Origin of the sequence: Affinundibacterium baiyunense, from assembly GCF_018139645.1 — a bacterium.
Classification (GTDB): domain Bacteria; phylum Pseudomonadota; class Gammaproteobacteria; order Burkholderiales; family Burkholderiaceae_D; genus Undibacterium; species Undibacterium baiyunense.
On the sequence record NZ_JAGSPM010000005.1, the window covers coordinates 165,327 to 222,997 of the forward strand.

The following is a 57,671-nucleotide window of genomic DNA, read 5'->3' on the forward strand; positions in this document are numbered from 1 at the left end:
TTTTATCCTTGGTTTATTCCTGTTTTCTTTCATTGCTTGGTTGAGTATTTTTGTCTTGAAGCGTTTGCGCACGAGCTTTAATTTTGCCGCTTGGCGTTTTGCGATCACAGCTTTGCAACGTCGACCTGGGGCGACTGTAGTGCAAGTGGTTTCTTTGTCTTTAGGGTTGATGGCTCTGTTGTTGTTGACTGTGGTACGTGGTGATTTAATCTCTGCGTGGAAGCAATCAACTCCAGCAGATGCGCCGAATCATTTTGTGATTAATATTCAACCCGATCAAAAACAAGAAATCGCTCAGCGTGTCGAGAAGTTTGCAAAGCCCATGATTTATCCGATGATACGTGGGCGTTTGATTCAAATTAATGATCAAGTATTAAAACCGAATTCTTATCAAGATGAACGCGCTAACTCCTTGGTGGAGAGGGAATTTAATCTCTCGACCATGAGCGAATTACCAGCTTTAAATAAAGTGGTAGCAGGAGAATGGTATAAAGATGTTAGTGCGACAGAGCCAGAAGCTTCGGTTGAAGAGGGTTTGGCGAAGACTTTGAAGTTGAAGTTAGGCGATCAAATGGTGTTTGATATTGCTGGTCAAAAAGTATCTGCCAAGGTCACCAGTTTGCGTAAATTGGATTGGGGATCGATGCGCGTGAATTTCTTTGTGGTGATTAATCCCAAAGCAATGCAAGACATGCCGCAAACATTTATCACTGCATTTCGCGTACCTGATGAGCAAAAGCAATTCACCAATCAATTGACATTAGATTTCCCGAATTTAACTGTGATGGATGTGGGCGCGATTTTGAAGCAATTACAAGACATCTTGGATCAAGTCATTACCGCCGTTGAGTTTTTGTTCTTATTCACGTTAGTGTCAGGCATTTTGGTTTTATACGCGGCGTTGGCTGGCTCGCAGGATATTCGTATGCGGGAAGCGGCGTTGCTACGTGCTTTGGGTGCAACGCGTAAGCAATTATCACAAGCGCAGTGGGTAGAGTTTTTATTGGTCGGCAGTTTGGCTGGGGCGCTTGCAGCATGTGGTGCTTTAGCGATCGGTTGGGTACTCGCCACCTTCGCATTTAAGTTTGCGTGGACTTTCTCGCCTGTAGTGATCGGCGCTGGTGTTGTTGTCGGTGCAGTTTGTGCATTGCTTGGCGGCTGGTTAGGCTTGCGTAATGTGTTGAGTCAACCGCCTCTGCTTTCTTTGAGAAATAGCTAGCTTGTCGCAAAGTGGGAAATGCGCAAATAGACAATAAAAAGACAGTAAAAAGACAGTCAAAAATATTTAAAGAAGTTGAAAAATAATGCAAGAACAAGAAGAGAAATCGAATCTATACGAATTGATAGGTGGTGCTGAAAAACTGCGCGAGATGGTCGATCGTTTCTATGATTTGATGCAACTAGAGGCGGAGTTTGCTGGTATCAATCAAATGCATCCGCAGCCAAATGATAGTTCGCGCGATAAGTTGTTTTGGTTCTTATCAGGCTGGATGGGTGGACCGAATTTGTATATCGAACAGTTTGGTCATCCACGTTTGCGCGCACGGCATTTGCCCTACGCAATTGGTGTTGCTGAGCGCGATCAATGGCTGCGTTGTATGGCATGGGCGATGCAAGATGTAGGAATTGAGCAGGCCTTGCAGGAGCATTTAATGAATTCGTTTTATCAGACCGCTGATTGGATGCGCAACACTCCAGGATAATGTCTTGAGCTATGGTTTGATTTTTCTTTACTCGACCGCCATACGAGCTCTCGACCTTTTCATTGACACATAAGACAAAACTACATGAACACCATCGAAATCATCTTGAGCCTTGCAATCACCGTAGTCGTCGTTTTGCAGCTACTCATTTTAATGCGCAAGCAGGGTAACAATCAGGATGCCCAAATGTTAGCTTTGCAAACGCAATTGCAACAAACGCAGAATCAACAGCAGCAGGCGCAAGAACGTAGCGAACGGAGTTTGCGTGAACAAGTGCAATCGACAGCGCAAGCAACGCGACAAGAGTTAGGTGCAAATTTCACACAATTTCAGCAGACCGTCAGCGCGCAATTAACCAGTGTCGCCACGCTGCAAAATAATCAGATAGATGCGTTTTCTCAGCAGTTAGTCAAACTCAATGAAAGCAACGCACAACAGTTAGAACAGATGCGTCAAGCACTCACCTTACAAGGCCAAAGCGCCCGCGAGGAATTGGGTTTGAGCTTGAAACACTTTGCCGATACGCTCAATCAAAGCTTAAGCAGCATGACTGAATCGAATGCGCAACGAATGCTTGAGATTCGCGCGACCTTAGAACAAAAAATTCAGCAACTGCAAGCCGATAACGCCAGCAAGTTAGAAGAAATGCGCAAGACCGTTGATGAAAAATTGCATGCAACTTTAGAGCAGCGTTTAGGCGAATCATTTAAGCAAGTGTCGGAACGCCTTGAGAAGGTGCATCAAGGTTTGGGTGAGATGCAACAACTGGCGATCGGTGTCGGCGACTTAAAACGTGTCCTCACCAATGTAAAAACGCGCGGCACTTGGGGCGAAGTTCAGTTAGAGATGGTGTTAGAGCAAATGCTGACACCCGATCAATACGCAAAGAATGTTGAGACGATCCCGAATAGCGGTGAACGAGTTGAATTTGCAATTAAGTTGCCGGGTAAAGACGATGATCGCGCACCAGTTTGGATGCCAATCGATGCGAAATTTCCGAAAGAACAGTATGAGCGCCTATTGGATGCCGCGGAACGTGCAGATGCCGACGGTGTCGCGCAGGCAGGAAAAGAGTTGGAGCGTGTGATTCGCAATGAAGCAAAAACTATCGCAGAAAAATATTTGTCGCCGCCTTTAACGACCGATTTCGCTTTGCTGTTTTTGCCGACCGAAGGTTTGTATGCAGAAGTGATGCGTCGTCCTGGTTTAGCTGATGAATTGCAGCGAACTTATCGCGTATCGATTTCTGGCCCATCAACTTTGTCGGCTTTGTTAAATAGCTTGCAAATGGGCTTTAGAACCTTGGTGTTGGAAAAACGTTCATCGGAAGTCTGGCAAGTGTTGGGTGCTGTTAAAACTGAGTTCGGTAAGTTTGGCGATGTTTTAGCTGCGACAAAAAATGCCTTGGTTAAAGCTGCCGACAATATTGATAAAGCAGAAGTACGCACGCGCCAAATGACACGTAAATTGAAGTTGGTTGAGGCACTGCCTACCGATACCGCACAGAGTTTGTTAGGAATCGAAGACAGTGGCGAGGATGGTGAAGCCTAACACTGGCATAGATCAAGCCCACAATTGAGGCTTATTCACCATTAAATAAAATACGATGACCATTGCGATAAAGGCGGGATACCCTAAGTATTCCCAGTAACGTGCGTATTGCCAATAACGCGCAGATAAGCTTGCTCCTTGTTGATAAGCAGCTTCAGCCATGCCCTTCATTTGAATTTGCAACCAGACCACTGGCAGCCAACACGCTCCAGCTAATAGATACAGAGTGATACTCAGCATAATCCATGGCGTATCTAATTGCCATCCAGCCAAGTACATCATCGCGATACCGCTCAGCGGTTGAATGATGACGGCTGGTGTGGTGAAACACCAGTCTGCGATGACCACCAAGCGCGTTACTGTCGCAATTGCAGCGAGGTTGTTACTGCGATGTGTGAAGTATAGGTAAAAGGCAGAACCAAACCCTGTGCCCACCAAGAGAACCGATGAAATGATATGCAGTGTTTTTAGTAGTAGATAGGTGTTCATTTTCTTTCTCCTGCAAGCAGCACGAATAGGATGGCAAGTATGGGAAGGTTTTTTAAAATTGGTCCAAATGGGTGAACCAAAAACTCAGGCAATGCAAGGCTGATGATCAGGGAGTACAGCAAGATCACGAGAATTTGGATTTGCCACAAACGTCGACTAGGATGAGTCAGTGTGATGATGCCGATGGCAAAATCTAGTCCACTCGCTGCGTACAAAATCGGTATGGTGTAGGCGTCGCTAATCCCCACTTGGGAAAGCAAAAGTGCGCTTTCTTGATGTGGGTAAATCCACAATGAAATGATGCCGGTTGCGATCCACAACAAGGCGAGCACGAAGCGAAATAAGATGCTAGACCAAGTGGCGATTGCGGCTGCCGCCAAATGACTAGCTTCACTTTGGCGAAACCACGCGTTTGCTGCTTTCGGTGCATGCCCTAAATAGTCACTGAACTGTGCACAATCTGCCGTATTACCTTGTTCTAGCATGCGCAAGGTTTCGGGAGCGAATACTTTTTGTGGCAGGTATTGCGCAAGCACGGCGCCGATACGCATGATCGGCATAGGAATGGGCAAGAAGCAGCTTGATCCCAATCCCATCGATTGCCGATAATGCGCCAGCATCTGGCGATAAGACATAGCCGTTGGGCCGACCGCATGCATAATTTGGTGCGGTTTTGCTGAGTTGTTTTCTATTTGTGTTACCCATTTGCCTATGCAATGGCAAAGGTCATCGATATGTACGGGTTGTAGAGTTTGCTCACCTTTACCTGGCAAGCCAATCAAAGGCATGCTAGCGAGACTACGAAATAGTTGACTACTGGCGCCATCGACTCCAACGATGAGAGAAGGACGCAAGATTAAATGCGGACAGGCGAGCTGGCTTAGAAATTGATCTGCATCGCGTTTCGTTTGCAAGTAAGGGCTAAGTGCTTCCGCGTTTGAACTTGCATAATGTTGCTCGTGATCGTCTGGACCCAAGGCAGAAATTTGCACGATACCTTTGACCACTGCATCATTGGCGGCTTGAAATAGCGCGATTGGTGTATCGCGGTGGATCGCCTCAAAAGAGGCACTTTTATTGGAATTAAGAATGCCTACCGCATTGATTACGATATCGATGTGGCCTGAGTTAGCATGGTGATCAATCGGTGTAGAAGGTGCTGCACTAGCCAAGGCCGCAAAGCGTTTTTCCCAGATACTGCCTGACGTGTCCTTACTATAGTCAATCAATAGTTGATTATTTTGGCTACTAGCGACATCACTAAATTGATGTACGCCATCAATGATTTCATGTCCTGCTTCTAGTAGATATTGGCGTATATGCCGACCGACAAAGCCATGGGCGCCGCAGATGAGGATCTTCATACGAATTTTCTTTCAATCTGGATTCAATCGTCAATAAATTCAGGTGTCACTTTTTTCTGTGCGGTTTTTTAGCTCACATCGACCATCTTTGCATGTTTGGCTGTTTCTCAATGCTCGCTTGGCAGCACGATCGGCAGCAATTTTGAATAACACGCCAGAAAAGCGGTTTGATAAACGATAACGATTGCGAGCAACGCGAATATAAGCCCAATCAAATAAAGGTTTGAGTAATGGAAAATTGGTCGGCGCCGTAATCCATCCCAAGCCAACTGCACCATAGGCTAAACGAAATACTTCAACTCCTTTCAATATGCTGCCATCGGCGCGCACTGCGTGAATGATTTCCATCATTTCTTTCTTGTTGGCTTGATAGCTTGAATCATCAAAATCGTCTGCGGAAACGTCGATGAAGCGCAGTAGATCTTGCGTATCGCGGGCACGTAGATTGTCGATTTCTAACTTACACAGTGGGCATGATTCATCGTAGAGCAAGGTGAGTGGGTAGGTATTTGCTTGCATGATTTTTCCTTTGTTTGTGATGCTTGTTTAAGTTTGAGTTGAAATTAGGCTAGAGGCTTTGATGTCCACAAATTAACTAAGCTTTTCATTCGAGCATTCCTTTACTTCAGTTATTTCTGTCTAAACAGAAATTTATTTTCAAAAAAATGCGCATCAATGTGTTTTGACGCGCGTTTGTTTATGAATGCATTTACTCTGTTATTTTTCTTCACCACGTACAAATTGTTGTACTTTTGCGCCCATTTTTAATAGCTTCATCAGGGTGCTGGGTTCCAGCCGCAACATTTCATCAGTCCAACTTGTTAGCGTCTTCATTAAGGCTAGCGTCTCAGCAATACGTGCTTTGCTGGCGCGGTCTTCTTGATCGATCTCTGGGCTGTCTAAACATGCTTGTAGTGTTGTGATGGTCGGGCTTAATTCGCGCTCTTTGCGCTCGCGTACTACGGTACGAAACAGTTCCCAGACATCGAGTGATGTTTCAAAATGCGCACGGCGGTCTCCCATTACATGGGCTACTTTGACCAATTTCCAATTCTGTAATTCTTTAAGTGAATTCGACACATTCGAACGTGCGACACCTAGCGTATCGGCGATGTCTTCTGCAGTCAGTGGCGTACCAACAATATATAAAAGGGCGTGAATTTGGCTGACGGTGCGATTAACACCCCACATGGTGCCCATTTCGCCCCAGTGCAGAATAAATTTTTGTTTGACAGGTGTAAGTTCCATGTAGGTAGTGTAGGCATTTCCTTAATTTCTGTCAAGACAGAAATTAAGGAAATATTCAATTGCATATAATTATTTTTCGATGGGGCTGCAAATCTACACTTCTATAGAGCAGTATTCGATCGTACAAACGAACTTCACTTGCAATTATTTGCAATGATCTGTGGCGGCCTGATACGCGACGACGAACAAGGATAAGATGCTTCCACCTTGGCGTAAGCAGTCTGGCTTTGCTGCGCGATTTGCCGCTTGTTGGAATTGATCGTGTTTAGATGGCTTTGAATTTTCTAGAGTCGTACCGTTTTTTTCAGCCATCTTCTGAATATCTGATTTACTTGCTTCATAAGCACCTCTTACCCCAGCGCTGTCGAAACCGTATTTGGCGATGCCACTTTTATTGACTTGATTAGTTGGACTCGTGATCTCGGAGCTATTACTGTTCTGTTCTGGGAAAGCGGTGATCAATTCACGTTCAGTTTTTTGTTCTTGCTTGATTTGAGGAGCGCCGACCACTACTTGGGTTTGTGTACTTTGTGGTGCAGTTTGTTCGCTTTGCTTACTTTGTTTGGTGATGGATCGAGTGGATGGGTGCTGATTTAGTGCTGTAGCATTTGTTGAAATTAGAGGTTTTTTCTCAAGCGTTGCAGTAACTGGCCGAATCAAGGTAAACATCATCGTAGTTGGCGTTGATGTATTGGTGTGGGTGATTTTTCGCAAGAAATCTTGATTTAGCTGACTAATGAAAAGTGTACAGACCATCAAGGCGACACTCGCAGAGAAAATTCGTTGCTTCAACGAGTGCTGAAAGCAATTAACATCCGACTGATGGCGCTGCAATGACAACATGAGGATGATCCATAGGCAAGCTGAAAGTCGCTAGAATAATGCGCTTGACATGATTTAGGCAATTAAATTGACAAACCAGCGGATAGGATCGTTGAGCAATACCTTGGGTATTAATAAGCGACGCTAGAGAATAGTTGCTTGTGTTTTTTATCGAAGGAAATTGCGTTAGTAGCAAATACAGCCTAGAGAAATACGATATCGATTAAGAAAAAACATGATATCGATTTTTGCCGGATTTCTTCGCGTAATACATTGCCTCGTCGGCTCGCTGTAAAACTTTCGCCATATCAAAGTTGCCCTGGTCGACCAAATTAATACCAATACTTGCGCCAATTTGAATCTGGATCGATTCGCCAAATTCAATCGCTTGCGAAGCTTCGTGAATAATCTTAGTTGCGATGTGCTGAACTTTATCAATCGCATCAACTTCCTTCAAGATGACGACAAACTCGTCGCCACCGGTGCGCGCGATAAAGTCGGATTTGCGAATAATCTTGCTCAGTAGCTGCGTGAAGTGTAGTAATACCTTGTCACCTATCTCGTGACCGTATCGATCATTGACCGCCTTAAAGCCATCTAGATCAATCATCAGCACATAAAAGCTGCTGATTAAACCAGCATGCATTTCAAACTGAATCTTAGCGATATTTTTTTCTAAGCCTAAACGATTAGCGACGTTGGTAAGGTGATCCGTCATCGCCAGTTGATTTGCCGATTCTTCTAGCATCTTGCGCTCGGTAATGTCATTGACCAAGCCTTGTAAGACTTTGTTTTCAACTGAGCTTAGCACTAAATTGATCCATTTTTTTTGCGGAGGGTTTCCTACTTCGAGTAAAAAATCTTCTGACGAAACTTGCTCATCATGTGTCGCATTTTCTAGCATGCCTTGTAATCGTAGTGCATAGTCATTTAGGTTTTGAATTAAGCTAAATTTAATAGACTCAGCGGATGCGTCGTTACTCATCGAAAATAAACGTCGATAGGCGGGATTCGAAGAGAGTACCTCGCCACTCGGGTTCAATAAAAAAATTCCGGTTTCCGAGTTTTCGAAAATAGCACGAAATTTTTTCTCGCCAATTTGATGTTGTACCCGCAAATCACGTTCATCTTCCAAAAGATGGGATAGTTTAGAAAACAAAGTGTTGACATCGCGTACCAATTGTCCGATTTCATCAGCTTCATTGCCGGGTGGAAGCGGTAGCGTGGTCTTCGCATCGGCCGATAAATGATGTAGACGATCAGAGATGGTTTTGATTGGGCGTGTGATTAAATACATGACGATGATAACGACTGCGCCAGCCATGATGAGGGTCTGTAGGATCAGTAAAAGCGCAATGAAGCGCGCCTTGGTGTTGATTTGTTCACGAATGAAACTGATGTTGGGTTTGATTTCTATTTGGCACACCGCCTCAGCAGGATTAAATGGCGAATAAACTTCTCTTTGTATGATCAAGTTTTCTTTTAGCTTATTGAGTAAGCGATTGCTTGATTGTGGCGATGCATTTTTGAATAAATCTACCAAGGTTTGTTTGTTCGAATAAATCTTTACGCTGGCGACATCTTCATTATTTAACAAGCCTTGTGCGACTTCTTTTGCGAGATTGGTATCCGATAAATAGCAGGCGATACTCACGGTGTTTTCGACGGTGCTTAATAAGGTGCCCATACGATTTTTGGTGAGTTCTTGTTCAGTATTTGATTCCCATAAATAAGTAAAAGCAGCAAACATGCCTCCAACGCACAATGCAATAGACAGTACTAGGGCGCTGCTACGATAAACGATGCTAGTACGTAGCAACTGTAGTAACTGGAGTAGTTTATGCATGAGTGACGATGCTTGTTTAGAAAATCATTAGTTACGGCTAGGGTCAAATACCACACGTACACGCTTATCAATTTTCTTTCTATCGACGTAGGCAATTGCGCCTTTGAGTCTACCAACCAATTCAACGGCTTGCTCTGCTGAGGCAACCTGGCGTGGTGGCGAACCTTGCCCTGAGAACATCAATCTTGCCCAGTAAGAGCTAATTTCAGATAACTCTTTATTTACCATGACGTTATAGAAATTGGCTTTTTCCGTCAGTGGGTTTTCTAAGTCTAGTGGTTGCGCTGTGACTCCGGATGATAATTTTCGATTTCTACCCATGTACACATTAATCACTTCATCTTTGCTCATTTTTTCAATGCCAGAATGTGGATTGGCGATCACGACGAAATCATTGCTTGCATGGTTTGCACTAGCTCCAGTACTAGTCCCGATACTAGCCGTAGCAAGTACCAGCAAGATGATGCATAGAGATCGTTGTACTAACATAGTAGGACTATCGCTCTGCTAAAAAATGAAATTGTAACTAACGCCGATGATCGTTGCTTTGCCATTCCAATCGGCACTAGTATTTCTGACGATGAATGGACTACGATTATGAATTTTATCTATTTGTAGCCTGACATCGCTTTGTTGACTGACACTATATTTCCATCCTAACGAAATGGACTGCTGTTCATTGCGTGTTGATCTTAGATAGTTCTGTACGCGTGTTTCTAATTGCCCGATTAAAGGATTTGTGCCCACCGCTAGACCTGTGACTGGTGGCTCTGAATGCAAGGGGCGCACTTTGGCAATACTGAAATAAGGTGTCCAAGATTGGATGCGATATGCAATCGTTGCAAATGCTGCTACATTGGAATTGAAGCCTAATGTTTGCGATTTTAATCGTCCCAACATGAATTGAGCTTGCATCGGTCCTTCGTCATAAACGATACCCGCAGATAGATACTGGATTTTCTTATCTTTAAACGATAGATGGTTTGCCAAAGCGTTTGCGGCAGGACCAAATTGCGCCAATGCAGGCGACTGCAATGTGCTTAGTAAGCCCTGTAAGCTAGGAAACTCGCTATTAAACTTGAGTTCAGAATAACCTATGCGCGCTAACCAAGATGGAGATTGGTATTCGACGTGCGTTCCCCAAATATGTGAGCCATCGATAGAGAAAAATATATCTGGCGCGGCAGCCAGCATGCGTTCACGTGCATTGCCTGCATAGACTTTGAACTTAACTTGATTATTCTCATGTGCATACTGAAACACGGCATCCGCACCATCTATATAGCTGACGATAAGTTCCCCAAAATATTCGACTGGTGGCCTAATCCAGATGTATGAATAAGCGACATTTCTTGAATCTGCTAGCGGGTAAACGTCAAATCCTAAACGACCGAATCGCAAGTCAATATCGTCTTGCGGACGATATTTGATGAATCCCCAGGTGAGATCTGTTTGTAAATCTTTTTCCCCGCGATGTAGAACTGCTTGCACCGTAGTCTCTAGTTGATCGCTCCAACGCCCTGTTACCTGCAATCCCGCCAGCGAATCTAGACCAAAATCGATTTGCTTGCGTTTACCCACACCATTTGATTGGAGTAGATCACGTACATAATCAAATTGGCGACTACTGTTATAACTTACAGCGATCGTCCCAAAACCACTGAATTTGATTGAAGGATAGGCTTGCTCATTTGCCTCATCCTCTACAAGTTTCTCAGCATTTACTTCTTTCTTGTCTTCTTGAACGCTGGGAGCAGTATTTGGTGGAAGGTTTTCTGAAATCACTTGCGCTGACACGGTGGCGCTTAGCAATAGCGCGGATGCGCTGGTGATCGCCATCAATGCGAATAGGCTTGCGCGCGCAAAGTGGTTGGGGCGACGAATGAGGAATTGGCCAGAATGCGCTTTCATAGTACCCCGTGAAGAGTGAAATTGCTTCTTGATGCAAATACGCAATTTCATCTTACACAGTCACAAATCTGCTTGCAACGTCTTATTTTATGGGGTGTATGAAAACGACAGTCTGCCAATATATGAACGAGGAATCGGACAAAAATACACTTCTTTTTAGTGTGAAGTAAAGGCACTTTTACCGTCATCGCTAAATGGTAACGAGCTTGATGGCGCTAGCATGTCCAGATTGAATATGCTAGCCCAATTGGAGATTTAATCTACCGTAGCAACTTGAAGGATGAGCTTGCCAAAATTTCTACCATCAAACAGCATCTGTAAGGCATTAGGAAACTCATCTAAACCTTGTACGATATCTTCGCGCGTATGAAATTGGCCTTGTGCCATCCATTGACTCATTTCTTTGATCGCTTCTGGATAGCGCTTGACGTAATCAAATACGACGATACCTTCCATTTTTGCGCGGTTCACGAGTAACGCGAGATAATTGGACGGTCCTTTTATCGCTGTCGTGTTGTTGTACTGCGATATCGCGCCGCAAATAATAATGCGCGCCTTCATGTTGATGCGCGTAAGTACGGTATCGAGAATCTCGCCACCGACATTATCAAAATAGATGTCAACTCCATTGGGGCAATGTTCTTTCAAACCATCTTTAACTGAACCATTTTTGTAATCAATACAGGCATCAAATCCGAGTTCATTTATAACAAAATCGCACTTTTCTTTGCCACCCGCGATGCCGACTACGCGGCAGCCTTTGTGTTTGGCAACTTGACCCACGGTTTGACCTACCGCGCCAGCGGCACCTGATACCACCACAGTCTCTCCAGCCTTCGGTTGGCCAACATCCATGAGACCAAAATAAGCGGTCATGCCAGGCATGCCAAGCGCATTTAAATAAGCGGGTAGGGGAGCATGTTGCGGATCGATTTTGTAGAACGCGCCATACTTGTCATCGGCTTTGCCTGTCCAGTACTCTTGAACACCAATACTGCCAGAAACATAGTCGCCAACTTGAAAACGATCTGATTTAGATGCGATCACGATTCCAATCCCACCAGCGCGCATCACTTCGTTGATTTCGACCGGGCGAATATACGACTTGCCACCATTCATCCAACCACGCATGGCGGGGTCAATCGATAGGTATAAAGTTTTGATTTGGATTTCACCATCGTTCAGTGGTGGCAAAGCTTCTGAGGTGTGTAGCCAATTGTCTGGCGTTGGAAAACCAAGCGGGCGAGCAGCGAGTCGAATTTGGTGATTCATGATAGTCATATTGCGATCTCCGAATGAAGTGATGGCGCGTGTAGTGAATTGATCTCGCACGCAGATTTTAAATGTCAAAAAATCAGAAGCGGATACAGAATATACCTTAAATAGAACGACTGTGCTTTTATTTTGCAAGGCAATAAAAAGAAGCTGAACATGCGACAATGTGGGCTGTTTTTTCTTTTCACTTTTTGCTTGCTAGGTTTTGCTGTTTCTATCTCAAGAAATTAATTATTTATGCGCCCAGAATATATCCTGACTTTATCTTGTCCCGATCAACGCGGTATCGTTCATAGTGTCTCTGGTTTTCTTACCAGTCACGGTTGCAATATTATTGATTCAGCGCAGTTCGGCGATGCACACTCGCAGTTGTTTTTCATGCGGGTTCATTTTTCGGTTGATGAATTGGCGATTAGCGAGCAATTCTTACGTCAAGAATTTAAAGAAGTTGCGCAAGCGTTGCAAATGGAATGGCAGTTACACGATGCGCATCACAAGCCGCGCCTGGTGTTGATGGTGTCGAAAATTGGTCATTGCTTGAATGATCTTTTGTTTCGCTACAAGAGCGGCTTACTACCAGTAGAAATCAAGGCGATCATTTCAAATCACACCGATTTTTATCAGTTGGCTGCAAGTTACAATATTCCTTTTCATCATTTGCCATTAGCAGCTGGTGCAAGTGCGGAAGAAAAACAGACGCAGGAACAAAGAGTCTTAGAAGTCATCAACGCAAATCAAGCCGAGTTGGTAGTGTTGGCACGTTATATGCAAATACTTTCGAACTCCATGTGCCAGGCTTTAAACGGTCGTGCGATCAATATCCATCACTCATTTTTACCTAGCTTTAAAGGCGCTAAGCCGTACTATCAAGCGCATGATCGCGGTGTGAAATTGATTGGCGCGACCGCGCATTTTGTCACCGGTGATTTGGATGAGGGACCGATTATTGAACAAGACGTCGCGCGCGTCGATCATGCGATGGACCCAGAAAAATTAACGGCAATTGGCCGTGATGTGGAATGTGTGGTGTTGGCGCGTGCAGTGAATTATTTTGTCGAGCATCGTATCTTATTGAATGGCCATAAGACGGTCGTGTTTAACTAAGCACGATTTTTTAAGGCTTGATTGGAGCCTATGCACTTCATTCACATTCAAATTAGAAACTGGATTGAAGTCAAATAGCAAGCGCTAGTGATAGTGGAATTAATGAGTAAGCTTAATGAATACGCTTAATGAGAAAAATTAAACAGCAGGATTAAGAATGGCATTGAAATCAACAATTTATAAAGCAGAACTGAATATTTCCGACATGGATCGTGGTTATTACGCTGACCATAGTTTAACCATCGCCCGTCATCCATCGGAAACGGATGAACGCATGATGGTACGCGTCGTCGCCTTCGCGCTGCATGCTTCTGAGCGCTTGAGTTTTGGTAAAGGTATTTCGGATACAGAAGAACCTGATTTTTGGGAAAAAGATTACACCGATGCGATCTTGTTGTGGGGGGAAGTTGGACAACCCGATGACAGACGCTTGTTGAAAGCCTGTGGTCGTGCCGAAAAAGTGGTGGTCTATAGTTTTTCACATGCCAGCAATATCTGGTGGAAACAAATGAATAGCCGCCTCGATCGGGCAAAGAATTTATGCGTCAAAAATATGGCATCAGAAACGAGTCAAGAACTCGCAAAAATGGCTGCCCGCACAATGCAATTGCAGTGCACGATACAAGATGGTCAGATTTGGATGTCTGCGGGAGATCAATCGGTACAAATCGATCTGGAGACTTTTAAGGATTTTGAATAAGTAGTCGGATTGATTCTGTTGCCAACAATGAAGTAGCAAGCTAAGACGGCGCTCTCGTCTTAGCTTGCAAGTAAAATGATTTATTTTGCCGATAAAGCGACGCCATTGGCATCGAAGTAACCATCAAATAATATCGAACTTAAATAACGCTCTCCAGAATCAGGCAATACCACAACAATCGTTTTACCTGCATTCTCTGGTAATTTGGCGAGGCGAACTGCTACTGCGGTGGCAGCGCCGCAAGAAATGCCAGCGAGTATGCCTTCTTCTTTTGCCAGTCTTTGTGCGTATTCAACCGCTTCTTCGTTGCTGACTTGTTCAATCAGATCCACTAAGGACAAATCTAAAACGTCCGGCACAAATCCAGCGCCAATACCTTGAATCTTGTGTGGCGCTGGTTTGATTTCTTGACCTGCGCGTTTTTGCGTTAATACTGGACTTGCAGTCGGCTCTACTGCCACCGTCTGAATTGCTTTCCCCTGTGTTTGTTTGATGTAGCGAGATACACCGGTAATGGTGCCGCCGGTGCCAACGCCAGAGACTAAGATGTCGACTTGACCTTCTGTATCGTTCCAGATTTCTGGGCCAGTGGTTTTTTCGTGAATCGCTGGATTGGCAGGATTTTTGAATTGCTGGAGTAAGACGTAACGGTCTGGATCGCTGGCACGAATTTCCTCTGCTTTGGCAATCGCGCCATTCATGCCTTTTGCGCCTTCAGTCAAAATCAAATTCGCACCGAATGCCACCAATAATTTGCGACGTTCTATGCTCATCGTTTCTGGCATAGTCAATGTTAAGGGGATGCCTTTTGCAGCGGCAACAAAAGCGAGTGCGATACCCGTATTGCCACTGGTTGGTTCGATTAATTCTTTTCCTGGACCTAGCAAACCACGTGCTTCGGCATCTGCCACCATTGCCGCACCAATTCGGCATTTAACAGAATACGCAGGATTACGTCCTTCGATCTTTGCCAAAATTGTCGCACCTGCACCATCGCTGATGCGTTGCAACTTGACTAGTGGGGTGCGGCCAATAGAGTCCGCATTATTTTGATAGATAGGCATAATTTCCTCGTCGCTAAGTTTGTCCAAGTGAGACACTGGCACTGAACGCCAGTCACGTTGCAAGCAATTTGTGATTGCTGCGTAAGTGTCTCAAAGATAGACGATGAGGATAAGTCAGCTTAGATAAAACTCAAAAGAATATAAGGTCATATTCTTATATCGAATTGATGGCACAGCCTTTTGCAAGGCTTGCCATCTTGAAAGTCAACGCATTTGTCGAGCTCAATCGCTGAACTAGATTGACTAAGTTCGGTTGACCCGGTTATTTGATTGGTTGCAAAACAAAGCGTTGGCGGGTGTACGCTTCTACTGCTTGTCGTGAATACAATAAAGGAAAGTATTCACCTTTCGCCCATTTGTCTGCCAAATCACGATAATGTGGACTGCTTGGGTCGCCAGATTGTCCTGGCGCATTGATCGCGCGCGAGTTATCCCATTGCCCAACATCGACCACGACTCGAAATGAAGGACCATTGAGTTGTGTGAAATCACTCAATCGATACGATGATTGATTGACGGTATTGGCACTACCACCACGAGGAAGTGGGCCGATATCAAATTGCGTTTTTGATGCGCTATCTAATATTTTAGAAAATGGATGGGCAAATACTGTTTTCTGTAGTTGTCCCCACTGCCAAGCGTGTTGATCTTTTCCTAGTGTTTGTTCAAGTGTTTTGTAAGCTAGCGTGAGACTATTGAGTAAGAGCTGATCACGGATTTTGTTTGCTTGTTCATCTTGATTTGTGCGTTCGAGATAGTTCAACATACCTGACATATCAGGCATGCTGGGTACCAAGCTCGCTTGTGCGCCTAGCATTAATTCTTTATACGCTGGTGCCAAAGTTTGACTTAGCCAGAACTGAAATAGAGCTGCTGCTGCCGAATCTGCGGTTTCTTGATGATCCCATTGGAGTAACAGTTTCAGTGCTTTTTCGGTTGCTTTTGTATTGTCATCATCGGTTTGATGGCGAGCTTGATTGTTGATCTGATCTTTGATCTGATTATTGATTTGGATACGCTTCAAAATCTCTGTGATGCGTTTAGCAGGTAGCGACATCACATCATTTTGTAGACGCATGGAATCCTCGATAGAGAATTTTTTTGCTTGCGACAATACGGTAGCGATACGTTGGTAGCGTGCTGGGTGCGGCCATTCGAAGCCTAATTTGTGTTGTTGGTAGGGATAGCCCTTAGGTAAATTCATTTCATTTGCTGAAGCAAACCACCCTGATTTTGGCTGATAGCTAAATGGCAGCTTGTCGCCAGATAAAAAGCCCGCCCACTCATAACGTCCATCTCCAGGAACAGGTAATAAACCATCCCAATTTTTGCGTATTGGCGTCATGCCGCCAGGAACCCAACCTACATTTCCTTTTACATCCGCATAGACTTGATTCTCAGTTGGTGCGCCCCAATGCAACATGGCTTTCTTAAACTGGGCAAAATTCGTGGCACGCATGTAATCAATACTGCCAAAATAAGGCGCCATTCCCGCCTGTAGCCAAGCTGTTCTCACTGCGTATGCACGGTTTTTTTGATGGTCTTGAAAAATGATAGGGCCGTGACGTGTGAAGAGCAATTCTGCGGTTTGATCGGGGCGGTCTTTGACTTTAAAATTTTCCGAAAGTGGTTTCATGTTTTCCCACTTGCCACGGTAGCGGTATTGCATGGGATTAGCTGGGTTTAATTCATAGACGTACAAGTCTTCTTGATCAATCCCCATAATCGTCAAACCGAATGCGATGCTGCCATTATGTCCGATGGAAATTCCGGGTAATGCTGGTTCGCCCGCGCCAATCACATCTAAACCAGGTGCACTTAAATGCGTGATATAGCGTAAAGACGGCGCTGAGTAAGCGCGATGCGGGTCATTTGCCATGATCGCGCGACCAGTGCTGGTTTTGGACGGTGCGAGTACCCAGTTGTTACTGCCTTCCATTTGATCAGGATTTGTTTCGTATAGCTTAGCGATGTTTGTATTAGGGGCTTCATTTGTTGCGGTTGTAGGCGTTTCAATTTGTGAGATACGCATATTCTGCTTATCAAAAACGACGTTCTGTGTCGCTAAACTGAATTGACGCAAGATGCCTTCGGGTAAACATGGGTCGAGGCCTGCGGGGAGTGTGGTTTTCCATTTGGGCGATAAATTTTGCCGTATTTCGTCTAATGCTAATTGACCGTTGCAAGCAAATTTTGCGCGATTCACTTCGGCGTTGAGGTTGCGAGTTAAGCCATGACTGCGGATGCGCACCACGTCTTCAGCTTGCCATTTCGCTGGTAGATATTTCAGGATTTTAAATTCGGCGGGTAAGGCATGATTGTTCTTACTGACATAATCTATATAGGCATTGATCCCAGCGACAAATTGTTTGGTGATGCGTTCGGCTTGTGTTCCGTAGGCATTCCATTCTTGTTTCATATCACCGCGGTAGAGGAATAAACGCGCGGCACGATCTTGTTCAAAGAAGCTGTTGCCAAATACCTCGGACAGTTGACCGAGACCACGTCTGCGCCATAGGTCGAGCTGAAAAAGGCGATCACGTGCAGCATTAAAGCCTTGTGCAAAAAAAAGATCATCTTCATTCTTGGCATAAATATGCGGTACGCCCCATTGGTCTAGCAAAATTTCTGCGCTTTGACTGATGCCATAAACTTGCCATTCTTGCGTGGTTTTAATCGGTGTTACTTTTTTCTGGTGCGTATTTTGGGTGCTTGGTTTATTGGCATTGCTCGCATTTGCGCTCACTTGCGCATTGACTTGTGGCGAGCAGATGATGCCTAACAAGCCTAGCAACATTAGCGTGTTGGTGAGTTTGAATTGATGTGGGGTGCGTAGGCTAAAATCTTCCACTAGGTTAATTTTGTTATTGATGATGGGTTTGTTGCCCTTGGGTAAGGCTAGCTTAAAGAGTCTAGACATATTTTTTCTGAAATGAGAATTTGAGTGCAATGTGAATTTGTATGGCTTGAGTATACGACCAATTAAAGTAATTTCATTCCCTTGATTTCGCATTTCATCGCAATGCTATCGATTCTTATTGGCGATCTAACTAGTATGTCGATGTCAAAATGCGATCATGTGTCTTCACTTGCATGTTCATATCTCGCCCAGATTGGGAAGTCTGGGTTTAACCTAACCTGAAAACAATAAACCATGATGGAATCATCTACCGATACAGGAAGCGCGGGCAGTGCGGGCGGTGCCAGCAATGTCAATAGCACTTTCCCTAATCCTTCTGCTGTTCTAAAACCTATTCTGAAGCCAATCTCGGTGAGTGAGCGTATTCAAGCTTTAGACGTGATACGTGGATTTGCCTTAATTGGTATTTTCTTCATGAACATTGAATGGTTTAACCGCTCATTTTTGACCATGGGGACGGGAATCCCGAGTAATGTACACGGCATAGACTGGTTAGCCAGTTATTTTGTGAACTTCTTTGTGGCTGGTAAGTTCTGGACTATTTTTTCTTTGCTGTTTGGAATGGGTTTCGCGGTGATGCTGACGCGCTCAGAAGAAACAGGGCGAGCATTTATCAAGCCCTATATTCGCCGTATCATTGCATTAGCAATCTTTGGTATTTTGCATAATGTCTTATTGTGGCCTGGCGATATTTTGTATAGCTATGCGTTCACTGCGGCTGGCTTGTTGATTATTTTATTTGGTCAGTGGAAATGGATAGTAGCGAGTATCGTCGGCCTGATTGGCTTCTGTTTTATCCCCGGCATGGGATCTTTTTCTGCGGTGGTTGGTGGTATCGCTTTTATGGGATTCATCGCGATTTTTATTCGTAATGAACGAATTGTTTCCTTTCTTGGTATGAAGATGCCATTGTTTTCTGCGATTTGCTTGTTCATCACGATACTTGTGAGTTTGGCTGCGTTAGTAAGTTGGTTTGTGCCTGCAATGCGCGAAGGTCGAAATGGTTTGACTGGAGTGTCAGCTGCGTTCTTGATCATCACATTTTTATCAGCAAAATATCATCAGCCAGCGGAAGCGCGATTTTGGCGTGCTGGTGTATTGATTTATAGCTTGCCTTTTGTGATTGGAATGGTGTTTGGAGTGATCGCCTATCAACAACCTTTAACTAGCGTTTTTAATTCAGCAGAAGCAGTCAAATTAGCTGCAGAAAAGCAGGCGAAAAAAGAAGCCAATGAAGCTGAAGAAAAATTGGCAAAGCTTAATCCTGCAAGCGGCACAAAAAAGGATGACAGCAAAGAGGATAAAAAGCTTCCAAAATCTGAAGCGCAAAAAAAATTGGAGCGCGATGCAGATACGATTAATCGTATCAATGAAAATCGTAAAGAGATCGAAAAAGACTTGAAGGCAATGACGCAGGCCAACTATCCTGATTTTGTGAAGCATCGCTTTGCAGATTTTATGGATGCTCCATTTGGCAGCGCGGGACAAGCGTTTGCAGCGATTGCTTTATTTTTGATTGGTGTCTGGTTTGTTCGTGCCAAAGTGATTACTAAGGCTGCGGAAAATTTATCGCTATTCCGTCACATCGCTTTATTAGGTTTGCCTGTGGGGTGGGGATTGAGTTTACTGGCAAGTAGTATCGCAGTGAGTCATGCGCCAGGTGTATCAGGCGATGGTTGGCAATTAACGCAAATGATTTTGAATTTAGCGAATCTGCCGACTTGTCTTGCCTATGTCAGTATCATTGTGTTGATGTTATATAGCGGTTCCGCATTGGCTAAGATTCAGGTGTTGGCGCCATTTGGTCGTATGGCATTGACGAACTATTTGATGCAATCGGTGATTCAAGCAAGCTTCTTTTACGGTTGGGGATTGGGGCAATTCGGTCTTGGTCGTGCGCAACAATTAGGCTTTGCGATTGCGGTAATTTGCTTGCAGGTTTTGTTTAGCCATTGGTGGTTAGGTCGTTTCCGTTATGGTCCTTTGGAATGGGTATGGCGCGCAGTTACCTATTGGGAGTTGCCCGCAATGAAAGTCGAACATAAGGAGTTGAATCCACATTTGGGCTAGCCAATATCAATGCGAGCGAGGATTGTTTAGTCATGATTAGATGATTAAAAATGCCAATATGGTTTGCAATTAAGGCATAATTAATCTAAGGCTAGTCAAATAGGCGCGGGTTAAAAAGCGTCACGATACAGGTCGTGGCGCTTTTTGATTTATGCGACTTGTGTCTGATCTAATAAGTTCATTTATATCGAGGAAGATATGCAGAGAGATGTAGAAAATGAATCCAGCGTAATGCTGAATTCGATGGTTGAACCAATAGTTGCCCCAGCAGTCGCACCAGTTGCGGCGCCGGTTCAGGTGCAAGACAGAATTGCGATTCTCGATGTGATTCGAGGATTTGCTTTGATTGGTATTTTCCTCATGAATATCGAGTTTTTTAACCGCTCTGTCGGTGAGCTCAGTGACGGTATGCCAGTTGGATTAAGTGGAGCCAACTGGTTGGCTTCTTACTTTGTCGCCTATTTTGTTGCGGGCAAATTTTGGACGATTTTCTCCTTATTGTTTGGCATGGGATTCGCGCTGATGTTGATGCGCGCAGAAGAAAAGGGACAAGATTTCTTTAAGCCGTATTTTCGTCGTTTGCTTGCCCTAGCGATTTTTGGCTTATTGCATTACATCTTCATTTGGCCTGGTGACATTTTGTTTAGCTATGCGATAGCCGCATGCGGCCTATTAGTTGTCTTGTTCGGCAAAGCGCGTTGGATTGTTTTGAGTGTGGTCGCTTTGGGTTTAGTCGCGGTGATTCCTGCGTTAAATAAAGTTGGTGCAATTGCGACCGCACTGGCATTGTTTGGCGTGATGGCATTCTTGCTTAGAAATGAGAAAACCTTCATGCTGTTTGCAAAGCCACGTCCGATTATCGCAGTCATACTTTATGTGGTGGGCGCGCTGTTGTTTTTAATTGGTGTTACGAGTCTTGTAGTGACTACTATGAGTTCCGCTCGTCCTAGTTTGGTGTTTGGATTGTTCGTGTTATTGATTGCCTTTGTACTTGATCGTGCGCATCAGCCCAAACAAGCACGCAGTTGGAAAATTGGTAGCTTGTTGTATACCTCTTTATTTTTATCGATGGCGATAGGTGGTGCCGCGCAATATTTGGGCGCTGGAAAAACTCAAGTGCAAGCAGCTAATGAAGCGCAGCAAGCTAGCTCAACAGTAGTTAGCGCATCGGCACAAGCAAAAGTGGAGGTAAAAGCGGAAGCTGAAAATGCAGCATCAGATCATGCTTCAGTCGCTGCGAATGATTCAGAAAAGAACAAAGCGAGTGAGAAAGCAGAAAATAAAAAGAAAGAAGCTGAGCGCCTTCAAAAACAGTTAGAAGATAACCGTCGAGAAGTGGCGATTTTATCTAAAGGAACTTATGCCGAAGCTTTAGCGTTTCGTGTTAGAGAGTTTTCTGAAAACTGGACTAATGTTGCGATTTTTAGTGTGTTGATTAACTGTATGTTCTTGATTGGATATTGGTTTGTGCAATCAGGCATCATGCGTAATACGCAAGCACATTTACCTAAATTTAAGAAAATGGCTTTACTCGGTTTACCTTGCGGGATAGGTTTGGGAATTGCTGGGAGTTTTATTAGCACTTCGGCGGTACCAGGTTTAGAAAATGATCCGTATATGTTCGCAATGGCCTTGATCTATCTTGGTAACTTGCCCGCATGTTTGGGCTATGTCGGTTTGCTTGTGTTGATGTTTCACAGCACTGGTGTGTTTTCGAAAGTGAAATTGCTTGCACCTTATGGACGTATGGCCTTGACCAATTACTTGTCGCAGTCTGTGATTTGTTCGGTAATTTTTTACAGCTACGGTTTAGGCTATTATGGAATGCAGCGCGCGCATCAAGTTGCTGTGGTGGCGATCGTCGTGGTGCTACAAATATTATTTAGCCACTGGTGGTTAAGTAAATTCCGTTATGGACCAATGGAGTGGTTGTGGCGTGCGATTACCTATTGGAAACTTCCTGCACTCAAGAATTAATTCGTTGACTAAATACTGATTAGCTTTTCGCAAAAATAAAAAACGGGCAAACTAAAGTGGCCCGTTTTTTATTTCGCTTGTTATACCGTTTATTTCTTCAAGACTTTGTGTAGCCAAAATCCGATATCCATAATTTCTTGTGGCGATACGGAATGCTGCATCCAATAATCATGCCACTCAACTGGATAGCCTAAGCTTACCAGCAGATCGCGAGATTGCTGTGCACGTTGGATAGGAATCACGGGATCAACCGTGCCGTGTACCAAAAAAATTGAGGTGTTTTGGTTGGCAGGGTGGCGTTCCTTTGCAATTTTGTCTGCTAACGGAACATAGCCAGATAAGCCCATAATACCCGCCAATTTTTGAGGATGACGTAAGCCTGTTTGCAGACTCATTGCACAACCTTGTGAGAATCCTGCCAAGATGATGTTTTCTGTGGCAATACCACGCGCATTTTCTCGTGCGATCAGTGCTTCGATTTGTTGTTGCGATTGGCGCAGCCCCGATTCGTCTTCGCGTTTATTGATGTCGGTACCAGCCGCTGCGATGTCATACCAAGCTCGCATGATATAACCACCGTTTAAGGTAACTGGAATCTGCGGTGCGTTGGGGAATATAAAGCGAATGGCTGGGCAATCACGCAAATCTAATTCTTTGACGATAGGCACAAAATCGTTTGCATCAGCACCTAAGCCGTGCATCCAAATAATCGCGGCACTGGGATTCGCACCGCTTTCAATTTCGACGGTTTCTAACAGAGTATTGGTCATGATGTGAGTGAAAATGTTTAGACGTCAGACTTCTTTACACGTATTGCAGATTTAGGGCGGAATGCTTTACAAACCGCTTCGTTGGTCTCGATATAAGGACCACCGATGAGATCGATGCAATAAGGAATTGCGGCAAAAATACCTGCGACAAGTTGCTTACCATCTGCGTCTTTTAAGCCTTCTAAGGTTTCCTTAATCGACTTTGGCTGGCCTGGTAAGTTTAAGATTAAAGCTGCATGATCGGCGGTTTCGCGAATCACCGCAACTTGACGCGATAAAATTGCAGTCGGCACAAAATGCAGACTGATCTGGCGCATCTGTTCACCAAAACCTGGCATCTCTTTGGTCGCTACAGCCAAGCTAGCTTCTGGGGTGACATCGCGGCGTGCCGGTCCAGTACCACCAGTAGTAATAACCAGATGGCATCGGGCTTGATCAACTAAATCAATTAGGGCTTGCTCGATTGCAGGACGTTCATCTGGAATCAAACGCGTTTCCATCACCCAAGGCGTGCTAAGTGCGCTACTAAACCACGACTCTAACGCTGGCAAACCTTGATCTTGATAAACGCCACTAGAAGCGCGATCAGATACCGAAACGAGTCCAATACGCAGCGGGCGATCTAAATCAGTTGTCGTCATCTTCAGAGTCTTCGTCGTTTTCTGCTTCTGCGTCAGATGCATGCGCGGCTTTATTCTTGTTTTGAATTTCTTTCAGAATCTGAAAGATTTCACGATAGGCTTTGGGCGGTTTGTTTTCCGCTTGTTCCTTACGTGCATTGCGAATCAAGGTACGCAAATGTTGCACGTCGAGTTCTGGATTTTCCGCCATTAACTCTGTCAAGGCTTCGTCTTTAGCGAGTAACTTTTCACGTTTGCGTTCCAAAGAATGCATGGCGGCGGTTTCGGATTTGGACGCACCTTTCCAGCTATCGATGGTTTTTTGAATCAGCGCAACTTCTTCTTCATCCAATGTACGCATTTTTTTGCCGACGAATTGCATTTGACGGCGACGACCTTCGTGGTTGGTAATCGTTTGACATTCGAGAATGGCGTCACGCACATCTTCAGGCATAGGAACACGTTTAACGCGATCACGTGGAGCATCAACCAATTCTTGTCCGAGTTTCTGCAGCGCCGTCATTTGGCGTTTGAGCTCGGATTTGGATGGACGGTCGTATTCTGGTTCAAACTCGTTGGACTGATAGCCGCAAGAGCCTCGATTCGGATTTGGCATTGGTAAATCTTCTATAAACTTATTGAAACGACTGCTATGATACTCTCTTTATCCTTTCAGCTAAAGAAACAGAAGCTATGTCTAAACCAGTTTTTACCCATACTCAGGATCAATTTAAGCAAATTACCCAAGATATGTTACGCATCGCACGTAACAAAGGTGCAACAGATGCGGCGGTAGAAGTGAGTGAAGGTGGTGGATTGTCGATTAGTGTGCGCAAAGGCAAGGTCGAAACGATAGAGCAAAATCGCGACAAAGGCATAGGAATCACGGTTTATGTAGGTAAGAAGCGTGGAAATGCTAGCACTTCTGATTTTTCTGCTAAGTCTTTAGAAGATACGGTTGAGGCAGCTTATAACATCGCGCGTTTCACCGCAGAAGATGATTGTGCAGGTTTGCCGGACGCAGAGATGCTAGAAATGCAGCCACGAGATTTGAAATTGTTTCATCCTTGGCTGATCACGGCAGAAGAAGCCATTGAGCTTGCTCGTCGTACGGAGGCAGCTGCTTATGCGGTCGATAAACGTATCAGCAATTGCGAAGGCGCTAGCGTACATGCGCAGCAATCGCATTTTGTTGCTGCGAATTCGCGTGGTTTCGTCGGTGGTTATCCTTTTTCACGCCACACGATTTCGGTTGCGCCGATTGCCGGTAAGGGATCGAAGATGCAACGTGATGATTGGTATAGCTCGCACCGTAATCCAAATAAAATCGCAAGCCCAGAGGCCATTGGACGCTACGCTGCAGAACGTGCGCTTGCCCGTTTGAACGCACGCACGATTGATACCCGTAAGTGCCCGGTATTGTTTGAAGCACCTTTGGCAGCCGGACTATTGGGCGCATTTGTACAGGCGGTCTCTGGCGGTGCTTTGTATCGTAAATCAACTTTCTTACTCGATACGCTGGGCAAGCAAGTTTTCCCGAATCACATTCAAATAGTTGAAGACCCGCATGTTCCGGGCGCAGTAGGTTCGTCTCCCTTCGATGACGAAGGGGTGAAAACCGTAAAACGCGAGGTTGTGACAAATGGGGTGTTGAATGGCTATTTCCTTTCAACTTATTCAGCACGCAAACTGGGCATGCAAACTACGGGCAATGCTGGTGGTTCGCACAACTTAAGTTTGACTTCGGATCTGACAAAACGTACTGATCATTTTGCGCAAATGCTGAAAAAAATGGGCACAGGTTTGTTAGTGACCGAGTTGATGGGGCAGGGCGTAAATTATGTCACTGGAGATTATTCACGTGGTGCATCGGGTTTTTGGGTAGAGAATGGCGTGATTCAATACCCAGTGGAAGAAATCACGATTGCTGGCAATATGCGCGATATGTTTCAAAATATCATCGCGATTGGTAACGATACTCTGACTCGCGGCACCAAAACGACGGGTTCGATTTTGATCGAAGGCATGACTATCGCTGGAAATTAAACAAGTCACAATCAATCAAAAGCGAGTTGAAAATCGCAATGCACAAATTAGAATGATTGCTTGTGTAATCAATAATTCATAAAATGCACTGGAAATGTAAGTCTGTGGCGACAGATCATGTTCTCGCAGACTTAGTTTGATTCACTCTTTACACCAATAAAAATGGAGATCGCATGGAACGTCGTTCGTTTTTGAAAAAAGCAGCTGTAGGCGCAACTGCTGCTAGCGTGGCAGCACCAAGTTTGGCTGCGGATGCATTGCCGACCTTGACTTGGCGTTTGGCTTCAAGTTTTCCGAAGAACTTAGACACGATCTATGGAGCTGCAGAAACATTTTGTAATCGTGTAAAGGAATTAACGGACGGTAAATTTACCATTCGTCCATATGCCGCGCCCGAATTGGTGCCTTTTAATGCTGTATTGGATGCTGTCAAAGATGGAACCGTAGAAATGGGGCATACAGCGTCTTACTACTACTACGGCAAAGATGCGACATTTGCTTTCGACTGCGCAGTTCCATTTGGCCTCAATTCACGTCAACAGACAGCATGGATGTTGCAGGGAAATGGCATGAAGTTAATGCGTGAGTTTTTTGCCGAACATAACGTAGTCAATTTTTTGGGTGGAAATACTGGTACTCAAATGGGCGGCTGGTTCCGTAAAGAAGTGAAAAGCGTTGAAGATTTGAAGGGCTTAAAATTTCGCGTAGGTGGTTTCGCAGGCAAAGTACTAGCGAAGTTGGGCGTGGTGCCAGTGCAGGTGGCTGGCGGTGAGATTTACACTTCGCTAGAAAAAGGCACAATCGATGCCGCTGAGTGGGTTGGTCCCTATGATGATGAAAAACTCGGCTTTAACAAGGTCGCCAAGGTTTATCACTATCCAGGTTGGTGGGAAGGCGGTGCGCAGTTGTCATTCTATGTTGGTAAAAAAGAATGGGATAAATTACCAAAGCTGTATCAGGCAGCAATTGAAACCGCCAGCTTAGAAGCCCATGTTCAAATGCAGGCGAAGTATGATGCGCGCAACCCGTCTGCGTTGGCGCGTCTGATGCAAAATAAAACGATCTTAAAACCTTTTCCGCAGTCAGTGATGGAAGCCTGTTTTAATGCTGCGCAAGAGACTTTCACCGAAGAGGCGGCTAAAAATCCGAAGTTTAATAAAGTGTATGTGGATTGGATGGCTTTCCGTCACAATCAAAGTCAATGGTTTAATGTAGCGGAACAAACTTTTGCACGATTTAATATGATGCGCAAGTTGAAATAAAATAGTTTTTCAAAGAGAAACGCTCGCTAAATTTTCTGTTTAGCGAGCGTTTTTTATTGCAAAATTGGGTCAAACTTGGCGATTGTGCCAATCAATAATGCTGTGTAAGCGGTTTGCGATAGCGCGTCCTACCGTATCTGGATGTAATGAGTTTCGTATGTCTAACATCGCTTGCTGACCTAGTTGCTCACGTAATTCAGGCGTATCCAATAGTCGTTGAATACAACTAGCAGCGTGCTCTATGTCCGCCTCTGCCCATAAGGGGCCTGCGGGATAGGCGCCAATAGTCTTCTCCAATGGTTTAAGTTGGAATTTGACTGGCATAGAATTTTTCTCTGTCATGAAGTCCATATTGGCAGACCATCCCGTGGCAACCACTGCTTTTCCTAGGTACATCATCTCCGCTGGTGCCAAGCCGAAGCCTTCTGCGCGATGTAAAGAAATTAGGATATCGCAGCATGATTGCAGATCCCAAGTTTGTTGACGCGTCAAAAAGTCGTCGATCATGACGGTGTTGGGTAAATCGCTCAAATAATCGCTGAGCTCTTGCGATGCTTCAGGATGTTTATCGCGATTGATCGTTTTAACAACCAAAACCGCATCGTCACGGCCTTGGGTAGCAAGACGGAAGGCTGCAATGGCTGCTTTCGGGTTTTTGCGGTGTTGATAAGAATGAAAATCATACATTACTAAAGCGAGTACTTTGTTCTCAGGCAGACCAAAAGTGCTGCGCTTTACATCTGGTGTTGCTTCAAATTGTAGAGCATGTGGAAACACCATGACCGGTACTGGAGATACCGCAGCCACAGCGTCACGTACAAATTGGGATGGTACCCAGACTTCATTCAGTCCGGCAAATGCGGCAATATGAGAGGCTGGGATTTGTGGTTGTTCCCAGTGCCAGAAAGCAATTTTGTAGCTGCTTTTATGATTTAAACTTTGTAAGTGCTTGAACGTATTCTCAGTTTGATCTGCATTTACGTAGAGCAGGTCGATTTCAAAATGCTCTTTAGATGCATTTTTCAAAGCCTGTGTGTCGCGCTGTAAATTAGAAGATTGAAAACCAACATCAACCACCGAGTAGGGGACATTAACCGCTGAGCATGCACGAGCCAGAGAACGAGCGGCTTCACCCACACCTAATTCAGCCGCAATATAGCCAATCAAATTAATCCCGCAAATGGTAATCGGTTTGCGCTGGATTTCGGCTATTTGTTTTGTTACCGTGTTGAGATTGCTGCTCGCAGTTGCCGTCGGTTTTATTGCCATCGCTAGGGAATCTGTTCTCCCTAAGATATTTTGTAACAGACGCCAAAGTGGCCAGAATAAGACGCGACGTATCCAACGTGGTTGCTTTCTACTTTCAGGTGAAAGCGCAACACCCAGCAATAAACGATAGTAGCCGCGTGTGGTACCGACGATTTGGCGATAGCGTTTTAGTGCATCGGCCTCTGGTTTTCGCCATAAAAAATAATCGTAAATTTTTTCTATACGAGCATTTGTTTCAGGGTTTTCGGCATCCGTGGTATCTATTGTTTGTGCAAAGGGACTTTGTTTTAAAGCGTTTCTGAAAGCTTCATTTTCGCGAAAGTAAGAACGTGTCTTTTCTGGAATAGGTCGTCCATCTTGAAAGAAGCCAAAGCCGTAAGGTAGGTTGCGATATTTTTCTATGCCATTATTACGTACAGTTTCACTATATTCCATCGCCAAACGGATGACTAATGGATTCATATTGTCCAGCGTATAGCGATTCTGATGTTTGGAAAAAGCTTGTGGATTGGAAGGATTCAGACCACTAAAGTGGAAGAACACCAAACGCTCGCCATTGACCGACAATGTTCCATCCGTATTTTTTGTAAAATCTCTTTGTGCCAGATTCCAATAGGCGACGTTATAACCATGGTGGCGCAAAATGTTGACTTGCTCAAATAGAGTTGGAACCAAATCCATCCAACTTTGATCCACAAAAATGCCACGACTGAAATCAACGACACAGTCACGTTCTAATTTTCCTTGCCACCAATGCAGAAAATGACGCGTTATCGTTTGATTGCTGATCGCGCAGAATCCCAAATTGTAGGTGCCCGCATTGCGTATTTGTAGTTCAGTCGGATTTTTATCGTCCGTCATTGGCGCCAATAAATGCGGTGTCAGAATGATGCTAGTGCCACTGGAAAGCAAGTCGCTAATTTCGGTTAAGGGACTGTAAAGATAGATATCGGGATCAATATACAAAACTTCTTCGTAACCTGCGTCGAGAAGGTGTTCTAGGGCCCAAGGTTTGACTGCTGTATTCAATTCCAATATGGTGTATTGAAATGCAAATTCATCACCGAATGGCAAATTTAATTGCGACATGGCCAGCGTAGTGAACTCTTCCTTTAACTCCGAGGCATACGACAAATCAGTATCGACAATGACGCAGTAGCGTTCCGCATGCGGATGATGTATTGCGACACTTTGCATTAGACTACGGGCAAAGTGTAGATAGTTATTTGAAACGATAGTGACGATGGCTTGCTTTTTCATTGTGTAGTTGAATATGTACAGATAAATTGAGGTTTAAAAATACTAATGTTATTTTTTTGTATTTTTTAAATTAGTTATACGGTTTTTGACTGTCTCATCATTTTTTGTAGTCTACAAGCTATGTGCTGGAGATGCTTGGGTATCGCGCATTTCATCCATACCGCTTTCTTTAGGTAAATCAAACGAAGGTGCAGGCATGTCATCTAAGGGAGTCGTGATATCCAGCTGAATCTCTTCCTTCTTCGCCTCTTGACTATCGACCGAGACTAGGTTGGGAAACGCAATAATTAACCCGACCATGATGATCTGCGCAATCACAAATGGTATCGCACCCCAATAAATATCGCTGGTTTTAACGATTTTTGGTGCAACTGAGCGTAGATAAAACAAGGCAAAGCCAAATGGTGGATGCATGAAAGATGTTTGCATATTCACGCCTAACAGTACGCCAAACCAAATTAGATTGATCCCCAATTTTTCGGCAACTGGTGCTACTAGAGGAACCAAAATAAAGGCGAGCTCAAAGAAATCGAGAAAGAAAGCCAACACGAAAAACAGAATGTTCACCGCGATTAAGAAACCAATTTGACCACCGGGTAGACTAGTCAATAAATGTTCTACCCAAATGTCACCATTGATGCCGCGGAACACCAGTGCAAATACGGTTGATCCAATCAAAATAAACATCACGAAACTGGATAAGCGTGAGGTGGAATCGAGCGCTTGTTTCGTCAGTTTCCAGTTTAAACGTCCATTCATCAGCGCTAAAATGATTGCGCCGAGCGCGCCCATGCCACCACCTTCGGTAGGCGTTGCTACGCCTAAGAAAATCGTTCCTAGCACCAAGAATATCAATGCCAATGGCGGGATTAAAACAAAAGTGACTTGTTCTGCCATGCGAGATAGCAAGCCGATTTTGAGTTTTCGATTGATTAAAGCTAAGACAAAAGCGATTCCAATTCCTACACATCCGGCATAAATTCCCAAGGCATCTTTGGCAATTTCAGGGTGCAGATTTTGATAGTAGTGGCTAAATGCATAGGCTGCGAGACTGCTGATGACGATCAACACAAGTAAAGATGGTACACCACTATTTCCATTTGGCTGACGCAAGTTGCGTGCTTCAGCTGGTAAGGCTGGAACCCATTTAGGGCGGAATAGGGATAGCATCAATATATAGCCCGCATACATCATGGTGAGCAGTAGGCCAGGCAAGAAAGCAGCTTGATACATATCGCCAACTGATCTGCCCAATTGATCTGCCATGACGATCAATACCAAGGATGGCGGAATAATTTGTGCCAAGGTACCCGAGGCAGCGATCACGCCAGAAGCGACTTTTGCATCGTAGCCATATTTGAGCATAATTGGTAATGAAATTAAGCCCATTGATATGACAGATGCGGCGACTACACCGGTGGTAGCTGCAAGCAGAGCACCAACAAAAATGACCGCATAGGCGACCCCCCCACGTAAAGGGCCGAATAATTGTCCTATGGTGTCGAGCAAATCTTCCGCCATGCCTGATCGTTCTAGAATGAGCCCCATGAAGGTGAAAAACGGGATCGCAAGCAAGGTGTCGTTCGACATGATGCCGTAGATACGATTGGGTAAAGCTTGTAAGAGTTCCGGTTTGAGTAGGCCTAGTTCAATCCCAACTAAGCCAAAAAATAGGCCATTGGCAGCTAATGCAAAAGCGACGGGGAAACCGGATAACAAAAAAATGACCAGCGCCGCAAACATAATTGGCGCCAGATTAGCGATCAAAATTGCTTCCATTATGATGGTTCTCCGATTGCTGGATTTGGCAGTTTGTCGCGATTGGCTAATTTGATAGCATCAATTTCTTCTTGCGGTGTTTTTACTTGTTTATCGAAGACGCTTGCTTCGACTTCGCCACGTAGATAACCGATGCGTTTGATGATTTCAGAAATACCTTGAAGTACCAATAATGCAAAGCCGAGTGGGATGAGAATCTTCGCCGGCCATTCAATCAAACCACCAGCATTACTCGACATTTCTTGACGCGTATACGCATTGATTGCGTAGGGAATACCTAAATAGAGAATCAAGCCAGCCATAGGCATGAGAAAAAATACAAAGCCAAACAGATCGAGCCAGACTTGGGTGCGTTTTGAGAATTTTCCTGCGATCACATCAATGCGTACATGTTCATTGCGACGCAAAGTATAGGGTGCAGCGAGCAGGAATACTGCAGAGTAGAGATACCATTGCAATTCCATCCAGCCGTTCGAACTGTGATTGACACTGTAGCGGACGATAGCATTGCCTGCGCAAATGAGCACGGCTGCTAACAATGCCCAGCTAAGTAGGCTGCCTATTTTGTCGTTGGCAAGGTCTATTTTTCGCGATAGTGCAAGCAAAAATCGCATGTTTGGTCTCCTCATTTTTATACTCTGATTTGTACTTTGATACGTTCAGATATTGTATTTTGTACTACAATAAAACGTCATCAGATCTTGCTGCAACTATTGCAATCAAGATGTGATGACGTTTTATTATTTAAGCAATTATTTGCTATGATAAATGAATATGTGAGCGGCTAGTTGTGGATTTGAATGTCCGTGGATCAAAAACACACAGTAGGCCGCTCTGATCTTATTTATTATCGATTCAATTAAATATAAATTTATGTGCTGAGTTACTTTATTGGGTCAATTTGCATTCAATTGTTCACGCAAGCGCGCGATCGCCAATCTAACTTGATTCGGCGCAGTGCCACCAATATGATCACGTGCAGCGACCGAGCCCTCTAAAGTCAGTACATCAAACACATCGACTTCGATTAAATGACTAAAACTTTGTAATTCCGCTAGTGGCATGTCGCTTAAATCACAGCCTCTATCAACGCAAGTGCGAACTGCAAGTGCAACTGCTTCGTGTGCATCACGGAAAGGCAGGCCTTTTTTGACTAAGTAGTCGGCCAAGTCAGTTGCTGTTGCATATCCCTGCAAAGCAGCAGCGCGCATCGCCTCTGGTTTGACGGTAATGCCGCTTGCCATATCGGCAAAAATACGCAAAGTATCAACCAGTGTATCGACGGTATCAAATAAAGGTTCTTTATCTTCTTGATTATCTTTGTTATAGGCCAAAGGTTGGCCTTTCATCAAAGTGAGCAAAGCGATTAGATTGCCGTTCACACGGCCCGTTTTACCACGCGCTAGCTCAGGCACGTCGGGGTTTTTCTTTTGCGGCATGATGGAGGAGCCGGTGCAGAATCGATCAGCGATATCGATAAAGCCAACACGTGGACTCATCCAGATAATGAGTTCTTCAGACATGCGTGAAATATGCGTCATCACGAGAGATGCCGCCGCACAAAATTCAATCGCGAAATCACGATCAGATACCGCATCTAAAGAATTATGGCAAACATCGTCAAAACCTAAAGTACGTGCGACACGCAAACGATCAATCGGGAATGTGGTACCTGCTAATGCTGCAGCACCCAAAGGTAGGCGATTGACACGCTTACGACAATCCGCCATCCTTTCAGCATCGCGCCCGAACATTTCGACGTATGCCAAAATATGATGACCAAAAGTAATTGGTTGCGCGACTTGCATGTGGGTGAATCCAGGCAAGATCGTATCGCTGTGTTTTTCAGCTAAATCCAATAACGCCAAACGCAAAGCTGCAATTAACTCAATGATGTTGTCAATCGCATTGCGCATGTATAAACGAATATCGGTAGCAACTTGATCGTTGCGTGAGCGACCTGTGTGCAAGCGCTTGCCAGCATCGCCCACCAATTCCGTTAAACGTTTTTCGATATTTAAATGTACATCCTCTAAATCGAGCAACCAGGTGAATTGGCCGGATTCAATCTCAGCACTGATTTGCGCCATACCTCGTTGAATATCGGCATAGTCTTGAGCGCTGATGATTTGTTGCGCTTGTAACATCTCTGCATGGGCGAGCGATCCTTGAATATCGACGGCTGCCATACGGTTATCAAAAAATACGGAAGCGGTGTAGCGTTTCACCAAATCGGAGACAGGTTCAGAGAAGCGTGCTGACCAAGCCTCGCTTTTTTTGGAAAATTGTGATGTCATAGTGGCTGTAAATTAAGATAAATAGTGAAGCGACAAAAAACGTATGGAAGTTGGCTGTGCGATCAGATTGGTGAAGCTAGTTCACATTAAAGGCGATTGTGTCGCTTTGAGTGACTTTGTTTGATCATCCCGAATAGAATTGGGGCATTCGACCAACATTTGATGCAGCTCTGGGGCTTCTATCGTTTGTTCTGTAAAAACCAGTGAGGATTATACCGCGAGACAAGCTCGGCTTTTCGATTTTGCGGCATATTCTCTTAAGCTCGTTGAATTACATATTAATCACACGCATCACATCTTATCTATTTGTGATTAAAGTCATCTTAAATAAGCCCCTACATCAATGAAAATAAAAAAAGAGGAACAATTCACAGAATTATTGATTCCAGACTGCTGCAATTTAGGAATCGTTGTTCGTGTCTTGGTGTCTGCCAATTTGCTGGTGTTGCTAGTGCTACTAGCCCGAGGGCAAGGTTGGGCGCCGAGTTTTCAGGATTTCGTCGAAACCTCGATGTTGGTGGAATCGATTTGCTTACTTTCTTTATTATTTTTATGTGGCTTCAGACGCGTGTTAGAGCGCGAGCCTGCGTCAGCCTGGATGCAAAGGATCGTCTGTGGCACAGTGCCAGCCTTAGTTTGTTATGTGGTGATATTTATTCTGGGCGATCTTGAGTGGTTTGCCTATAGTTTCCCGAATTTGGACATGCTGTTGTCGGTCATGTTTTGTTTTTTGATTGGATTGGGATATCAACATTATTTTGAATTGCGTACCAAAGCATTTTCACCGGCGCTCGGTGAAGCACGTTTGCAAGCCTTGCAAGCGCGAATTCGTCCGCATTTTTTATTTAATAGTTTAAACGCGGTGTTATCTCTAATCCGTACCGAGCCTCGTCGCGCCGAGACCGCTTTAGAAGATTTGGCTGATCTGTTTCGCGCTTTGCTGCGCGACACCAGAAATATGTCGACCTTGGCAGATGAAATTACCCTGTGTCAGCAGTATTTGGCAATTGAAAAAATTCGACTGGGCGAGCGACTTCAAGTTGACTGGCAGCTTCAGGACCTTCAGCAAGATGCGCTTGGTACGACAAAGATACCGGCTTTGTTGTTACAACCACTGCTAGAGAATGCGATTCATTATGGTGTAGAGCCAGCCAAACAAATGTCACCTGTGTCTATTTCGATTCAAAAAAGCTTGGATAAAATTGAAGTCAAAGTGATAAACAATTATGATCTTCATGCGCAGCCTTCAAAAGGCAATCACATGGCATTGGACAATATACGACAGCGTTTGAAGCTGCTGTACGATATTGAGGCACAGTTACAAACCACTCAAACTGAAGATCAGTTTGTGGTGCAATTGATTTTTCCCGATAAAACTTAATCTCGACTTAATTGAGTGACGATGACTTCTCTACGTATTTTGATTGTGGATGATGAAGCTCCCGCCAGAGCGCGCATGAAAACTTTAATTGGCGATATACAAGCGCATTGCCAATGCGAATTGCTGGCCGAAGCTGAAGACGGGCAAGCCGCACTCGATTTGATTGTAGAACAACAACCCGACGTTGTCTTGCTTGATGTTCAAATGCCCGGTATGACAGGCATTGAGTTAGCGCAGCACATCGCTGATGCAGAGTTAAGCGTGCGTCCTTCTATCGTATTCGTCACAGCTTATGATGAATATGCATTGCAAGCATTTGAAGTACATGCGATGGACTATTTGTTAAAGCCTGTTAAAGCCGCAAGGCTACAGGATGCCTTGATTCGCATTCACGCATTTCGACAGCAAAACAGCGCACAAATGCAGCAAGAGAAGTTACGTGAATCGCTGAAAACTATCCCGAAGCGTCGACAAAATTTTTCTGTATTAGAAAAAAATCGGGTGCTACTGATTCCGGTTCGGGAAGTTTTATTTTTGAAAGCGGAGCAGAAGTATGTGACGATACAAACTTCGTCTCGTGCTTATTTGACTGAGGAATCTTTGGTATCCATTGAAGCTGAATTGGGCGAGGTATTTGTGCGTGCGCATAGAAATGCATTGGTCGCTAGAAACGCGATTCTTGGCGTTGAGCGGGCGGTGCACATTAGTGAAGCAGATGTGGATGGAGATAAAAACGAATCAGAAAAAGTCGTCGATAGTTGGCAGGTCATTGTACGCGGTTCCGATGAGCGTTTGCCGATTTCGCGTCGACAATGGCCGCTAATTAAAACCTTGGTGCGATGACTAGAAGTGCTTTTGCTGATTCATTGGTGACCTGTCAATGCAGTGACATGATATAGAAGTTGACACATTGTCTGGGTTTAGCGGACGTAAGCTAAATCGCGTTGGGTAATATCGTGAACGAATTGTTTCTAGCGAGGCAAAACATGCATGCGAATATCGATCCAGTGGATGTCGTGCACGCGCAAGAAGGTCGAGACCGAATTCAAATTAATGAAGTTGGCATTCAACTACTTTATGGCATCGCCATTACAGCATTCTTTGCGTGTGTCGCTGCATTCTTCGCAAATCTGTATTTTGGTAAGGGGATCGGTAATTGGGGCGCGATTGCCGGTACGGTTATTTCTGCATTAGTAGTACATTTTTTGCGACGCAAGCGAGTGAAGTTTGCTCTGATGATGATACTTTGGGGCTTTGCGCTGATTCCTATTGTGTTTGGCTTCCGTACTTTTGGTTTTAATGCGCCCGGCATTGTTTGTGTTCCGATTTCAATTATGGCGGCGAGTTGGGCTTTATCAGTACGTCATGCCATTGCGATGACCGCAAGCGCTTGTTTAGCTTGCGTTGCTTATTATTTGTTCATTCAGTACGGTGTGATTGTTCCCGTTCAACCAGATTTGTTGGCACGATTGTTAATTTTAATCGGCGTCTTGATTATCGCTTTGCTACTCGGTTTGGTCGGTGTTTGGGCATTGCGTCATGAATTCACAAGAGTACATGAATTGGCGGCATCCTTAGATCTGAAAGCGCAGGAATTAAGTCGCTCAGAAGCCTCGTTTTCTGCGCTATTTTTATCTAATCCTTTGCCCTCGATTTCTGGAAATATTGATGGTCAATTGATCGATGTGAATCACGCGTTTATTAGTGACTTTGGATATACCCGTGAACAATTATTGCACCAATCTATTAATAGCTTACGTATTTTTGAAAGTGAGGATCAGCGTAAAATCATTGCGCGCCAAACACTAGGTAAAGGCGTGATTGGTTATCCAGTGATGATGCGATTAGCGAGCGGCGAATTACGAAATTTCCTGGTGAGCACAGCGACTTTTGAGTTGTCTGGCGGCTGGCGATTTGTGGCGTCTTTCTTGGATCAAACCGATCGCTTAGCGGCCGAACAAGCACAGCATGTCTTGAACGTGGAATTAGAGCAGCGTGTAGAAACTAGAACGACAGAATTAAGTGAAGCGCTGCAATCTTTAAAACGTACACAAAGTGAACTAGTACAGTCCGAGAAGTTAGCCTCTTTGGGATCGACGGTGGCTGGTATCGCACATGAACTTAATACACCGGTTGGGAATGCCTTGATGGTGGCTAGTGCATTGCAAGATCAACGGGAGCAGTTTGAAGCTGGCTTAGATGGTGGTTTGTCGCGTTCACATCTCAATCAATTTTTATCGCACCTACATGATTCCGCGGATATTTTGAATCGCAATCTAAGTAGAACTGCCGACTTAATTAATAGTTTTAAGCAAGTTGCAGTCGACCAAACCAGTGAGCAAAGGCGGCGTTTTAGTTTGCACGAAGTTGCACGAGAAGTGGTGGTGACCTTAAGCCCAACTTTGCGTAAGACTTCGCATCAGTTCATCAATCAAGTGCTTGAGGGGATCTTGCTTGATAGTTTTCCTGGCCCTTTAGAACAAGTGTTGATGAATCTTACCAACAATGCTCTGCGTCACGGATTTGAGGGGCGTCAAAATGGACGTATTTTGTTACAAGCAGATTTGCTGCCAGAGAATTGGGTACGCATCCTTTTTCAAGATGATGGCGTGGGTATCAGTGAGCAGAACTTGCAGAAAATATTTGATCCATTTTTCACGACAAAATTGGGGCAGGGCGGTTCTGGTTTGGGATTAAGTATTGCCTACAATATTGTCACCGCGATGTTGGGCGGACGAATCGAGGTGACAAGTGAGCTTGGGAAGGGCACAACGTTTACGATAGAAATTCCGCTCACCGCCAGCGTGGAGCCAGCGGTTAATTCAGCAAGTTAGGCCTTCTATCAAAATGGAAACACCGATAGCTTAGCAAGCCGCGTGATTGACGGTGACCACGTGAATCGCTAACCCGCCCAACGACGTTTCTTTGTATTTAGCTTGCATATCATAGCCCGTAACCCGCATGGTTTCGATGACTTGATCGAGACTGACATGATGGGTGCCGTCACTCTTTAAGGCTAGTGATGCCGCCGTAATCGCTTTCACCGCGCCCATGCCATTGCGTTCGATACAAGGAATTTGTACCAAACCACCAATCGGGTCGCAAGTCATGCCCAGATGGTGCTCAATGCCGATTTCAGCCGCTGATTCGATTTGCTCATTGCTACCACCTAGCGCCGCCGTTAAGCCTGCTGCCGCCATGGCGCAGGCTACACCGACTTCACCCTGACAGCCGATTTCAGCACCAGAGATCGAGGCGTTTTTCTTACACAGCATACCGATAGCGGCTGCGACTAACATGAAGTCGCGAATACCTTTGACAGGATCGCTCGGGTGACAATCTTGTGAATAGTATTTGATGATGGCAGGAATAATTCCTGCTGCACCATTGGTTGGTGCGGTGACGACACGACCGCCAGCGGCATTTTCTTCATTGACCGCCATCGCATACAAACTTACTTTATGCATGCCATCGTGCGGCAAACTATTGTGTGTTTCATTGGCGGTGAGCCAGAGTTTGGCGGCGCGACGTTGTACATGCAAGCCACCTGGTAACTCGCCAGTGATTTTTAAGCCGCGCTCTATGCAAGAATTCATCACTTCCCAGATTTTGTCTAGGCCTGCATCTAGCTCGACTTCGCTACAATGACTCAGTTCGTTTGCACGCAATAAAGCTGCCAACGATAATCCAGTTGCTTTACCATGCGCCAGTAATTCAGCCATGGTGCCGAATGGATAGGGAACACTCACCGATGGCGTGATCACTGAGTTCGCGTTGTTATTCAGTTCTTCTTCGGTGTAGATAAAGCCGCCGCCAGTTGAATAGAATGTTTGACTATGGGTGCTGCCATCTTGGCGGGTGAGGGTAAAGCTTAATCCGTTTGGGTGACCTGGCAATACTTCCTTTTTGTGCCAAAGTACATCGTCCAGGATATCGAAGTCGACTTTGACTTGACCTAACAAGTGCATGACGCCTGATTGGGCGAGTTCAGATAGTTTGTCTTCGACGGTATCGGGAGCGACGTCTTGCGGTGTTTCTCCCATTAAACCAAGTAATACAGCTTTGTCAGTGGCATGCCCCAAGCCTGTTAATGCAAGTGAACCATATAAGGCCACTTGCACTTTGCGTGCTTGATCTAAATTTGGACATTCCAGCAAAAAACGACGCGCTGCAATCATCGGTCCAACCGTATGAGAACTCGATGGACCAACACCAATTTTAAACAGATCAAACACACGCATATCCATGCCAATATTCCTTATTTTGAGACCATAGTAGTCAAGCTTTTATCGATAAAACGATCTCTAATTAGAACAATACACATGACGCCGTTTATTCCAATTAATTGGCGACTTTCACGTTCTTTAACATGTCAGTGACCAACGCAGGGAGATCAATTTCTGCCTTCCAGCCCCAATCTTGATAAGCGGCCTCATCATTCAAACTTTGTGGCCAACTTGCCGCGATTGCCTGGCGGCTATCCGGGGCGTAGTGTACCTGAAAGTTTGGTAGGCTTTTAGTGATTTCACTTGTGAGTTCTTGTGGGTTAAAGCTCATACCACTGACGTTATAAGATGAACGGATTTTGATGTTTTCGGCAGGTGCTTCCACCAAACTAATCGTCGCACGAATCGCATCAGGCATGTAGATCATTGGCAGTGATTGTTGCGCTTCGAGGAAGCATGAATAGACTTCGCCCTTCAAGGCAGAATGGAAAATTGCGATCGCATAATCGGTCGTGCCGCCACCTGGAGGCGACTTGTAGCTGATGATGCCAGGGTAGCGAATACTGCGCACATCAACATTGTATTTCTGGAAGTAATATTCACACAGCCGTTCACCAGCTAACTTGCTGATGCCATAAATAGTGTTCGGGTCCATCACCGTGTATTGCGGCGTGTTGACAGCTTCGGTGTTAGGTCCGAAAGCGGCAATCGAGGATGGCCAGAAAACTTTGAGAGGTTTGCCAGCTTCGCCACGAATACGTGCTAGTTCTAAAATATTCAACAAGCCATCCATGTTCAATGTCCAAGCTTTCAATGGCGCTTTTTCACCAGTAGCAGACAATAGCGCTGCCAGTTGATAGACTTGGGTGATGTCGTACTTGTCGTGAATTTCTGCAAGGCGATCGGCATTCAACACATCAACTACTTCGTAGATTTTTGCACCGTACAAACTGGCTGGACTAATATCCGCAGCAATTACATTATCCGCCCCATGTTTAGCGGCTAGAGCATCGACTAATTCACTACCGATTTGACCGTTCGCACCGATGACTAAAATTCGTTCCATTTTCTTTCCTTACTAATTTTACTATTCTTACTATTCGATTGACTGTTTTATTGCCGCAGAGATGTAGCAGTGATTTTTAGAGATTTACTTAATTAAACCCAACTCACGACCTGCTTGCGCAAACGCGGCGAGTGCAGTTTGCAATTGTTCTTTGGTGTGTGCCGCCGATAATTGCACGCGGACACGCGCTTGTCCCATAGGTACGACTGGATAAAAGAAACCAGTAACAAAAACGCCGAGTTCGTACATGCGCGCCGCAAACTTTTGTGCGACTGGTGCATCAAATAACATCACCGGCACCACAGGGTGTGTACCAGGCTTGATGGTGAATCCTAGTGCTTGGATTTCTTGACGGAAGAAAGCGGTGTTTTCATGCAAACGATCACGCAATTCAGTTGATTTCGACAGGCGCTCTAATACCGCTAGGGACGCACCAGCAATGGATGGCGCCAGCGTATTCGAGAATAAGTATGGACGCGATTTCTGACGCAAGGTATCGATGACTTCTTTACGCGCAGCGGTAAAACCACCCATCGCACCACCTAAAGCTTTACCTAATGTGCCGGTAATAATATCGATGCGACCCATGACATTGTGATGTTCATGCGTACCACGACCGGTTTTACCAAGGAAGCCAGATGCGTGGCATTCGTCGATCATGACTAAGGCATCATATTTATCTGCCAGATCGCAAATTTTATCGAGCTGGGCGATCGTGCCGTCCATGGAGAACGCGCCATCAGTGACGATGATGCGATGGCGTTTATCGGCTGCCACTTGCAATTGTTTTTCCAGATCAGCCATGTCATTGTGGGTATAACGGAAACGTGCCGCCTTACATAAACGAATACCATCAATGATGGAAGCGTGGTTCAAGGCATCAGAAATAATCGCATCGTTTTCATCGAACAAGGGTTCGAATACGCCACCATTTGCATCAAATGCTGCAGCATACAAAATCGTGTCTTCCATTCCCAGAAAATCCGCAATCGCACGTTCAAGTTGTTTGTGTACAGTTTGCGTACCGCAGATGAAACGTACTGACGATAAGCCATAGCCGTATTGCTCGGTGGCTTTGATCGATGCTTGCACAGTTGCTTCATCACCCGATAAGCCCAGATAGTTATTTGCACACAGATTGATGAGTTGACGACCATCATCACATTGCACCAAGGAACCTTGACGCGATGAGATCACACGTTCTGGTTTGTACAAGCCTTGTTCACGCAAGCTATCCAGATTGCTGGCTAAACCTGTAAAAAATGAATTCTTCTTAGCGCTCATGTTTGTCTCCTGAAAGGAAAGGGGCTTCTGGTATGATGGAAAAAGTTGGAATTTTCGTGTTAATTGTTACCTATATCGACAATTCGATAAATCTACTGATTTATTTAAATATTCAATATATCGAACTAAAATTCAATATAGCGAATATTATCTAGGCTAATTTAATTTTGCAAGCGAAACTATGAAAAAAGTGATTGCACCTGTGACAACGCCTGCCGCGCCACCTGAGGTCGGAGCAACTTTACAGCGTTTACGGCTGGAAAGAGGGCTGACTTTGGAAGACTTATCCCGCACTGCGGGAGTATCCAAGTCGATGTTGTCGCAAATTGAGAGAGAAAAAGCCAATCCAACCATTGCTGTGGCTTGGCGATTGGCGAATGCGCTTGGTATTGGAATGGCAGAGTTGCTCACCTCCGAGGCGCCCAAGGTTGATTTAATTCGTATGCTAGAGCCGCATGAGACACCAACTTTGCCAGGTGAGCATTCAGGCTACGTCTTGAAAATACTAGGGCCCATGGAATTGGCAGGGCGATTTGAATGGTATGAGTTGATTCTCGCGCCCGGTGGCGCTTTAGTCTCCAATCCTCATGACCCCGGCACCTCAGAGCATCTGACCTTGATTGCTGGCAGTATTGAAGTTGAGGTAGATGGCGCGAAGAAAAAGTTAAAAGTTGGTGGCACCGCCCGGTACGATGCAGACCGTACGCACGCGATCCGCAATATTGGCAAGACAGAGGCGAAAGCATTGATGGTGGTCACGCATCGCTAGTCTTTGGCAAAAAAACAAATGAAAAAGTTTTTGCTTGGCTAGTCGATGTTTAGACGCTTTCTTTTCATTTGTTGATTGTTTCTGTCGGGCTGCCATCAGTTCTCCATGGATTCCATGGAAAATTTGCCGTTTCTTTACAGGAAATTCGCTTGCCGCCGAATTTCCTGCTGCAATGCAAGATATAATTAAGTCGAATCCCTTCTTTGCTTACTTTTATCTTTATTCTCAATCATGCAATACCTGTCTACTCGTGGTTACGCAACATCCTCTGATTCTTCTGTATCGTTTTCTGAAATTTTACTTGGTGGCTTAGCGCCTGACGGTGGCTTATATTTGCCGAAGTCTTATCCGCAAGTGACAGCAGAAGAATTGAATACATGGCGCACACTCAGTTATGCCGATCTCGCGTTTGAAGTGTTACGTAAATTTGCAACAGATATTCCTGAAAGCGATTTAAAAGCGATTACGACCAAAACCTATACCGCAGAGGTATACAAAAACGCGCGTCAAGATGAATCTGCACAAGCAATTACACCATTGCGTAGTTTGGAAGTGAAAGATGGTAACAAACTAGTTTTGCAAGCCTTATCCAACGGCCCGACTTTGGCTTTTAAAGACATGGCAATGCAATTACTTGGCAACTTGTTTGAATACGCGTTAGCGAAGAATCATTCTGAATTGAATATTTTTGGTGCGACTTCGGGTGACACGGGAAGTGCCGCCGAATACGCCATGCGTGGGAAAAAAGGTATCCGCGTTTTCATGCTATCACCGCACAAAAAAATGAGTGCGTTTCAAACCGCGCAAATGTTTAGCTTGCAAGACCCGAATATTATTAATATCGCTGTGAATGGCGTGTTTGATGATTGTCAGGACATGGTAAAAGCGGTATCGAATGATTTGGAGTTTAAACAGCGCCAAAAGATTGGTACCGTAAATTCAATCAACTGGGCGCGTGTAGTTGCGCAAGTGGTTTACTATTTCCGCGGTTATTTATCGGCGACCAGTAATAACGATCAGAAAGTGTCGTTCACCGTGCCGTCCGGTAACTTTGGCAATATCTGTGCTGGTCATATTGCAAGGATGATGGGTTTGCCAATTGCACAGTTAGTCGTGGCGACGAATGAAAACGATGTGCTAGATGAGTTCTTCCGCACCGGTGTTTATCGCGTACGTAAATCGGCAGAGACTTATCACACTACCAGTCCATCTATGGATATTTCCAAAGCCTCGAATTTTGAGCGTTTTGTTTATGATTTGCTGGGTGGCGACAGCGCTCGGGTCGCCGCATTGTTCAAGAAAGTAGAGACCGAGGGTGGGTTTGATTTGTCCGGGCGTCCAGGCAGTGATGGCGATGAATTTAAGAAAATTCCTGAGTTTGGATTTGTTTCGGGTAAATCAATTCATGCAGATCGTCTGCAAACTATCCGTCAAGTCGAGCAAGCGTATGGCGTTACCGTTGATACGCACACTGCTGACGGCATTAAGGTAGCACGTGAACACTTGCAAGCGGGAGTGACGATGATCGTGTTGGAAACGGCTTTGCCAGCAAAATTTAATGAAACAATACGTGAAGCTTTAGGACGTGATGCCGAGCGCCCAGCAGGCTTCGAAAATATTGAAAGTTTGCCACAGCGATTTGAGGTGATGGATGCCGACGTGGCAACGATGAAGGCTTTGATTGCTGCACACACTGGTTTGTGAAGACACACATTAATTCAGCAAACAAGTAGTTGATTAAGATAGTCGGTGCGCTTTTGCTACAAGCAAAGCTCACCGATTTTTTATAAATCTTTTGTATTGAAGTGAATTATTAGGTCGAAGATGCGATTGGTTTATTGTTTGCATTGACGATAGGCAAAGTGAAGTAAAAGCTTGAGCCTTGTCCTTCGATTGAATTGAATCCTATTTCTCCCTGCATTCTCTCTACCATCTCCTTGCAAATTGATAAGCCAAGACCAGTGCCGCCTTTGCGACGTGTGTTGCTACCATCGACTTGCGAGAATTTCTTAAATAAGCGATCTTGGTATTGCTGCGGTATCCCTTCGCCATAATCTCGCACCGTGAATTTAAGCTGATCTGCATGTCGCGTAATGCTGACTTCCACTTTGTTTCCTGCCCGTGAAAATTTGGCTGCATTCGACAATAAATTCGACATCACTTGAAGTACGCGTTGCGCGTCTGCATACACTATGAAGTCTTGTTCTGGCTGATCAAATTCAAAGTTAATTTGATATTGTCGAGCATAGCTTTGATTATTTTCTATGCTAGATCTCACTAGCGTGCTGGCACTCAATTCTTCGAGCTTAAAGTCCATTTTGCCTGCGACTAATTTATCCATGTCTAGAATGTCATTGATAATCAGGGCAAGCTGCTGACCATTTTGCAAAGCGATGTGAATCATGCGTGCTAAGGAATCTGGCAAATGCCCAAAAATGCCACCTTCAATCAACTTCAGTGAGCCAATAATCGACGTTAGTGGTGTTCTTAGCTCATGACTGACGATGGAAACAAATTCGCTCTGCATTAATTCTAAGTATTTGCGTTCGCTAATATCCCGTAGCACAAAAATCACATCGGTCTGGTTCTTTTGTCGTGTGAAGGAAATACTAAATTCAATGTGAATATCATTTCCTAAATAATCTTTGATGATATTTTCACGTTTGAAGTAAGCCGATTCGGTCTCACTTTCCTCTAGTTCGATCGCCGTCGATGATTGAATAAATTGTGCGACTTCCGCAAGTAATTGATGGTTTTCCTTGCCGCATATGAGTTGCAAGAAATCGACGTGTAGGAAACTCTCGTCAGGAAATTTTAAGATGCTGATTGCAGCGGGATTGATGCTGAGTACAACACCGCTAGCACTCGTACAAACGATTCCTTCGGCGACATTGTTTAAGATCGCTTGAGTATATTCTGCATTAGCTTGTATTTGCTTTTCCGCGGCAACCCGTCGACTGATATCAATAATTTGAAAAATCCAATAGGCTTTCTCTAATTTTTCATAATCGATCAGAGCGAGGCTGAGCAGACAAGTGACTTCGCTTCCATTACGATGTTTTAAATTGAGTTCGTATTGCAAACTACTATTTTTTTGTGCTTGCCATTCGCGCTGTAGATTTTGAATCGCCAAATCGGGAGCGATGTCGGCGAGTGAAATTTTGCGTAAATCGGATTCTTTATAGCCAAGAATTTGGCATAGCATCGGGTTTGCACTGATCCATAAGCCATCTTCATCGACCAAAGCCATACCTTGCGGCGCCGTGTTAAAGGCGCGCATAAATCGTTGTTGACTTTCATTCAGTGCAAAATACGAGCGTGATTGTCGGCGATAAAATTGAAACGATTTGGCGATCAAGACGCTTAGAATGAAGGCAACTGACCAGCCTGCAAAGCGCTGAATGTGCGTAAAGAATTGATTTTGCTTGCTAGGAGGTACCGCATGGATTTCAATTTGACGGCCTGGCGCATTCACTTTTAAACGGCTGACGACATCTTGCTGTGCGTTGATATTTCCATACAATGGCTTTGCATCTGGCGCTAAATCAAGATCGATAACGGCAAATTGCAATTGCAGTTCTTCACCCCGTTGTTTGGCTTTCGCAAAAACTGATTCGGCATCGAGTATTGTGCTGACCAAGCCCCAATATTGGTCATCTTGCAAAAATACCGGTACACGGTAGGCTAAACCGATGCCACCTTGTTTCAAGGCAAATGGTCCAGCTAAAGCAGGGCGCTTACTGAGAATGACTTTTTCCACCGCTGGCCATTGCTGTGCATTGTCGGGAAAATACATGCCAATTGCAGATTCGTTACCTTGACGTGGCACGATGGTTTGAATGCGATTGGCGGGAGCAAGCGTAATATTGCGAATGCTCGCTTCTTGCTTTTGTAGACTAACTAGCCAAGGTTCAATTTCTTCTAATTTATAAGTCCCCTTATTCGCTTGAATAAAGGCGACTAGGCCTGAGGCTAAGTGGATAGTGGCATTTAATTCTGATTCAAGAATAGCTCTAACTTCGCCTGCGTTACTAATAACTTTTTGTTGATCGAGACTTGCTTGTCTGCTGCGCTCTTCGAAAAGAATAAGTTCGGTAGCGATTCCCGTACCTATCAAAACGATCAAAGGCAATAGTCGACCCAACAGTCGACGGCCAAAGGATTCGTGCTCTAAAAATCTGAATTGAGGAACGGACATGAGTCAGACAGACGGATGGCTTGTTAGCATCAAATATATCACTAGGTGTGCTCTTGATTTTGCCTTATTTCCCTCGGCTAGTGTTGAAAAGCTGGATGTGAAAATTGAAAACAAGCAATTTTTTGTGGATTTGATGTTTTTTGGGAATACCGATCGTTGGATTTGACTGAGAGCAGAGCGATCATCCGCGTACAGCTAAGTTCGTGCGCCATTCCAACTAACTTAGCGTTAACGTCAAACCAACCCCAAGCTAACACAGAGCGAAGCTAAGGCTAATCCACATTTCATCCAAAACAAGTCAATTCGTTTTGAGTTTGTTGATGACATGATTTTTAACCGCTTGGTAATCTGATTGATGTAGAAAAAGTGCGCTCTATTCCTAGTTTTTTGCGTTCCGTCTGAAAGCGCCTATCCGTTTGAATTGCTTGCTTTATTGTGCCTCTATCGATCTGTCTCATTAATTGTTTTTGCTTTTGTTTTCTTGCGACAGAGTTCAATTTACAGGAGGTGTGTGATGCTAGAGATACGTAACGTCGTAAAAAAATATGGAACGAATGTGACTGCTGTGAATGATGTTAGTTTGCAGTTGCAACGTGGCGTTGTCGGTTTGATTGGACATAATGGCGCGGGCAAAACGAGCTTGATGCAAATGATCGCGACATTGACTAAACCAAGCAGCGGTCAGATTGTGTTTCAAGGCATTGATATCCTCAAACATCCCGATGCAATTCGTACACGCCTAGGTTTTTTGCCGCAGGATTTCGGTGTTTATCCGAATTTGAGTGCACTCGAATTCATGCAATATTTTGCTGCCTTAAAAGGTGTGCGTGATCCAGAACGGATTTCTTATTTACTTGAACTGGTGAATTTAACGGAGCATGCGCAACGCTCTGCATCTGCATTCTCTGGTGGTATGCGACGTCGTTTAGGTATTGCACAAGCTTTACTCAATGATCCAGATATCTTGGTGGTGGATGAGCCAACCGCTGGTTTAGATCCAGAAGAGCGCTTACGTTTTCGCAATTTACTCAGTGAGTTGGGTAACGAAAAACTGGTGATCATGTCGACCCATATTGTGTCTGATGTAGAGAGCGTTGCGAGTGAGTTAGCGATTATGCGCAATGGCAAATTAATTGGTTTCGATACGCCAGACAATATGATAGAACAGGCACGCGGCAAGGTTTGGTCCTTGCAGTTACCGATTGCCGATGCCGAACATCTGCGACAAAATTGGCAGATCTTACATGCGCAGCGTCAGCATAGTTTGATGACCTTGCGGATTGCCCATCCTACTCAACCGCATAGTGATGCCGTCATGGTCTTGCCTAATTTAGAGGATGCACTGATGGCGCAACGTTATTCGCTGCAAGAGGTGGCATGATGCGCGAATCAATTGCTGCTGTTAAAACACCGAAAGCTGCGGTTCAAGCTGACAGTTACCAATCTCGATCAACTTTTCAGTTTAGACGGTCGTCAGATATACGACAAACGATGGATTTATTGTTGGTATTGTCGCGCAATGAAGTGCGATTACGGATGCGCAGGCTTAGTACATTGTTTGCTGTGATGTTGATGGTAGCGCTAAGTTGGGCAATGATTGTTGATCCCAAAACTGGTTCTAGCCTGATGGCGATAAATCAAGCACGCGTGTTGTATACGAGTTCTGCGTTGGCAATGGGAAGCGCAAGCTTGCTGAGTTTTTTGATGGCCTTGATAGGTTTTTATTTGGTACGCGGACGCATCGTCGAAGATATTCGGAGTGGTATAGGCGGTGTTATTGCCGCAACGCCAGTGAGTAATAGTTTGTTTCTAATTAGTCGCTGCTTGGGTGGTGTCGCATATATCTTGGCGTTGGCGATGGTCGCGATGTGTTCGATTATGGTATTGCACGCGATACGTGGTGATGGCCCAATACAAATTCTTGTGTATGTAAAAACTTACTTGCTTGTATTGGGACCAATGGCTATTTTTGCGGCGAGTGCGGCGATCTTGTTTGATAGCATTCCGCTGTTGATGGGGAAAGCCGGTGACTTTTTGTATTTCATCGCATGGGTTTTTCAGGTATCGATCGTCGCCAAAATCGCCGATATGAACGCGGGTTTGATTTCAGCATGGCTACTAGCAGATTTTAGTGGCTTGGTAAGCACCATCGTGGTTTTGAAAACACATTTGTTGACCAATAATTTTTCACTTGGTGCTAGCACTTTTAACCCTTTGATTACACCGATTAGTCTGCCGGTGGATATGTGGACTAACCCTATGTTGTTTATGCGCTTGAGTTCGGCAGTTTTGGCGCTTTGCCTATTGCTACCCGCATTTGTATTATTTCATCGCTATTCTCCCGATAAAGTAAAACAGTCGCATGCGAGAAAACGCCGTACCCCATTGGAATTATTGAATGGATGGACGCGCCCTTTAGCGAAACAAGTACACCCCATTTTGTTGTGGTCTGCTAAATCGGCTAACTTTGCTGGTCAGATCGTCGCAGACGTCGCATTGACTTTGGTAAATGCACCATCTGCGATTGTTGTGATAGTGGTTGTTACCTTACTCAGCGCACTCCTTAGTGTCGATGCCTTGTCAGGTTTGGCGATTTTTTCGCTCGCATTTTGGGGAATATTAATCAGCGATATAAGCACGCGCGATTTTCAAGCGGCGATAGAAAGCATGACTGCCGCAGTGAAAGGTGGAGCAGTTCGTCGCTACTTTAGACAGTGGATTGCGACGATGGTGTTGGGATTATTGTTGACCGGCGTGATTCTGTTGCGACTAAGCTTTGTGTCGCCGTTGCTGGCCTTGGCTTTGTTAGTTGGATTGTTCAGTATGTCGGCTTTGGCTTGTTGCTTGGGGAAACTGACCAACACTGCAAAGACCTTTATGTCACTTTATTTGTTTGGATTATATGTAGCAACTCAAGCGCAGGACGTAGCAGTTTTAGATGTGTTCGGATTTAACGGAGTGGCGACGCTTCAGACCATTTTGTTGCAGACGGTGATTGGCGTTTGCGCAATGTGCATTGCTTATTTCTACACGATGTATAAACACAGGTAATTTTTATACCAGTCTTTAGGCAATTGAGCTTGGTGTTGTAGCAATTTGCTGAGTTTTTGCTGCGTCTTTGTGCGCAGGGAATGAGGGCGCTAGGTAGTTGATTTGGCTTAAGGAATTACTATGCGTCCTTGTCCTTCCCGCGTTTAAAGGCTAAAATGCGCGTGTTTTGGTGCCCGCCGACATAGTCTTGTCGGCAGTTAAACGGGAAACACAATGCATTTTGCATACGTGTGCTGCCCCCGCAACGGTGTACAAACGTCTAATCGTATCTACATGCTTAATAGCGTTGGATCGTTAATTTTGTTGAGATTAGACCAGCCATCCTTCATCGCCACTGTGTTTCGGCATGGGAAGGTGTGATGGTGATGTTTGTCAGCCCGGATACCGGCCAAGATAAGTGAAGTATTGCGAACGGGGATGTTCGCTGATGTTTTTTCTGACTTTAGTTTTGCATAAAACTAGTTCATAGAATTAATCATTTCAGCTGAAACTTGCAAACCAGCATTGTTTGGTTTGCTTGAACTCATTCAAATCATACTTTGTATTTAAGCACCCAACGGGAATGTAGGTGGCTTATGACCTGCCAATTGTCATCACAGGATGTGAGCGACTTTGCGCAATCACGTATTTATTATGACTCAATATTGCAAACCTATTTGTCTGGCATTGGCTGTAGCAGCCTGCTTTTCTCCATCTATTTCTGCACAAGCGCAAGACAGCCAAGCGCAAGTCTTAGTTACTGCAACGCGCCAGCCGCAAGTTGCGAAGGACGTGTTGGCTGATAATGTTGTCATCACCGCAGAACAAATTCATTTATCGGGTGCGACTAGCATCGTTGACTTGCTGCAGCAACAACGTGGTATCGAGATTTCTCGTACCGGCGGCGCCGGCTCAGTGTCATCGGTATTCATTCGTGGCGCAGCGAACTCACAAAGTGTCGTGTTTGTTGATGGTGTACGCATCGGCTCATCGACTACGGGTGGCGCAACTTGGAGCAGTATTCCTTTGTCGCAAATTGAGCGCATTGAAATTGTTTATGGCCCTTTATCTAGCTTGTATGGTGCCGATGCAATGGGCGGTGTGATTCAATTATTTACAAAAAAATCGGGCCCACAATCACGTACTAGCTTGAATGTTGGCATGGGAAGTAATCATCTACGCAAATTTGAAGCTGGTATTTTCGGCTCGTCTGCGAATGATTTTCAATATAGTTTAAATTCTGCTAAAGAAAGTAGCGACGGTTTTTCTGCATCGAAACCAGCATCAGGTGCCTTCACATACAACGCCGATAAAGATGGTTACACACAAAAAAGCTTTAACGGTAATTTGGCATGGAAGCTCAATTCTGCGTTGACGCTAGGTGTGAATTTTGTACAAAGCACTTTAGATGTCGATTTTGATGCAGGACCAAGTTATAAAGATCGTGGTCAGCAAAAATTTGACAATGTTGCGACCTATGCGAAAGCGAAATTAGCGCCCAATTGGAATTCTAGCTTGCAGCTCTCTCGCAACACAGATCGCGTGTACACCGACGCTTCTTATGGCAAAGGTAATGCAGATACGAAGCAACGCGGATGGACTTGGCAGAATGATGTTAGCTTCGGCAAAGACGTATTGCAATTTGTCTTTGAAGACAGAGAAGAAGACGTGCGTACCAATACAGCAGGCATCAGTGGCAAGCGTGATACGCAGTCTTACGCACTGGCTTACACCATGAAACAAGATGCGCATTTGGCGAGTTTGAGTGGACGAGTCGATGACAGCTCTCAATACGGAAAACATAGCACTGGCAGCATTGCTTACGGCTATAAATTGTCCGATGTTTTGCGCGTCAATGCGAGCTATGGCACTAGCTTCCGAGCACCTACTTTCAATGAACTGTATTACCCTGGTTTTGGTGTTGCTTCGAATCGTCCTGAACTTGGTAAAAATGCTGAAGCTGGTCTGTTCTATGACGACAATGTGTGGCAATTGAGTGCGGTTTATTATCAGAATAAAATCACTGATTTATTGGTCAGTACAAACCCATGTCCAGTCGAAGTGGCAACGCATCGCTATGGTTGCGCGTATAACGTCAATAAGGCGACTTTATCTGGCTTCACCTTGGGCGCATCGGCGCGATTAGGTCAGTGGAATTTACGTGGCACGATGGATATTCAAGATCCAACTGATGACACCACTGGAAAACGTCTGGCGCGTCGTGCCAAGCAGCATGGTAGTTTAGGTGTCGATTATCGTATGGGTGATTTGACCTTGGGTGCAGAAAGTGTGTTTTCTGGTGAGCGCTACGATGATCCAGCAAATCGCAATCGTCTAGCGGGTTATGGCATTGTGAATTTGATCGCAACGTATAAATTAAGCACCTCATGGCAATTACTGGCGCGTTGGAATAACGTCGCTGATAAAGAGTATGAGCTGGCACGCAACTACCGCACGCCAGAATCTAACTTCTACCTTGGGTTAAGCTACGGCTTCAAATAAACCAAGGTACTGATGGGATGTCCAGCATCCAGTAGAACCTAGATAAGAGGACGCCACCGGTGAGAATGCAGACACAAAAACGCGCAACTAGTTTGATACTAGCGATGTGTCTGCTCGCCTTGGTGAGCATCGTGTTTGCATGTCTAATCGGCTCTGTTCCACTGTCTCTGCGTGAACTGTGGCAAGCCTTGTTTGACTTGTTGCAAGGGCAATCATCAAGCCTAGCAAGTAGTGTGTTGGACTTACGCTTGTCACGCGCATTGTCGGGTTTTGTGACTGGCGCCACGCTTGCTTTGTCTGGGGTGTTGATGCAAGCACTATTGCGGAATCCTTTGGCTGATCCTTATGTGCTGGGATTATCAGGCGGCGCTTCGGTGGGTGCACTCGCGACGATCTTGTTCTTTGGTGTTGGTGTAATGGTGGATATTGCGGCGTTTGGCGGTGCGATTTCGGTTGCCGCTTTGCTGTTTATGCTCGCATACCGTGATTTGCGTGGCTCAGGTAGTTCCGAGGGAAGTGCACCATTATTGTTATTGACTGGTGTGATCGTAGCGGCGGGTTGCGGAGCCGTGGTGACCTTGCTATTGTCGATCGCGCCAGATAGCAGTTTGCGTGGCATGGTGTTTTGGATGATAGGTGACTTGTCGAATACCCAACCGCGATATCTATCGTGGCTAATTTTGTTATCGGTCGCAGCATTAATGATGAAAAATGCACGCGCAATCAACATCGCCGCCATGCACGCGGACAATGCCACTGCCTTAGGTATCAATATTGGACGTTTGAGAAAAACTTTATTTGTATGTGCTGCGCTATTAACCGCAAGTGCGGTTAGTTCGGCTGGTAGTATAGGTTTTGTCGGCTTGATTATTCCACATGCTTGTCGCTTTGCTCTTGGTCCTGATCATCGTTTGTTGATCCCAGTAGCGAGCTTGGCTGGTGGTAGCTTTTTGGTTTGTGCTGATGCATTGGCACGCACTGTGGTCGCACCGCAGCAATTACCTGTGGGAGTCATTACCGCCATCATCGGTGTTCCTGTATTTTTGATACAGCTACATCAATTACGGAGAAGATGATGCAGGCACGAAATCTGTTTAGTGCCGATCTATCGAGCACAAACTTATTAAGCACGAAGCAATTATGCTTGTCTGTCGGCGCTAAAACTTTATTACGCGATTTAGATTGGCAAGTGCAAGCAGGCCAGTGTTGGTGTGTGATTGGACGTAATGGAGCAGGGAAAAGTACCTTATTACGTTCACTCGCGCGCTTACGAGAAATTGAATCTGGCATGATTCAATTGCACGGCAAAGATATACGCGAATGGAGTTTGGAAGAACTCGCCAAGGAGCGTGCGTATTTGTCGCAATCGCGTGTCGATGCATTTGCTTATCGCGTCATTGAAACCGTGCTGAGCGCGCGTCATCCATATCACGATACGCATTACTGGGAAACTGCACAAGACCATGAAATCGCCTTGCAAGCTTTACGTTTACTGGACGTTGAAGAGCTGGCACAACGAGATGTGCGCAGCCTTTCGGGCGGCGAGCGCCAACGTGTAGCGATTGCCGCCTTGCTTGCGCAAGATGCCGGCTTGCTATTGTTAGATGAGCCAGCCAATGCGCTGGATTTAAGCCATCAAGTCAGTGTGATGCAAATTTTGGCGCGCGAATGTAAGAATGAGAATAAGGCGGTTGTGATGGTCAGTCACGACTTAAATTTATCGTATGGAGTTGCCACGCACGCCTTGTTGATGATGCCCGATGGTTCATATCTGTGCGGCGATAAGGCACAAGTGATGACGATTGAAAACCTTAGTCTATGTCTGGCGCATCCGATTGAACGTTTTGTGCACGGCGATCAGGTGTTATTTCTTCCAAGTGTTCCTGTCTAAGTTGATTGCCCTCGATGGCAGAGAAGTGCTTGCATTGCGCCAAAAGTGGTCTTTTTCAGTTCCCCATTTTTTGAATAGGTTTATATGAATCCATCTACATCTAAGTCGTTGGCGCCAGTAGTCATGATTTCGGCGATTGCCTCAGGGCAGGGGAAAACGACGGTTACCGCAGCGCTAGCGCGTTACTTCACGCAGCAAGGAAAGCGCGTACGTGTGTTTAAAACGGGCGCTGATTTTATTGACCCCATAATGCTGCAACAAGCATGTGGTAGCCCGGTGTTTTCATTAGATTTGTGGCTATTAGGTTTGCCCGCCTGCCGAGCCATGTTGAAACAAGCTGCGCAAGAATCTGATTTGGTCTTGATTGAGGGCGTGATGGGTTTGTACGATGGCACCCCGTCTTCAGCCGATTTAGCGAATGCTTTTGGTGTTCCTGTATTGGCAGTGATTGACGCATCTTCTATGGCGCAGACTGTGGGTGCAGTGGCACTTGGTTTGCGTGACTTTGGACCGGTTCAATTAGCTGGTGTCGTAGCAAATCGGATTGCCTCTGATGGACACTTGTCGATGATAGAAAGTGCTTTGTGCGATATTCCCGTATTGGCAAGCCTGCGTCGACAAGAGCAAGCATTACCTGAGCGCCATCTCGGTTTGGTATTGCCGGATGAAGTGGGCGGTGTAGATCAAATCTTAAATCGTATGGCCGATAGTTTGACTGTCGACATGGCTGCGTGGCAGACCATTTCGAGAATGCAGTTGCTAGATGAGGACGCGCCTGTTACTGATGTTCCGCAACTACTAGCGGGAAAACGTATAGCGATAGCACGCGACGCGTCTTTTGCATTTATCTATCCAGCAAATTTGCTGGCTTTAGAGCAGATGGGGGCGCAGCTTGATTATTTTTCTCCTTTAGCAGATCAAGCAATACCAGCAAATGCAGATGCCTTGTATTTGCCCGGCGGCTACCCAGAATTGCATGCAGCAACCTTGAGTCAAGCGCATTGCTGGCTAAGCTCCCTCAATGCTTTTCAACAAGCTGGTAAGCCGATTTATGCAGAATGTGGTGGCATGATTAGTTTGGCTGAATCCTTGGTGGATTTGGATGGAAGGCAGTGGCAGATGGCGGGATTAATTCCAGGTCAAATTCGAATGCAGAAACGCTTAGCTGCGCTTGGTATGCAAAGTTGGGACACTCAGCATGGCGAATTGCGCGGTCACACCTTTCATTATTCGACTTTTGATTGCCCATTGAGCGCAAGTGCGCATAGGATTAAACAGAAGACGCAGGAAAATGGCGAGGCAATTTATCAAATTGGACAACTGCAAGCGACGTATTTCCATGCCTATTTTCCGTCGAATTATGCGGCGACCGCAGCTTTGTTTTCAGTCGTTGAGATTTAGAATTGTAAGATATGAAGTTGAACTTGCACCATGAACTAAAAGTGAAGCAAGAACTAAACTAATTAATTAAATTTAACGCAGAACCAATCCCAACGCGAATCATGAAAATACAAACTTTAATGGTGCAAGGCACGACTTCTGATGCAGGCAAGACGACCGTGGTTGCTGCGCTGTGTCGTTTATTGCATCGGCAAGGTGTCAAAGTGGTTCCGATGAAACCGCAAAATATGGCATTAAATAGTGCGGTGACTGCCGATGGCGGTGAGATTGGTCGAGCGCAAGCCTTGCAAGCGCAAGCGGCAGGATTGCCACCTCATACTGATATGAATCCGGTTTTGATTAAACCCTCGTCGGATATGGGAGCGCAAATTGTGGTGCACGGCAAGGTGCGGGGTGATATGGATGCGCGTGACTATGATCAATATAAAACTGTCGCGATGTCGGCAGTGCTTGAATCGTATGCGCGCTTACAGCAGCAATACGACAGCATCATCGTTGAAGGCGCGGGTAGTCCAGCTGAAGTGAATTTACGCGCGCGCGATATTGCTAATATGGGTTTTGCCGAAGTAGTTGATTGCCCAGTGATCTTGGTGGCAGACATTGACCGAGGTGGTGTGTTTGCCCATTTTATCGGCACGCTTGAATGTCTATCCGAATCAGAAAGAAATCGCATCATTGGTTTTGTGATTAATCGCTTTCGCGGCGATATTCGATTATTGGAGCCGGGTTTGGAATGGCTAGAGCAAAAGACAGGTAAGCCAGTTTTAGCGGTACTGCCTTATCTGCATGGATTGATGCTTGATGCGGAAGATGCGATACAAATTAAGCAAAATCAAACTGGTAAATTCAAGATTATCGTGCCAGCGATACCACGCATCTCCAACCACACCGATTTTGATGCACTACGTGCGCATCCCGACGTTGATTTGCAGTTTATTGGCCCTGATCATCCTATTCCACCCGCTGATTTGATCATTCTTCCTGGCAGTAAAAATACCCGTGATGATTTAGAGTTTTTAAAACAACGAGGTTGGCAAACCGTGCTGGAAAAACATCTGCGCTATGGCGGCAAGCTCATTGGTATTTGCGGTGGTTATCAAATGTTGGGTCAAATCGTCAGTGACCCGTATGGCGTTGAAGGCAAAGTTGGCGATTCGATGGGATTAGGTTTGCTCGATATTACGACTGAGTTGACTAAAGAAAAGCGCTTACAAGAGGTAAGCGGCTATTGTTTGTTTGGCAAAGATCAGACCGCCAAAGTAGCGGGGTATGAAATTCATATGGGCGTTACTTACGCCAGCAGCGAGACGCTGCCCGCATTTATGATTAATGCAGAAGAGGGAGTGCAAGAAGAGGGCACTCGTTCGCCAGATGATCAAATTTTAGGCACTTATTTACATGGCTTGTTTGATCATCCGCAGGCATGTCAAGCATTGCTAGCTTGGGCGGGTATGCAATCGGATACCACGGTTGATTTGAATGCGCTACGTGAACATAGCATTAATCGGGTTGCCGACGCTTGCCAACCTTTATTGGACGCATTGCAGCGCATCGCTTAACTTGAACCTTCGAGGTAGACTTTCTAACTCTGTTGCTACTCCCATTTCTATATTTCTGTCACACATATCCTCTCATCAATTACTGCCTTGTCGGTCAAGCCAATCAAGCCAAAGCAAAAGTCGCGCATCAAGGTATAATGCGCGATTTTCAATTTTTCGATGTGTTTTGCCGCTAGCAAATAAGCAAGTGCGTTGGCAATTGAGGCTTGCATACATTGAGAATTGAGCGAAATTTAGCGAAATATTAGATGCTATGTTTCACTAGGTTTTTCTATGTTTCTATCTGCCCAGCTTTTGTATCAAAGTGTTTCCTTTTGGGTATGGTGCTGAACTTTCTGCACTACCCACAAGTCGAAGCTTTATCTTTCATTAACTCTTGGTATTTATATGTTCTCTGTTCCTTCACAATTTCGTTTGGCTTTGATTCCTTTGTCTGTATTGCTAGCGTATGGCTCCACAGCGCATGCTCAACAAGCGCAAGAAGAAGCTGATAAGACGAAACAAAAGCAAACGGCACCTGCCAAGCCAGCGGCCACGCCAGCAGCGCCAACTGGCGCTGTACAAAAAGTTCAAATCAGTGGTGCTAAAGGATATGACGAGCGTCGTCAAGATACGGCAAGTAAGATCGTGGTCACGCAAGAGGATATCGTTCGCTATGGCGATACCAACATCGGTGATGTATTGAAGCGTTTGCCTGGCGTTACTATCGGTGGTGTGCAAGGTCGTGGTGGTGCGATTCGTATGCGTGGTTTGGGTGCGGGTTATACACAAATTATGCTCAATGGCGAACCTAGTCCACCGGGTTTCTCTTTAGATTCGTTAGCGCCTGACAATATTGAACGTATCGAAGTGATTCGTGCCGCCACAGCTGAATTAAGTACGCAATCGATTGCTGGTGCAATTAACATCGTGTTGAAAAAAGCGATCGTTACTGCTCAGCGCGAATTGAAGTTTGGATTCAGCGAAGAAAATGGCAAACCAGGTGTGAATGCCAGTTTGCAATTGTCTGACAAGGTC

Annotated in this window: 46 protein-coding genes and 1 riboswitch (2 of these 47 cut by a window edge); of the genes, 23 read left to right on the forward strand and 23 right to left on the reverse strand. The window is 45.0% G+C overall.

Going from position 1 to position 57,671, the window contains the following annotated elements:
• The 3 genes from KDM92_RS10035 to KDM92_RS10045 all read left to right on the forward strand — a co-directional run.
• Positions 1–1,219 carry the end of an ABC transporter permease gene (locus KDM92_RS10035; protein WP_230408278.1) on the forward strand. 1,292 nt of this gene lie to the left of the window's left edge, so the window shows 1,219 of its 2,511 coding nt (coding positions 1,293–2,511); the start codon falls outside the window, past its left edge; it ends in the stop codon at positions 1,217–1,219.
• Between the two features lie 85 nt (positions 1,220–1,304).
• Positions 1,305–1,703 (forward strand): group II truncated hemoglobin, encoded by a 399-nt coding sequence (locus KDM92_RS10040; protein WP_189346483.1) that lies wholly within the window; start codon positions 1,305–1,307, stop codon positions 1,701–1,703.
• A gap of 84 nt (positions 1,704–1,787) precedes the next feature.
• On the forward strand, positions 1,788–3,254 hold the full coding sequence (locus KDM92_RS10045) for a DNA recombination protein RmuC (protein WP_212684216.1): 1,467 nt from the start codon (positions 1,788–1,790) through the stop codon (positions 3,252–3,254).
• Between the two features lie 12 nt (positions 3,255–3,266).
• On the opposite strand, the gene KDM92_RS10050 is transcribed toward KDM92_RS10045, so the two are convergent.
• The 9 genes from KDM92_RS10050 to KDM92_RS10090 form a co-directional block, all read right to left on the reverse strand.
• Entirely contained in the window at positions 3,267–3,743 is a 477-nt protein-coding gene (locus KDM92_RS10050; protein ID WP_212684217.1) for a DUF2269 family protein, read from the reverse strand.
• Positions 3,740–5,107 (reverse strand): SDR family oxidoreductase, encoded by a 1,368-nt coding sequence (locus KDM92_RS10055; RefSeq protein ID WP_212684218.1) that lies wholly within the window; start codon positions 5,105–5,107, stop codon positions 3,740–3,742. Before KDM92_RS10055 ends, KDM92_RS10050 begins: the two co-directional genes overlap by 4 nt.
• Positions 5,108–5,146: 39 nt before the next feature.
• Positions 5,147–5,626, reverse strand: a complete 480-nt coding sequence (locus tag KDM92_RS10060) for a thiol-disulfide oxidoreductase DCC family protein (RefSeq protein WP_212684219.1) — start codon at positions 5,624–5,626, stop codon at positions 5,147–5,149.
• Positions 5,627–5,824: 198 nt separating this feature from the next.
• On the reverse strand, positions 5,825–6,355 hold the full coding sequence (locus KDM92_RS10065) for a GbsR/MarR family transcriptional regulator (RefSeq protein WP_189346488.1): 531 nt from the start codon (positions 6,353–6,355) through the stop codon (positions 5,825–5,827).
• Between the two features lie 144 nt (positions 6,356–6,499).
• A complete protein-coding gene (locus KDM92_RS10070; protein ID WP_212684220.1) occupies positions 6,500–7,198 on the reverse strand; it encodes a hypothetical protein in 699 nt (232 codons plus the stop codon).
• A 202-nt stretch (positions 7,199–7,400) separates the two neighbouring features.
• A complete protein-coding gene (locus KDM92_RS10075; protein ID WP_212684221.1) occupies positions 7,401–9,023 on the reverse strand; it encodes a sensor domain-containing diguanylate cyclase in 1,623 nt (540 codons plus the stop codon).
• 27 nt (positions 9,024–9,050) lie between these two features.
• A complete protein-coding gene (locus tag KDM92_RS10080) occupies positions 9,051–9,512 on the reverse strand; it encodes a hypothetical protein (protein ID WP_212684222.1) in 462 nt (153 codons plus the stop codon).
• Between the two features lie 18 nt (positions 9,513–9,530).
• Positions 9,531–10,934, reverse strand: coding sequence for a hypothetical protein (locus KDM92_RS10085; RefSeq protein ID WP_212684223.1), 1,404 nt, complete (start codon positions 10,932–10,934; stop codon positions 9,531–9,533).
• Between the two features lie 255 nt (positions 10,935–11,189).
• Entirely contained in the window at positions 11,190–12,215 is a 1,026-nt protein-coding gene (locus KDM92_RS10090; protein WP_212684224.1) for an NADP-dependent oxidoreductase, read from the reverse strand.
• Positions 12,216–12,446: 231 nt separating this feature from the next.
• On the opposite strand from KDM92_RS10090, the gene purU reads away from it, so the two are divergent.
• Together purU and KDM92_RS10100 are read left to right on the forward strand one after the other, a co-directional pair.
• Positions 12,447–13,313: a formyltetrahydrofolate deformylase gene (gene purU / locus KDM92_RS10095; protein ID WP_212684225.1), complete on the forward strand. Its 867-nt coding sequence runs from the start codon at positions 12,447–12,449 to the stop codon at positions 13,311–13,313.
• A 157-nt stretch (positions 13,314–13,470) separates the two neighbouring features.
• On the forward strand, positions 13,471–14,013 hold the full coding sequence (locus KDM92_RS10100; protein ID WP_189346497.1) for a YaeQ family protein: 543 nt from the start codon (positions 13,471–13,473) through the stop codon (positions 14,011–14,013).
• Between the two features lie 80 nt (positions 14,014–14,093).
• Here the strand turns inward: KDM92_RS10100 and cysK are convergent, their stop codons facing one another.
• Positions 14,094–15,077: a cysteine synthase A gene (gene cysK / locus KDM92_RS10105; RefSeq protein WP_212684226.1), complete on the reverse strand. Its 984-nt coding sequence runs from the start codon at positions 15,075–15,077 to the stop codon at positions 14,094–14,096.
• A 262-nt stretch (positions 15,078–15,339) separates the two neighbouring features.
• On the reverse strand, positions 15,340–17,997 hold the full coding sequence (locus KDM92_RS10110) for a penicillin acylase family protein (RefSeq protein ID WP_230408279.1): 2,658 nt from the start codon (positions 17,995–17,997) through the stop codon (positions 15,340–15,342).
• A gap of 237 nt (positions 17,998–18,234) precedes the next feature.
• On the opposite strand from KDM92_RS10110, the gene KDM92_RS10115 reads away from it, so the two are divergent.
• Positions 18,235–20,067, forward strand: a complete 1,833-nt coding sequence (locus KDM92_RS10115; protein WP_212684227.1) for a DUF418 domain-containing protein — start codon at positions 18,235–18,237, stop codon at positions 20,065–20,067.
• A 198-nt stretch (positions 20,068–20,265) separates the two neighbouring features.
• Complete coding sequence (locus tag KDM92_RS10120; RefSeq protein WP_212684228.1) at positions 20,266–22,044, forward strand: DUF418 domain-containing protein; 1,779 nt, start codon at positions 20,266–20,268, stop codon at positions 22,042–22,044.
• A gap of 89 nt (positions 22,045–22,133) precedes the next feature.
• On the opposite strand, the gene KDM92_RS10125 is transcribed toward KDM92_RS10120, so the two are convergent.
• From KDM92_RS10125 to yjgA, 3 genes are read right to left on the reverse strand one after another with little or no spacing between them, the layout of a single operon-like run.
• Positions 22,134–22,814 carry an alpha/beta hydrolase gene (locus KDM92_RS10125; protein ID WP_212684229.1) on the reverse strand — a complete coding sequence of 227 codons (681 nt, stop codon included), beginning with the start codon at positions 22,812–22,814 and terminating at the stop codon, positions 22,134–22,136.
• A gap of 17 nt (positions 22,815–22,831) precedes the next feature.
• Positions 22,832–23,455 (reverse strand): molybdopterin adenylyltransferase, encoded by a 624-nt coding sequence (gene mog, locus KDM92_RS10130; protein WP_212684230.1) that lies wholly within the window; start codon positions 23,453–23,455, stop codon positions 22,832–22,834.
• Positions 23,442–24,050 (reverse strand): ribosome biogenesis factor YjgA, encoded by a 609-nt coding sequence (yjgA, locus tag KDM92_RS10135; RefSeq protein WP_212684231.1) that lies wholly within the window; start codon positions 24,048–24,050, stop codon positions 23,442–23,444. The genes mog and yjgA overlap by 14 nt, the downstream gene beginning before the upstream one ends.
• A gap of 77 nt (positions 24,051–24,127) precedes the next feature.
• On the opposite strand from yjgA, the gene pmbA reads away from it, so the two are divergent.
• Both pmbA and KDM92_RS10145 read left to right on the forward strand, forming a co-directional pair.
• Positions 24,128–25,480: a metalloprotease PmbA gene (pmbA, locus tag KDM92_RS10140; RefSeq protein ID WP_212684232.1), complete on the forward strand. Its 1,353-nt coding sequence runs from the start codon at positions 24,128–24,130 to the stop codon at positions 25,478–25,480.
• 173 nt (positions 25,481–25,653) lie between these two features.
• Positions 25,654–26,742, forward strand: coding sequence for a TRAP transporter substrate-binding protein (locus KDM92_RS10145; RefSeq protein WP_189346505.1), 1,089 nt, complete (start codon positions 25,654–25,656; stop codon positions 26,740–26,742).
• Between the two features lie 69 nt (positions 26,743–26,811).
• Here KDM92_RS10145 and KDM92_RS10150 read toward each other — a convergent pair whose 3' ends face one another.
• The 4 genes from KDM92_RS10150 to argH form a co-directional block, all read right to left on the reverse strand.
• Positions 26,812–29,271 (reverse strand): glycosyltransferase, encoded by a 2,460-nt coding sequence (locus tag KDM92_RS10150; RefSeq protein ID WP_212684233.1) that lies wholly within the window; start codon positions 29,269–29,271, stop codon positions 26,812–26,814.
• Positions 29,272–29,382: 111 nt separating this feature from the next.
• Complete coding sequence (locus KDM92_RS10155) at positions 29,383–31,050, reverse strand: TRAP transporter large permease (RefSeq protein WP_212684234.1); 1,668 nt, start codon at positions 31,048–31,050, stop codon at positions 29,383–29,385.
• Positions 31,050–31,664 (reverse strand): TRAP transporter small permease subunit, encoded by a 615-nt coding sequence (locus KDM92_RS10160; RefSeq protein WP_212684235.1) that lies wholly within the window; start codon positions 31,662–31,664, stop codon positions 31,050–31,052. Before KDM92_RS10160 ends, KDM92_RS10155 begins: the two co-directional genes overlap by 1 nt.
• Before the next feature lie 282 nt (positions 31,665–31,946).
• On the reverse strand, positions 31,947–33,347 hold the full coding sequence (gene argH, locus KDM92_RS10165; RefSeq protein ID WP_212684236.1) for an argininosuccinate lyase: 1,401 nt from the start codon (positions 33,345–33,347) through the stop codon (positions 31,947–31,949).
• 343 nt (positions 33,348–33,690) lie between these two features.
• Between argH and KDM92_RS10170 the strand changes: the two genes are divergently transcribed.
• The 3 genes from KDM92_RS10170 (at position 33,691) to KDM92_RS10180 (ending at position 37,562) form a co-directional block, all read left to right on the forward strand.
• A complete protein-coding gene (locus tag KDM92_RS10170) occupies positions 33,691–34,728 on the forward strand; it encodes a sensor histidine kinase (RefSeq protein WP_212684237.1) in 1,038 nt (345 codons plus the stop codon).
• A gap of 21 nt (positions 34,729–34,749) precedes the next feature.
• Positions 34,750–35,571, forward strand: coding sequence for a LytR/AlgR family response regulator transcription factor (locus tag KDM92_RS10175; RefSeq protein WP_212684238.1), 822 nt, complete (start codon positions 34,750–34,752; stop codon positions 35,569–35,571).
• 143 nt (positions 35,572–35,714) lie between these two features.
• Entirely contained in the window at positions 35,715–37,562 is a 1,848-nt protein-coding gene (locus KDM92_RS10180) for a sensor histidine kinase (protein ID WP_212684239.1), read from the forward strand.
• Positions 37,563–37,592: 30 nt separating this feature from the next.
• On the opposite strand, the gene KDM92_RS10185 is transcribed toward KDM92_RS10180, so the two are convergent.
• From KDM92_RS10185 to kbl, 3 genes are all read right to left on the reverse strand, one after another.
• Positions 37,593–38,975, reverse strand: coding sequence for an L-serine ammonia-lyase (locus KDM92_RS10185; RefSeq protein WP_212684240.1), 1,383 nt, complete (start codon positions 38,973–38,975; stop codon positions 37,593–37,595).
• 94 nt (positions 38,976–39,069) lie between these two features.
• A complete protein-coding gene (locus KDM92_RS10190; protein ID WP_212684241.1) occupies positions 39,070–40,020 on the reverse strand; it encodes an NAD-dependent epimerase/dehydratase family protein in 951 nt (316 codons plus the stop codon).
• Between the two features lie 84 nt (positions 40,021–40,104).
• On the reverse strand, positions 40,105–41,304 hold the full coding sequence (gene kbl / locus KDM92_RS10195) for a glycine C-acetyltransferase (RefSeq protein WP_212684242.1): 1,200 nt from the start codon (positions 41,302–41,304) through the stop codon (positions 40,105–40,107).
• 181 nt (positions 41,305–41,485) lie between these two features.
• Between kbl and KDM92_RS10200 the strand changes: the two genes are divergently transcribed.
• Positions 41,486–42,073 carry a helix-turn-helix domain-containing protein gene (locus tag KDM92_RS10200; protein ID WP_212684243.1) on the forward strand — a complete coding sequence of 196 codons (588 nt, stop codon included), beginning with the start codon at positions 41,486–41,488 and terminating at the stop codon, positions 42,071–42,073.
• Positions 42,074–42,304: 231 nt separating this feature from the next.
• Complete coding sequence (gene thrC, locus KDM92_RS10205; protein WP_212684244.1) at positions 42,305–43,777, forward strand: threonine synthase; 1,473 nt, start codon at positions 42,305–42,307, stop codon at positions 43,775–43,777.
• A gap of 109 nt (positions 43,778–43,886) precedes the next feature.
• On the opposite strand, the gene KDM92_RS10210 is transcribed toward thrC, so the two are convergent.
• Positions 43,887–46,271, reverse strand: coding sequence for an ATP-binding protein (locus tag KDM92_RS10210; protein WP_212684245.1), 2,385 nt, complete (start codon positions 46,269–46,271; stop codon positions 43,887–43,889).
• On the opposite strand from KDM92_RS10210, the gene KDM92_RS10215 reads away from it, so the two are divergent.
• The 8 genes from KDM92_RS10215 to KDM92_RS10250 all read left to right on the forward strand — a co-directional run bounded on the left by KDM92_RS10215 (position 46,270) and on the right by KDM92_RS10250 (position 56,654).
• Positions 46,270–46,437 (forward strand): hypothetical protein, encoded by a 168-nt coding sequence (locus KDM92_RS10215; protein WP_212684246.1) that lies wholly within the window; start codon positions 46,270–46,272, stop codon positions 46,435–46,437. The two genes, KDM92_RS10210 and KDM92_RS10215, sit on opposite strands and share 2 nt — an antisense overlap.
• Before the next feature lie 348 nt (positions 46,438–46,785).
• A complete protein-coding gene (locus KDM92_RS10220) occupies positions 46,786–47,652 on the forward strand; it encodes an ABC transporter ATP-binding protein (protein WP_212684247.1) in 867 nt (288 codons plus the stop codon).
• Positions 47,652–49,322: a hypothetical protein gene (locus KDM92_RS10225; protein ID WP_212684248.1), complete on the forward strand. Its 1,671-nt coding sequence runs from the start codon at positions 47,652–47,654 to the stop codon at positions 49,320–49,322. Before KDM92_RS10220 ends, KDM92_RS10225 begins: the two co-directional genes overlap by 1 nt.
• 150 nt (positions 49,323–49,472) lie before the next feature.
• Positions 49,473–49,729: riboswitch (cobalamin riboswitch) on the forward strand.
• A gap of 226 nt (positions 49,730–49,955) precedes the next feature.
• Positions 49,956–51,803 (forward strand): TonB-dependent receptor domain-containing protein, encoded by a 1,848-nt coding sequence (locus KDM92_RS10230; RefSeq protein WP_212684249.1) that lies wholly within the window; start codon positions 49,956–49,958, stop codon positions 51,801–51,803.
• Positions 51,804–51,868: 65 nt separating this feature from the next.
• On the forward strand, positions 51,869–52,879 hold the full coding sequence (locus tag KDM92_RS10235) for a FecCD family ABC transporter permease (RefSeq protein WP_212684250.1): 1,011 nt from the start codon (positions 51,869–51,871) through the stop codon (positions 52,877–52,879).
• Positions 52,879–53,694 (forward strand): ABC transporter ATP-binding protein, encoded by an 816-nt coding sequence (locus KDM92_RS10240; protein ID WP_212684251.1) that lies wholly within the window; start codon positions 52,879–52,881, stop codon positions 53,692–53,694. Before KDM92_RS10235 ends, KDM92_RS10240 begins: the two co-directional genes overlap by 1 nt.
• A gap of 84 nt (positions 53,695–53,778) precedes the next feature.
• Entirely contained in the window at positions 53,779–55,095 is a 1,317-nt protein-coding gene (locus tag KDM92_RS10245; protein ID WP_212684252.1) for a cobyrinate a,c-diamide synthase, read from the forward strand.
• A 101-nt stretch (positions 55,096–55,196) separates the two neighbouring features.
• On the forward strand, positions 55,197–56,654 hold the full coding sequence (locus tag KDM92_RS10250; RefSeq protein ID WP_230408280.1) for a cobyric acid synthase: 1,458 nt from the start codon (positions 55,197–55,199) through the stop codon (positions 56,652–56,654).
• Positions 56,655–56,701: 47 nt separating this feature from the next.
• On the opposite strand, the gene KDM92_RS10255 is transcribed toward KDM92_RS10250, so the two are convergent.
• Entirely contained in the window at positions 56,702–56,866 is a 165-nt protein-coding gene (locus KDM92_RS10255; protein ID WP_212684253.1) for a hypothetical protein, read from the reverse strand.
• 175 nt (positions 56,867–57,041) lie between these two features.
• Between KDM92_RS10255 and KDM92_RS10260 the strand changes: the two genes are divergently transcribed.
• Positions 57,042–57,671: the 5' portion of a TonB-dependent receptor plug domain-containing protein gene (locus KDM92_RS10260; RefSeq protein WP_212684254.1), read on the forward strand. 1,608 nt of this gene lie beyond the right edge of the window; only the first 630 of its 2,238 coding nucleotides appear in the window; it begins with the start codon at positions 57,042–57,044; the stop codon falls past the right edge of the window.

What these genes read in the sequence shown, in the direction of transcription:
- KDM92_RS10040 (WP_189346483.1), top strand. Translation starts at nt 1,305, where the DNA reads ATGCAAGAACAAGAAGAGAAATCGAATCTATACGAATTGATAGGTGGT.
- KDM92_RS10045 (WP_212684216.1), top strand. Translation starts at nt 1,788, where the DNA reads ATGAACACCATCGAAATCATCTTGAGCCTTGCAATCACCGTAGTCGTC.
- KDM92_RS10050 (WP_212684217.1), bottom strand. Translation starts at nt 3,743, where the DNA reads ATGAACACCTATCTACTACTAAAAACACTGCATATCATTTCATCGGTT.
- KDM92_RS10055 (WP_212684218.1), bottom strand. Translation starts at nt 5,107, where the DNA reads ATGAAGATCCTCATCTGCGGCGCCCATGGCTTTGTCGGTCGGCATATA.
- KDM92_RS10060 (WP_212684219.1), bottom strand. Translation starts at nt 5,626, where the DNA reads ATGCAAGCAAATACCTACCCACTCACCTTGCTCTACGATGAATCATGC.
- KDM92_RS10065 (WP_189346488.1), bottom strand. Translation starts at nt 6,355, where the DNA reads ATGGAACTTACACCTGTCAAACAAAAATTTATTCTGCACTGGGGCGAA.
- KDM92_RS10070 (WP_212684220.1), bottom strand. Translation starts at nt 7,198, where the DNA reads ATGTTGTCATTGCAGCGCCATCAGTCGGATGTTAATTGCTTTCAGCAC.
- KDM92_RS10075 (WP_212684221.1), bottom strand. Translation starts at nt 9,023, where the DNA reads ATGCATAAACTACTCCAGTTACTACAGTTGCTACGTACTAGCATCGTT.
- KDM92_RS10080 (WP_212684222.1), bottom strand. Translation starts at nt 9,512, where the DNA reads ATGTTAGTACAACGATCTCTATGCATCATCTTGCTGGTACTTGCTACG.
- KDM92_RS10085 (WP_212684223.1), bottom strand. Translation starts at nt 10,934, where the DNA reads ATGAAAGCGCATTCTGGCCAATTCCTCATTCGTCGCCCCAACCACTTT.
- KDM92_RS10090 (WP_212684224.1), bottom strand. Translation starts at nt 12,215, where the DNA reads ATGACTATCATGAATCACCAAATTCGACTCGCTGCTCGCCCGCTTGGT.
- purU (WP_212684225.1), top strand. Translation starts at nt 12,447, where the DNA reads ATGCGCCCAGAATATATCCTGACTTTATCTTGTCCCGATCAACGCGGT.
- KDM92_RS10100 (WP_189346497.1), top strand. Translation starts at nt 13,471, where the DNA reads ATGGCATTGAAATCAACAATTTATAAAGCAGAACTGAATATTTCCGAC.
- cysK (WP_212684226.1), bottom strand. Translation starts at nt 15,077, where the DNA reads ATGCCTATCTATCAAAATAATGCGGACTCTATTGGCCGCACCCCACTA.
- KDM92_RS10110 (WP_230408279.1), bottom strand. Translation starts at nt 17,997, where the DNA reads ATGTCTAGACTCTTTAAGCTAGCCTTACCCAAGGGCAACAAACCCATC.
- KDM92_RS10115 (WP_212684227.1), top strand. Translation starts at nt 18,235, where the DNA reads ATGGAATCATCTACCGATACAGGAAGCGCGGGCAGTGCGGGCGGTGCC.
- KDM92_RS10120 (WP_212684228.1), top strand. Translation starts at nt 20,266, where the DNA reads ATGCAGAGAGATGTAGAAAATGAATCCAGCGTAATGCTGAATTCGATG.
- KDM92_RS10125 (WP_212684229.1), bottom strand. Translation starts at nt 22,814, where the DNA reads ATGACCAATACTCTGTTAGAAACCGTCGAAATTGAAAGCGGTGCGAAT.
- mog (WP_212684230.1), bottom strand. Translation starts at nt 23,455, where the DNA reads ATGACGACAACTGATTTAGATCGCCCGCTGCGTATTGGACTCGTTTCG.
- yjgA (WP_212684231.1), bottom strand. Translation starts at nt 24,050, where the DNA reads ATGCCAAATCCGAATCGAGGCTCTTGCGGCTATCAGTCCAACGAGTTT.
- pmbA (WP_212684232.1), top strand. Translation starts at nt 24,128, where the DNA reads ATGTCTAAACCAGTTTTTACCCATACTCAGGATCAATTTAAGCAAATT.
- KDM92_RS10145 (WP_189346505.1), top strand. Translation starts at nt 25,654, where the DNA reads ATGGAACGTCGTTCGTTTTTGAAAAAAGCAGCTGTAGGCGCAACTGCT.
- KDM92_RS10150 (WP_212684233.1), bottom strand. Translation starts at nt 29,271, where the DNA reads ATGAAAAAGCAAGCCATCGTCACTATCGTTTCAAATAACTATCTACAC.
- KDM92_RS10155 (WP_212684234.1), bottom strand. Translation starts at nt 31,050, where the DNA reads ATGGAAGCAATTTTGATCGCTAATCTGGCGCCAATTATGTTTGCGGCG.
- KDM92_RS10160 (WP_212684235.1), bottom strand. Translation starts at nt 31,664, where the DNA reads ATGCGATTTTTGCTTGCACTATCGCGAAAAATAGACCTTGCCAACGAC.
- argH (WP_212684236.1), bottom strand. Translation starts at nt 33,347, where the DNA reads ATGACATCACAATTTTCCAAAAAAAGCGAGGCTTGGTCAGCACGCTTC.
- KDM92_RS10170 (WP_212684237.1), top strand. Translation starts at nt 33,691, where the DNA reads ATGAAAATAAAAAAAGAGGAACAATTCACAGAATTATTGATTCCAGAC.
- KDM92_RS10175 (WP_212684238.1), top strand. Translation starts at nt 34,750, where the DNA reads ATGACTTCTCTACGTATTTTGATTGTGGATGATGAAGCTCCCGCCAGA.
- KDM92_RS10180 (WP_212684239.1), top strand. Translation starts at nt 35,715, where the DNA reads ATGCATGCGAATATCGATCCAGTGGATGTCGTGCACGCGCAAGAAGGT.
- KDM92_RS10185 (WP_212684240.1), bottom strand. Translation starts at nt 38,975, where the DNA reads ATGGATATGCGTGTGTTTGATCTGTTTAAAATTGGTGTTGGTCCATCG.
- KDM92_RS10190 (WP_212684241.1), bottom strand. Translation starts at nt 40,020, where the DNA reads ATGGAACGAATTTTAGTCATCGGTGCGAACGGTCAAATCGGTAGTGAA.
- kbl (WP_212684242.1), bottom strand. Translation starts at nt 41,304, where the DNA reads ATGAGCGCTAAGAAGAATTCATTTTTTACAGGTTTAGCCAGCAATCTG.
- KDM92_RS10200 (WP_212684243.1), top strand. Translation starts at nt 41,486, where the DNA reads ATGAAAAAAGTGATTGCACCTGTGACAACGCCTGCCGCGCCACCTGAG.
- thrC (WP_212684244.1), top strand. Translation starts at nt 42,305, where the DNA reads ATGCAATACCTGTCTACTCGTGGTTACGCAACATCCTCTGATTCTTCT.
- KDM92_RS10215 (WP_212684246.1), top strand. Translation starts at nt 46,270, where the DNA reads ATGAGTCAGACAGACGGATGGCTTGTTAGCATCAAATATATCACTAGG.
- KDM92_RS10210 (WP_212684245.1), bottom strand. Translation starts at nt 46,271, where the DNA reads ATGTCCGTTCCTCAATTCAGATTTTTAGAGCACGAATCCTTTGGCCGT.
- KDM92_RS10220 (WP_212684247.1), top strand. Translation starts at nt 46,786, where the DNA reads ATGCTAGAGATACGTAACGTCGTAAAAAAATATGGAACGAATGTGACT.
- KDM92_RS10225 (WP_212684248.1), top strand. Translation starts at nt 47,652, where the DNA reads ATGCGCGAATCAATTGCTGCTGTTAAAACACCGAAAGCTGCGGTTCAA.
- KDM92_RS10230 (WP_212684249.1), top strand. Translation starts at nt 49,956, where the DNA reads ATGACTCAATATTGCAAACCTATTTGTCTGGCATTGGCTGTAGCAGCC.
- KDM92_RS10235 (WP_212684250.1), top strand. Translation starts at nt 51,869, where the DNA reads ATGCAGACACAAAAACGCGCAACTAGTTTGATACTAGCGATGTGTCTG.
- KDM92_RS10240 (WP_212684251.1), top strand. Translation starts at nt 52,879, where the DNA reads ATGCAGGCACGAAATCTGTTTAGTGCCGATCTATCGAGCACAAACTTA.
- KDM92_RS10245 (WP_212684252.1), top strand. Translation starts at nt 53,779, where the DNA reads ATGAATCCATCTACATCTAAGTCGTTGGCGCCAGTAGTCATGATTTCG.
- KDM92_RS10250 (WP_230408280.1), top strand. Translation starts at nt 55,197, where the DNA reads ATGAAAATACAAACTTTAATGGTGCAAGGCACGACTTCTGATGCAGGC.
- KDM92_RS10255 (WP_212684253.1), bottom strand. Translation starts at nt 56,866, where the DNA reads ATGCAAGCCTCAATTGCCAACGCACTTGCTTATTTGCTAGCGGCAAAA.